A 57,671-nucleotide genomic window follows, 5' to 3' on the forward strand; every position below is an offset into this window, starting at 1 on the left:
ATGGACGACCTGCGCGAGCACAAGAAGCTCGCTCTGCGCCAAGCCGCATGACCAGCATCATGGCCGCCCCATTTTGCAGAACTTGTCGCACACAACCGCTTTGCTCTCTCTACAAAGGCATCGGAGTTGCCGAGCCGCAACCGCCTTACATGCCACTGAAAGCGCCAGCCCGATGCTGACTCGCGCCATGTGAATTGAGAAGGGAGATCGAGCCGGCTTCGAGTGAGCCCAGGCTAAGATCTAAGCTCATCCACGTGCGTGATCAGCTTACGACGGGCAGTCACGGCGTGGATGTGCCCGCGGTTAGGAGGCGTATCCAAGTAAACCCGCTGGGTAGATTGCAGTTCGGGATCCGAGGCACGCCCGCTGCGCGTAGCGATTTGAGGACAGCATTGTACATGATCCAACGCAATGACCGACCGTCCGGTCTCTCGTGCAATTTAAATTGAAACGTCTGTCTTGCCGCTGCAGGTCGGCCCGTAAATCAAATGGATTAGCATGTGTTTACCGCTTAGAAGCCCTTGTTTTTCGAACTAACTGCCGACAACAAACTGGATAGGCTGTTCTCGTGGTTCGGTCCAGTTCACCAACGCCTATGTCGACATTTTAGGGCGCTTCACTACTAACGGGCACCGCACGATGGCAGCTCGTTCTCTCCGGCAAAAGATACTCCCTGTGTTAGCTTCCATGTTGTGTGCTTGCCCTCACCTGCGGGATACGGAAGGCCATCCCTAAAAGCATCGAATGCGGCAGCGACAGCGCGAATCCCAAAGCGATGCTCCCGCCGTACGCGGACAAAACCGTTTTCGAAGTCCACTATTCCGTCCTTGGCCAGCATCGCCAAACGCTCATCTGAACCGCGAAGACGGATCAAATCAGATCCGTGGGCGACACAGATTGCCGGCACGTCAGCCTCGAAATCGCACATTAATCGCTCGATGATTGCGGCTCGCAGGCGGTCGTCGTCTGTGAGGCGATGGCCCTTCGATGTCGCCAGTCGGCCAGCTGCGATGTGCCGGATGTAGAAATCCCGTGTAACTTCGTTTTGAACGTACCCCTGGCCAAAGCGGCCGATAGCCGACGCGCCGAAACCGATCAGGGTTCTGCAGGTATCGGCAGAGTAGCCCAACGAGTTACGTCGCAGGCGACCTGTTTCCTGTGCCAGCGCGAGCTCGTCGTGCGGCAAGGCGAAATGGTCGAGCCCGATCTCTCGGTAGCCGGCGGCAACCAGCGTCACGGCGGCAGCCGCATGCTGTTCAGCGCGGGCAGCGCTGTGGGGAAGAAATTCCGCCTCGATGAGGCGCTGGTTCTTTATTTGGGATGGGATATGCGAGTAGCCGAACAATGCAAGCCGGTCGGGGCGCATGGCGACCGCCGCCCTCGCCGTCTCGACGCACGACTCCACCGTTTGACGCGGCAGGCCGTAGATGAGGTCGAAGTTGATCCGGTTTACTCCATGCCGGCGCAGCATTTCCACGGCAGCCGACGTCTGGGCCTCGCTCTGGATTCGGTTGATCGCTTTTTGAACAATGGGATCGAAGCTCTGTACGCCCAGGCTCGCGCGGTTCACGCCGGCCGCTCCCAAGCCTTCCGCCATCTCGGGCGTGAGCGTGCGTGGATCGATCTCGATGGCGACCGAAGCTGTTTTCGAGATGGCGAAGCGGCATCGCAGGAACTCCATCAGAGCGAGGAACTCGGCTGGTCCGATGAGAGACGGCGTTCCGCCGCCGAAATGTATGTCGCTCACGGGCAGCGTCTTCGGCACTCGCTCGCAAACCAGACGGATCTCGTCACGCAGCGCCGCCAGATAGTTGAGGATGGGCGCATCATGGCGGGTGATGGTGGTTGGGAAGCCGCAATACCAGCAGGCTGATCGGCAGAACGGAACGTGCAGATAGAGTGACACCGGATCCTCAGCCGGCAGGTTCCTGAGCCATGCCTCATAAGCCTCGGCGCCGACCGCCCCGGAGAACTCCGACACAGCCGGATAGATAGTGTACCAAGGCAGCCGGGCCTCTCGAAATTTCGTGGTCTGCAAAGGCACAATCCCATACTGATAACAACCAACCCTACCCACCGCGCCCGCCTGGGTCCTTGCGCTATGTCAGTCCGTTCCGTTTGGGCTCGAATTTAGATCTTTTTTAGCAATGGGCCACAGGCGCCGCTGCCCATCACTTCGCGCTACGGCACCCTGAACGCCGTTTACGAGGCCCCGGACGCCGATGACTGGGAATCGACCAACTACGCCAATCTCGTCGGCTCGCCGGATGCGTCGACGCTGCGAGCGTCCGGCCGGCTCCGGGCCCTCAAGCGGCTCTTCGCGCCGACGCCGGGGGGGCAAGGACCTCCTTGACCAGGGCGCCAGCGTCGATTTGGTGTTGCCGGTGGCAAAAGCGTGATGGATCCGCTCTTCAATCGGATCCTGGGGGGACTGGCGCCCCTCAAAACCGGTGGCGCGGAACGAGCCCCGATCTGCATCTTGAAAGGCGCGTTTACCAGCCGATGGAGCGCCTCGACCGATCGCGTGCTCGACCGCTTTGAAGTCGCCTACACGCCCTCCCCGTATAATGCACCTGCAAACCGGCCCGTGCTCGCACAGCTGAGTGACTTCAACAAGCTGAAGCTTGCGCTGGCGGTCTTTCCGCTCGGAGTTTCAGCAATTCCTAGATGACTCACAAGATGCTAGCTCCCGTCCGCCATTCGTGCCCATTCCCAAAATACACCCGATTGCCCGCGCAGAACGGCGGACCCTTCTCGAGCACTGGCTCGCCTCAGAATGCCGCTGCCCCAGTAATGATCAACGTTTGGAAGATCATGGCGCGTGGTCGTCTCAGTTTTCATCCCCCTCCTCGGTTTCCTCGGCAAGAATCTCCCTCTCCTGCTCAAGTCTTCGAATAAGGCGATCGAACTCTTTGACCCCAATCGCGCCAGTTGAAACGAGGTGAAAGCTGGCATCTTTCGACAGCATCCCTGCCCACTCGCGCTGATCGCCGTGCGGGCTCGCCACTCGCTCGACCCCCTTGGGTTTGGCATGCGGGTCGCCGGTCAGCACCGGTGGCCATGAAAACCAATCATCCGCGTACGGGACCTTGTACGACTCCTTTGCCCAATATCGGTCATGGTCGAACCGAGGAACCCGATCCATGTCCACGCCCAGATCGTTCAATCGCTCGTAGAATCCCGTGTAATTGAAGTTCTGCGGGTCACTGTGGCCGTCCGGAATCCCGCGATCGACTTCTATATGTGGCACGATCGTGAGAACTCGATCGACCGTACGGCAAGCGCCAATATAACAAGCCGCTAGGCTCGTGTACTGCGCCGAGTTCGGAGAGCCCCCCTCCTCGTAGTCTATTTCAATGTTAATTGCCTTGCCCTTAAGGTCGAACTTAGGCAGCTTTCCGTTCTTTGGCTTCAAGCCGGACTCTGCCTTCGTCGCCCACACGTTCGTCTCTTGGAATGGCCACAAATGGACCACCTCTCCCGTTTTGAGAATTACCGCGTGCGACTTGTTACGCTTTTTCCCAATCCAAGGCTTCACTGTGTCGTAGGTGAGCTTTCCGTCCACGGTCTGGTGGAGGATGAAGTGAGTGCGCCCGGCGCAACTGCCATCCATAAGGTCACAAGCGTCCTCGAGGTCAGCCAATGGATCTGTCGAAATATCGTTAATGCCCATGTCCCACTCCTAGCAAATAAATCCCCGATACTAGCATAACGCCAATTCGGACGCAAAGTAGCCGAGGCCGGCTCGTAGCCGCACGGTCCGTTACAAGGACTCCGCCTTAAAGACCGTCTATGCCAACGGATTGGCCGAAAGACGAGGGCACTCTCGAAACCTTCCTGCACAAGCTGAGGCTGGAACTGGGCGAAGCCAAGTGAGCCAACAAGCCCTGGCTTCGGCTCAAGATCACAGGCCTTTGTTTGCCGGACCCCTACGTGGCTCTCATGGTTGAGCGCCAAACTAGGCTACAAGGTCAAACTCCGAGAGATCAATCCGGAGGCTGTAGTCCATCCCACCGTCGACGCACGCTTTGAGTTCAGCGACGTCCCGCAGTGCGCCGGGTTCGGACCTTACCGACCTCAGGCTCCACGCAACCACAAGAAGTTCGCCCATTTTTACATCGACCTGACCAACCAGTTCTGCGACGCCAAAACCTGCCACGTCTTCATAAACGGCAAGATCGCCTACCGCGACCAGCATCATTTGGCGACGCCGTTTGCGGAGACGCTGGAGCCGGCGGTGGAGAAGGCGCTGTTTTAGGGGGTGAGAAACCTAGGATTCAGCGCAATCGAAGAAGCCACTCCTATCTAACACCGGCAATTCCGGTCGAACATGATCAATCGCTGCCGCCAACCTGCGGCTGTTACTTGGATTTCGTACTTCTGCCGTCCTGGTTCTGAGCCCTCTTGGGCTTGGAGTTCAGCGGTACGTCGCGCCAATAATATTCCGCGTAGCGCGAGAAGGCCCAAATGAAGCTGGCGGTCAGCCAAACCAAGGAGATTAGGACAAGGGACAGAAGCAAATTCTGCCACCACGGAGAAATATCTGCCCATTGCCCTGGATCATACCTGTTCAGATCGGTGGAGGAGGAGGGAAGCGCGTTTTCGACATTAATCCCGATCCAGAAGACGATGTTCGAAACAATAAAGAGCGATGTGGCCAGGTAGAGCGTGATCTCAATCCGGTTCGATATTCGATCCGCGACGGTGACATTGAGCTGATAGAAAAACTTGGAAAAGAAAGTTACGAGAAAAAGCGTTGTCGCGGCAATGACCAGCGCCGGCACCAGACGCTTTATCCATGGATCGACCGCATCGATCGGGATGACGTTGAGATTGAATATCCAGTCCACGATCAGAGCGGTTCCACCGACTCCGATAGTGAAGACGAGAACCCGCGCGATCTTATCACCTTGCCGATAGAACCTTTGCAACTTTTGCCGCGCCGCATCGACATAACGGTTAGTGTCAAATCCATACTCGTCGAGGAAGGCTATGAGCGCCAGAATGATGCCGAAGAATGCATCGCCGAAGGATTTGCCGTAGACGCCGAAAAGCGCGTAAGTGATAGACACGGCTGCGACAGCCAGTTTCAGATTGAAATGTCTTGACCTGGGCGTAGCCGGTTTGTTCAGCAAATCGTTCACGGTTTCCCTCCGCTGTAACATTTCCCCGACAGCCAGAATAAGCCGGTTAGATCGAATTGCAATTGCGCGATGACGGGACGGTGTCGGTAGTAAGTTGCAACCTTTTTGGACCTTACAACCTGAATGAACCGAATTCACGCCCCTGAAATCGCTCACCTGTTAAATACTCAGAACAAGCTCGTCATTCATTACGACGTTCATTGAGCAGGATTGTTGAGCATTACCCTTTCATGAGCCCTGAACTCACGTGTGCTAGTGTGCCAGGCCTCTTGTCGCTGACCGTTCAGCGACCAGCAGGCGCGGTCTTGTCAATCACAGCTGAAATCGCCTTCTGCCACACGCCGACGAGGTCACGCGCTTTCACTACCAACTTTGCTCAACGGAAATTCTGGATCACGTTTGAGCACATGCCAATCTGAATTTTCCGCAACGATCTCTTTGATAATACTTCCGGGGTCATCCTGAGGTCACTCGCCTAGCCAGCTCAGTTCGCTTCAACGTAGGCAGCGGCTCGATACCGCCCATAGCCGACCTTCACGAACAGCCCTTCCTCGCACATCCGGGAGAGGTAGCACCGTGGGATGCCGACGTCGGTGAGATCGCGAGTCCGTACCTCGCCGCGTTCTTGCGCCAGAGCAACGGCGCGATTCCGGAGCGATGGTGGACGCCCATCTGCGAGGTGTAGCGCTTCCGCGCGCTCCCGATCACGTTTTCGCATTTGATGCGGCAGTGCCGCGTCCCGGAGTAGCGCTATGGCGAATTCGTATTTCTCAGATTCATCGATCCCGGAGAGCCAACTTCCAAAGATTTGGCCAATCGTGAGCATTGGCGGCGGCATAAGCCGCAGCTCTTTGTGCAGCAGATGCGCGAGGTTGGCGGCTTCGGATTTGAGGACATTCCACGCACGGCCGTTTGTTCTGCCCAATTGAGCGCGGATATCGTGCCGCTCATCTACCATGGAAGCAGTCGAACGACGCCGCTCGCTGGCAAAGTGTTCGCCTTGCGCTTGCCCGATCTCATCGATTTCAAACACGGGAAGCTTCACTTCGAAACGCGCGAAACCTTGTGTCGCACATACAACATAGACGCCACCGCTGACATTGTTCTAACCGGCGTCAATCACGATCATCGGATTGAACCGTGGTGGACCCTTGGCGAGCAGCGCACCGCCATCATTAGGGGGACAAAGGAACTTGGAATCGCGCTTGTAACGACCCCGAACTTCGGTCTTCTGCTCGACAATCCGCGAACAGATGATCTTCACGCGATAAAGCGTATCGCCATCACATTCGAAGAATTCCAGCGTGAAGGGATGGCCTGCGCACTCCATCCTAACGGCCGGACCTATCGGGACTTTGAGCGCTGGTCGAGATTTATTGCCGAGCGCTGTTTGGTGCAAGGCTGCAGCGCGTAGTTGTCGAGCATCAGCTCGCCAACATGACGGCGTCGTGCCGAGCGGTGCCGCCGCATGATGCCTCAACGTCGGGCTCACCACAAACAATGCTGTCCCCATTGAACGAAACTGTCGCGAAGCGAACAGTCGAACTGTAGCCGAACGTTTTCCGTTCGTGCTTGGGTGGATCCGCAAGGCAAAAACAAGGAAGTGCGAACCAAGGTCCGCCCGCACAATTGAGCTTCAAGCCGCAGCTGGTCGTCAGGCTGGCACGTCATTTGCGGTCGAATGCAGGACCCTTTGTGACGCCTACCTCTACCAGCTGAGTTGACTGTGATGATTGTACAAATTTTGCATACCTCCATCGGCGATAATTATGTTATCGGCAGCTAAAACCAAATATTGGACAACATTGACCAGGGTACATTCTAAGGCTTTCTCCAGAGCTTAGCTGACGGCGCAGCAAAACTGCGCACGTTTCAAAGTTGTTCACGGAATCACTCGCGTCCACACTTTATTATTAAAGCGGAGATCGACAATGACCATTAGGAGCCTCCTCCTCGGCTCAACTGCGGCACTGATTGCCGTTTCCAACGCTCGCGCCGTCACCACCGCCGCCGAGCCTGACCCGACTGAGTACGTCAAGATCTGCGACGTCTACGGTTCGGGCTACGTCTACATTTCAGGCACCGAGACCTGCCTGCGAATCGGCGGCTCTGTCCGTTACAACGTCGGATTGTTTGACCACTCAAGAACCTCGGATGTGAGGACTGGTGAGCATCAGAGCGCGTGGCAAAACAACACACGCTTCACATTGAAAACCTGGACCGGCCAGGAGACCGAACGCGGGACGTTGAAGACCTACACCGAAACCCGCGTGAACTTCGGCAGCCACCAGACATCGGTTTCGGACAGTTCTCGGTCCTATGCCTTGAACGGAGGCAGCGGCCTGACTATCGCCTGGATTCAGCTTGGTGGCCTGCGAGTTGGTAAGGACCGGTCGGCTTTCGACATGTTTATTGGCTGCGCGGGTGATGTACTGAACCAGACGCCGGCTCCGTACGGCGCTTTCGATACCAATGTGGTTCAGTACTACTTGGACGCAGGGAACGGCTTTTCGGCCGTGGTTTCGCTGGAACAAGGCTCGGAGGTGGTCGGCACAATCGACAGCTACGCTCCCCACATAGTAGGCGGCTTGAAATACGCACATGGCTGGGGAGCGATCACCGGCGTTGCAGCTTATGATAGCAACTACGAATCGGTGGCCGCCAAGGTCCGTGTCGACATCAATGTCACCAACGAACTATTGCTATCCGGAATGTTGGGCTACGGTTCCCATGGCCAGCTCAACTACGGCTCGACGAATTCGGTAGACGCTCATGGTCGCGGTTTCTATAAACCTTGGGGTGGGAACTGGGCTTTCTGGGCTGGCGCCGGTTACGAGCTCACCGAGTCAGCTTCGTTCAACCTTCAGCTCTCGGGTGATCAGCTCAACAACTATGGTGTCGCTGCGAACGTCGCCTATGCGTTCCTTCCCGATTTCACAGTTACGGCTGAACTCGACTATGACCGCTACGGAGGCTCCGCCGTCGGAAAGGTGAAAGATTCCGAAGTGAACTGGACCAATGCCAACAAGAAGAGCAGTGTCGGCGGTATCCTGCGTTTCGAACGCTCATTCTAATGCGATGAAGCGTTGAGCTCCGAGGTCCAGTTGATGCGCGGACATTCCCCCTACATTCCGTTGATTGTGCATGCACGGCTCGGACGGCCGTCGTACGCGGCGACCGTCATAGAGCTCGGGTTTGACGCCGTGCTCCTGAACACGGCGGTCCCGAGGGCGGCCGATCCGGTCGGCATGGCGCGTGCGTTCGGCAAAGCGGTCGATGCCGGTCGTGAAGCTTTCAGCTCGGGAATGCTCGAACGGCGCTACCCACCGACGATCGGCAGGGCCGTCTTCTCATGAAGTCGTGGACGTGCCGGCTGGATTGACCGGCTGGTGCCGCTCGGCGTCCGTCTGGTGCAGCTCCGGATAAAGGATATGGACGAGAAAGGACTGCAGACGGAAATCCGCCGCGCGAACGACGCCTGCGCGGTCCATGGTTGCCAAGTGAGTCAACGACATTTGGCGCACGGCAATCGAGGAAGGCTGCGACTTCGTCCATCTTGGTCAAAAGGATTTGGCTGCCGCCGATGCTGGCGATGAAATACGTCGGATTGAAGCTCGGCCTGTCGATCCACGATCACACCGAACTGGAAACGGCGCCAGTGGCGGAACCGGAGTATGTGGCGCTCGCCCCAGTCTATCCAACAGCCTCAAGAAGATGAATGGGCGTCGCGAGGACTCGAGCGGATCAGCGGTGGAAGCACCAGGTCGCGCCGATCCCATTGGTCTGCATCGGCGGCCTCAACCTGACCGTCTCGAAGGCGTTTTTTGAGGCTGGCGCGGAAAGCGCAGCCGTGGTCACCGACTTTGCGCTGAACGACGCCCCAGAAGCGCGCACGCGAGAATGGATCGAAAGACCAGAGCAATGGCGCCGAGGCGAGAACCGCATGTGCTCGTTGCTGTCGGGTCAGACACCAGCGGTGGGGGCTGGAATTGCCCGCGAGATCCAGACGATCGCTTCCAGTGGCGTGCGCACCTGCCTTGCTGTCAGCGCGCTGACGGTGCAAACCCATGAACACGCCTGGAAATCCAAGTTACGCAACCCCGTCCGGTGGCGGATCAGATGCGCGCTACGCTTCAGCCTAACAGAGTGGCCGCCACCAAGATCGGCATGCTCGCAACGGCTGAGATCGATCGTCGCTGCGGTTGCCGCTGTGCTGCGCGAATATCCGCGCACCGACAATCCAGATCCGGTGCTGGCTTCCACGTCAGGCCGAGCGTTCTTGAAGCAAGCGCCATCCCGCATCATGAAGTAGCATCTGATGCCGCTTTGCCGAGTCGACACCCAATGTCATTGAACTGGGCTTCTTGCCGGCTCAGTGCTACTGGTGAATGAGGCCGGCGCGGTTCAACAAGGACCACAAGCCATCCCGTCTGCTGGACTCCTCCAAATTCGAAACACGGATGGTTCCTATCCAGACAATTGATTTTATCAATCTGCGACAATACCGCATAGCGGCGCCGGCGGAATGATCACCGGTAGCAAGACGAGCTGTTTCGTTGGCCTGCAGGACGCGCACCGCGACCGAGGTACAAGCCAGCCCGTCTGCGGCCATGTTCGGATCGGGCGCATCGGTGCGCCGATGAGATTGCCGGCGGAACGTTCTATTCGTGCAGCTGTGACGGCAGTCATCTCACCGGCGCCATCCTGCCGATGGATGGCCGGCAGTCGGTGCAGCATGGGCTGACACTGTTCGGAATGAAGCCGCTCGCGCTTCGGACGGTTGAAATGGAGGACATTAGCTTGGAACCGATCAGTCTCGACGAGCTTCTGGCCAGCGTCGGCAAGGAAGTCGGCGTGTCGCCGTGGCGGGTGGTCTCGCAGCGGATGATCGACCAGTTCGCCGAGGCCACCGATGACCACCAGTTCATCCACTGCGATCCGGAGCGCGCCAAGCGCGAGACGCCGTTCGGCGGCACCATCGCACATGGCTTCCTGTCGCTTTCGCTTTTGTCGGCGATGACTTTCGAGACCATGCGGCCGCTCGAAAACTGCAAGATGGGTGTCAACTATGGCTTCGAATCGCTGCGCTTCCTGGCGCCGGTGAAAACCGGATCTCGCATCCGCACCCGTTTCGTACTGGCCGACGTCAAGGTCAGGCCGTCGGGCTGGGTGCAGACGGCGCTGGGCGTGACGATTGAGATCGAGGGCTCGAAAAAGCCGGCGCTGACCGCGCGCTGGTTGACGCTGACGCTGATCAAACGCCAGCCGGAGGCGGCCTGAATTGCTCAACGAGCGTCAGCAGAGACGATCTTCACGTGCCGGGGCGATGTAGGCGACCAGTGCGCCTCGATCGGCAACGCGGGGCCACGGGGGTCGGCTAAATAGAGTGGCAGGAATGCCTAATCGGGGCTCCGTCTCGGAAGAGGGGTCGATGTATCGGAAGCGCTGCGGCTTTCGGCGCTGCATTCCTTCTTCACGAAGGTTCATGGAGAATTCCCAACCACGGGGTCGAAAGATCGGCTTGTGATTGGAGTGGGCAGATCCTCCCGGACTGAAACTGCCAATAGGGTGTTATCGAGTCAACCGGGTCGAACTTGAGGTCGCGGGTGTCGCTGATCGGCTGCTCGTCGAGCTCGAGAGCTGCCAGCTAACGGCAGAACACGGCTATGGCAAGAGCTCCGCAGTTGATGTGGATGTCCAGAGCTGGGAGTGCAGACCGACGAGTTCCCAGCGGGCGAACTTGCCATTGGTAGCGCGCCAGACCAGTGGCGAGAAACCCTCGATGAGAAGGCCCCCGAGGCGCACGCGGGATGGACTACAGTGGCGTTTGGCGAGAGGGCCTTCGAAGACGAGATCGAGTGTAAGATGGACGAGCTCGACACGCGTATCGCGCAGTCCCTGCGATCGCGCCTTGTTCGCGGCGCTCGTGCGTGCGAACTGTTGGTAGATCGAGCTGACTAGATGAACCGGGATGGCATTAAAGCGGAACTGGAAGAGACGTCCCTGGCCGAACTAAGTAAGATCAATCCAGCCATCGCTAAAGGTAGGCGAACGAGACGTTCGGACTCCGTGCCGCTGAAATCCTCAAATTGAATCGGCCGGACCGTTGGAGCTATCATCACCCGCTTGGCTTCCAGAGCTACGGAGCGGGTTGATTACCTGAACGTCCTCGAAGTCCTTTTCATTGTCGGTCACTACGACACACTCGTTGACTTCGGCTACAGCGGCAATGATTGTGTCTAGGGCGCTCCGCGAACGGCCTCTGGCTTTGCCGTTGGCCATCAGCCGCGCCCACACGAGGCCAGCTTTCTCGTCGAACGACAGCACGCGGCCAGCGAACAGCGCTTGCGGGCCTTCGGAGCCCTCGAACCAAGTTTCAAGGCTGCTGCGCTTTTTCCCCTTCGGCTTCTCTAGGATGCCTCGGCGAATTTCGGCGACAGTAAGCGAAGCAATGAAGAGGTCTTCGTCCTTCTGCGCGCCCATCCAGGCCAGCAACGAGCCCGAAGGCTCCGGCTTTATGACATTGCTGATGATATTGGTATCAAGAAGGTAGCGCGTCACAGGTCGATCTTGCGCCCCTCTTCGCGCGGCCGGCTGAGGTCGAGATTGGAGCCAACCAGAGGCGAGCGACGCAACGCGGCGAGAATGCTGCCCGCTTTCGGTGGCTCACCCGCCACGGCTTGCTGTATGGTCCGACGAAGCTGTCGGGCATCCGGCCCGCTCTCCGTTAATTTTCGGGCAAGAGTTCGCAGTAGATCGCGGTCTGCGTCGAAGGCCTGGATCTCGAACCGCGCGATGCCGCGCTCAGCCAGGCGAGAGCGATAATTCTCGATGGCTCTCTTCTGTGCAGGGTTGCCCATCGCGTGCCTCCGTTCTCTATCCGGATATATAGCCATGGCTTCTTCGGAGCACAAGGTGCCCCGTCATCGGCCAGCACTGGCTCCTGCGCGACGCGCGTTATTGATCACAGAGAATTTCCACCTTGTCGAAGCACTGTGACCTGGCATCATTGTCGCAAAACGAAGTATTTCGCGTCAGGACAGGAACGCGATCATAGCGCGACCTAAACGTGCAACCGCCGAAAAGCTTCGTGGTCGCCGGCGCTGCCCGCGAATCGGCTGTGCCTGCGTCGCCGAAGCCCGATCGACGCTTCGTCAATCTGGTCCGGCTGCTGGCGCGACAGGCCGCACGGGATTTCATTCAAGCCGAAACGGATAGCCAGACGCGAGACCGCGTCCCGGAGTAAGGGGCCGCCTCATGAAGGTCGCGCTTGGCGCTCGCTACTCAACTGACAATCACCGGGACACCTCGATCGAGGATCAGTTGCGGCTCTGCTGCTTGCGTGCTGAAAAGCAAGGCTGGACAGTCGTCGGCAGCAATACCCACCGCGCGATCTGCGGCGCGTCGCTGTTGCGTCCCGGCCTTCAGGAGCTGATCAGCGATGCGATGCAGGGCAAATTCCTGATCGTGCTCGCAGAGGCGATGGATCGCCTGACCATGACCGCTGCAAACCGGGAGCAGGCCAGGCTGGGCAAACGTTGTAACAGATCCTTCAAGAAAATTCATAGACTCTTAGCAACTCCGGCTCGGTGTGAATGGTAGGCTTATTGCAACGTCTGAGGTCAGTGGTTCCAAAACGTGGCCCGCTTATCTTCGACTCGCCGAACTGCTTGCAATTTCGGCTAAAGGCAAAAGAGCGCGCTTTGTTGTTCGACAGGGCGATATCGGCAGTCGCCACAGCCACCGAGATTTGTCCGGTCGTTGGACAACCTTCAAAAGCTGCGACTTCTGTGGAGGACGCGAATGAGAAATTCGGTAGGACTTGGTCCTGACCCATGATGACACTGGTCAGTCGCCTACGCATGGCAGCGCATTCTGAGCGCCTTCGAATCCTGGGCCTTTGTGCGCATGCAGACCTAACTGTCTGCGAGCTAGCCGAGATTCTGGGTCTATGCCGAGAGCGGGTTGCGCGACACGTCCGGCTGCTCGCCAGAGCCGACTTTCTTTGCTGCAACGAACAGCCTCCGTGGCGCTCGTACCATCTCAAAGCAGGATCCAACGACGGCGGGCTGGTTCAATTATTGATCGATCTCCTGCCCCATCGCGACGGCTATCATAAACAGGACCTGCAGCGGCTCGAAGCGGTACGACACACGCGGCCGAAGGGGACCGCGTGCTTGATCGTGAAATAGGTCAATCCAATTGGAGCGCGAAGCTACCATGGACAACTCCGCCGACGGCCCGATCGCACAGCCCGACACTCACGGGCGGTCTTCCTTGGCCGCGGTTGATCGCCGCGTTCACGAGCTGCTTCTGAGACAGGAGCGGCAGGAGCGGACGACCCTCAAGCTAATCGCCTCAGAGAACTTTGCGTCCTCGGCCGTGCTTGAAGCGAACGGCTCGATTTTCACGAACAAGTACGCCGAGGGGTACGCCGGTGCGCGCTACTACGCTGGAAACGAGATCGTTGATGAGCTTGAGAAGCTAGCCATTGAGCGCTTGAAAACACTATTTGGCAGCGAGCATGCCAACGTCCAGCCTTATTCCGGCTCGCCGGCCAACCAGGCTGTCTATCGTGCGCTTTTGAGTCCCGGTGACAAAGTCATGGGCTTGCCCCTTCCGGAAGGGGGCCATCTGACTCATGGTTGGGCCATCAACTTTTCCGGTACTGACTATCAACGCGTCCCCTATGGGTTGGATGAAACGACACAGCAGATTGACTATGACCGCTTGCGCGAGACAGCCAAGCGGGAACGGCCGCGGCTCATCTGGGTCGGCGGAACTGCTTACCCGCGTGTCTTTGACTACGCGGCAATGGCAGAAATTGCCCTGGAAGCGAACTCCTATCTCGTAGCCGACATTGCGCACATCAGCGGCCTGATTGCCGCGGGAGCGCACCCGAATCCCGTGGGCCATTGCGACGTGGTCACCAGCACGTCCCATAAGTCGATCCGCGGTCCCCGCGGTGGCTTCATTTTGTCAAGGAACGAAGATCGCTATCAGGCCCTGTACCATACAAAGAGCAAATACAATCTCGCCAGACGAATAGACCGGGCGGTCTTCCCTCACCTGCAAGGCGGACCTCACATGAATGCCATCGCTGCGCTAGCGGTTGCCTTGCACGAAGCCGCGAACCCGTCCTTCCGAGGCTACGGCCAACAGACGGTCAAGAATGCCAAGGCTCTGGCACATGCACTGCTTGAGCGAGGTTATGACCTGGTTACCGGGGGGACGGACAATCACATGCTGATCCTTGATCTTCGCGATCGGCCACTATCGGGCAAGGCCTATGCCGAGCGACTAGCAAAGGCAGGAATCATCACAAACTTTAATATGGTGCCTGGCGACCCGCGGCATCCGGCGGTCACAAGCGGAATTCGCCTGGGGGCGCCAGCAGTGACGTCAATGGGCATGCGCGATGTGGAAATGGTGCAAATTGCTGGCTTCATTGACTCCGTCCTCCAGCGGCCAGACGACGAAGATCTCCATGCCTGCGTGCGAAGAGACGTTGCCGACTTGTGCGCTGCGTTCGAGGTCCCGGGCATCTCCGACAAGTAAGGTGGGCCAAGCAAAATGCCCATCCCACATCCAACATCCGAAGCGAGGTATTCATGGCTAGGCAGTTCGTGTTCTCTTCCGAATCGGTTGGCGCGGGGCACCCGGATAAGTTGGCCGACAACATCTCGGATGCCATCCTCGATGCCATCCTCCGCACAGATCCCAAGGCGCGCGTCGCCTGTGAAGCGTTGGTAAAATCAGGGATAGTCGTTCTGGCTGGCGAGATCACCAGCGATGCCCAGGTGGATTACAGCCAAGTTGCGCGCGATACGATTCTCGACATTGGGTACGACGACGAGGCCGTCGGCTTTGACGGCCGGCGTTGCTCCGTCGTTCATGCCCTCACCGAGCAGTCGCCCGACATCAGCCAAGGCGTTGACGAGGGAAGAGGGCAAGACCTCCAGCAGGGAGCGGGAGATCAGGGCCTCATGTTCGGCTACGCATGCCGCGAAACCGATACCCTGATGCCTTTGCCGATCCAACTCGCTCATCGCTTGACGAAACGGCAGGCGTATGTCCGGAAGGCACAACAGCTTGGCTGGTTGCGTCCTGACATGAAATCCCAAGTCTCAGTGCGCTATGAGGGGTTGCGCCCGGTCGCCCTGGATACCATCGTCGTGTCGACGCAACATGACGAGCAGGTCTCGCAAGAGACTGTCCGCGAGGGCGTCATTGAGGAAATCATAAAGCCTGTCCTGCCGACCCACCTGGAGACGGAAGGCATCAGAATTCTGGTCAACCCGACGGGGCGGTTCGTAGTCGGCGGGCCGCGCGGCGACTGCGGTCTCACTGGACGCAAGATCATCGTCGATTCCTATGGCGGGATGGGTCGTCATGGTGGCGGCGCCTTCTCGGGCAAGGACCCGTCCAAGGTTGACCGCTCGGCTGCCTATGCAGCCCGCTATGTCGCAAAGAACATCGTCGCTAGCGGACTTGCGGACGTGTGCGAGGTGCAGCTTGCTTACGCAATCGGCGTGGCCAGTCCGGTTTCCGTCATGGTCAACACGTTCGGGACAGCCAGGGTTGAGGAAAGCAGGATCGAGCGCCTCATTCTTGAGTTGTTCGATCTCAGACCGAAAGGCATTATCAAGATGCTTGATCTCTTACGCCCTATATATCGCAATACAGCGACCTATGGCCATTTCGGCCGTGAAGAGCCTGATTTCACCTGGGAGAAGACAGACAGGGCGGACGAATTGCGTCGCGAGGCAGGACTCGCCGCCCCGTGAGAAGCCGCCGGCGAACGGATTGGCAAGCGGAAAGCCCATTTCCACCGGGCAGACCCGCGCCTGGCAGGCGTGGCGAGAAGCCGGCTCGGGTTTTTTGGCGGAGACATTGATGCCGGATTATGACGTGCTTTGCATCGGCAATGCCATTGTCGACATCATCGCCCAGTGCGACGAGGCATTCCTCGAGATCAACGGCATCATCAAGGGCGCGATGAACCTGATCGACACGCGCCGCGCCGAACTGCTCTACAGCCGCATGGGCCCGGCGATCGAGGCCTCCGGCGGCAGTGCCGGCAACACGGCGGCGGGCGTAGCCAGCTTCGGCGGACGCGCCGCCTTCTTCGGCAAGGTCTCCAACGATGCGCTGGGCGAAATCTATGCGCACGATATCCATGCACAGGGTGTCGCCTTCGACACCAGGCCGCTCAAGGGCGAGCCGCCGACGGCGCGCTCTATGATCTTCGTCACGCCCGACGGCGAGCGCTCGATGAACACCTATCTCGGCGCCTGCGTCGAGCTTGGCCCTGAGGATGTCGAGGCCGACAAGGCATCCGGCGCCAAGGTTACCTATTTCGAGGGCTATCTGTGGGATCCGCCGCGCGCCAAGGAGGCGATCCGGCAGACGGCGAAGCTCGCACACGAGGCCGGACGCGAAGTGTCGATGACGTTGTCGGATTCGTTCTGCGTCGACCGCTACCGGGACGAGTTCCTCGAGCTGATGCGCTCGGGCACTGTCGACATCGTCTTTGCCAACAGCCACGAGATCAAGTCGCTCTACCAGACAAAATCCTTCGACGAGGCGCTGGCGGCTATCCGCAAGGACTGCAAGATTGCCGCCGTCACCCGCTCCGAAAAAGGCTCAGTGATCGTGCGCGGCGACGAGACCGTCACCATCCAGGCGACGACGATCCGCGAACTGGTCGACACCACCGGCGCCGGCGACCTCTACGCCGCTGGCTTCCTCTACGGCTACACGACCGGACGCAGCCTGCAGGATTGCGGCGATCTCGGGTCGCTGGCAGCCGGGCTGGTGATCCAGCAGCTCGGGCCAAGGCCGCGGCAGAATTTGCGCCGCGAGGCGGAACGGGCTGGGTTGCTGTAGATGCGCGGGCAACTAACCAGCCGCCCTACTGACGCGATGACCGCAGTGGCGGAACTGTGTCAAAGCTCGCTGCGATCTTCTGCATTCTAACGACGTTGTCACGCGCTTGAAGTCTTGTCCGAAATCCTTCATGGGCGACCTGCGAGGGATGTCGCAGCCCGACAGGAATCCATTAGTTGGACAATGGTGGCAGCGCAGCAGCGCAGCCAATGGGCGACTGAATATTTCACAATGTTAGACAAGCGTAAAAGCGCGATCGCATAACGACATAAACATTTGGTTATGCGTCATTGACAGGAGAGCGGATTGTTGTGATTGTCTGCGTGTCGTGGTTCTTCGCGTGCGGCGCTGCCGCAGCGAAGCTAAGAGGGAAGCCGGTGCGATGCCGGCGCTGCCCCCGCAACTGTTAGCGGCGAGCCAATCCACTCATCTCACTGAGGCGAATACCCTCGGGAAGACGGGTAGAGGCTATGACCCCGCGAGCCAGAGACCTGCCACGGCGAATTACGTCCACGGGCGGGGTGTCTCGGTGGCCGCTGCAACCGGCGTGCCGGCCTGCTAGCGCCTTCCTTGTCACCGACGCCCCCAACCATCGGGGTATGACATGACTGTCTCTCAGCAAATTCCTGTAGCAACGCTCGGCGTGCCGCGCTTCGGTCGTCGGCGAGAACTGAAATTCGCCCTCGAAAGCTACTGGTCCGGAACATCGTCCGCTGGCGACCTTCTTGCGACGTCGAAGGCGCTCCGAGCCGCTAGCTGGGAAGAGCAGCGCGATCGCGGCGTGTCGAAAATCCCGTCGAACGACTTCTCGCTTTACGACCATGTGCTCGACACCGCAGCCATGGTCGGGGCCATTCCATCCCGGTACGGCTGGAATAGCGGCGAGGTCCCACTTGACATCTACTTCGCAATGGCGCGCGGCAACCAGGGTCAGACGGAGGATTGTGGACACGCTGGTCACCAGGAGGAGGCTCATGGACCTGGTGTAACCGCGATGGAAATGACCAAGTGGTTTGACACCAACTACCACTACATTGTGCCGGAACTCGATGATGATCAGACGTTCGCCCTCTCGTCATCGAAGCCGGTCGATTACTTCCTCGAGGCTAAAGCTCTCGGCATTCACACACGCCCAGTCATCCTTGGACCCATCACCTTCCTCAAGCTGGCGAAATCGCGTGCCGAAGGGTTCGGTCCCATCGCGCTCCTACCGCGGCTGCTGCCCGTTTACGAGCAAGTCCTGCAGAGGCTGAAGCTGTCGGGAGCCGACTGGGTGCAGATCGATGAGCCAGCGCTTGTCCTCGATCTGAACCCGAACGAACGAGCTGCGTTCGAATTCGCCTATGGCCAGCTGTCGAAAGCCGCGCCCGAGCTGAAGATCATGCTGGCTACGTATTTCGGGTCGCTGGGAGACAATCTCGAAACCGCGGTTTCTCTGCCCCTGGCCGGCCTGCATATTGATCTCGTGCGCGCTCCCGAGCAGCTGGAAACGGTGGGTCGGCTCGCTCCGAAGGATCTGGTGCTCTCGCTCGGCTTGATCGATGGCCGCAACGTCTGGCGTGCGAACCTGCCCGCCATTCTCGACCGCATCAAACCGATCGTCGCCGGCTGGCCCTTGGACCGCGTCGAAATCGCGCCTTCTTGCTCGATGCTGCATGTGCCGATTGACCTGCGCATGGAGACGGAACTCGAGGCCGACATCAGGTCGTGGCTCGCCTTCGCGGCCCAGAAGACCGACGAGCTGGTCTTGCTGGCCCGGGCCCTTTCCAAAGGCAGGGATGCGGTGGCAGCCGCGTTGAAAGCTTCTGCCGAGGCTGCCGCCACTCGCTTGACGTCCACGAAGATCCATGACCCGCTTGTTGAGGGGCGGATCGCCAGCATTGACCGTAGCATGAAACGACGAGAGAGCGCTTTTGGCGAGCGCTCCAGAGTCCAGGCCGGCACGCTCGGGCTGCCGCCGTTCCCGACGACGACAATCGGGTCCTTCCCGCAGACGCCGCAGGTACGCCGCGCGCGGTCCGCTCATGCGAAGGGCCAGCTCAGTTATGTCGACTACGAGATTTTCCTGAAGAAGGAGATCGAGTCAGCAATTCGTTGGCAGGAAGAGATCGGGCTGGACGTGCTGGTGCACGGTGAGTTCGAACGAAACGATATGGTACAGCATTTCGGCGAGCAGCTGTCCGGCTTCGCCTTCACTCAGCATGCCTGGGTGCAAAGCTATGGGTCGCGCTACGTGCGTCCCCCCATCATCTTCGGGGACGTATCGAGGCGCAATCCGATGACGGTGCGCTGGTGGCAATTCGCCCAGTCGCTTACGGAAAAGCCTGTGAAGGGAATGCTCACAGGCCCAGTGACCATTCTCAACTGGTCCTTTGTTCGAGACGACGTACCCCGCTCCGAAGCCTGCCGCCAGATCGCGCTCGCCATCCGCGACGAAGTGACGGATCTCGAAAGGTCCGGCGCAAGGATGATCCAGATCGATGAGGCCGCGTTTCGCGAAGGATTGCCACTGCGCCAATCTGACTGGAAAGCCTATCTCGACTGGGCTGTCGAATGCTTCCGGATCGCTTCAACGGGTGTAAAGGACGCGACTCGAATCCATACCCACATGTGCTATTCGGAGTTCAACGAGATCATCGACGCGATCGCTGGAATGGATGCGGATGTCATTTCGATCGAGACGTCGCGCTCCAAGATGGAACTGCTGGACGCCTTCACGAGCTCCAAATATCCGAACGAGATCGGTCCCGGCGTCTATGACATTCACTCACCACGTGTGCCGGAGGTCTGCGAGATTTCGGACCTAATCATGCTTGCCCGCGAGCGACTGTCCGACGGCCAACTGTGGGTAAACCCGGACTGTGGCCTCAAAACACGCAAGTGGGAGGAGGTCCGCCCTGCCCTCATTAACATGGTCGCTGCAGCGCGCGCGCTCCGGGAGAAAGTGGCTTGAGGCTTCTCCTTCCTCACCGTGTGGTGAGCTACCGGCTGGCTCCTGTCGGCCGTGAACATGCCAAACCGGCACACTCTTGGAAATGAGCCACTCGGCGCAAATGTGCAATTTCCCTACGGCACGTGTCTTAATCCCGCAGAAATATAAATGTGGCACTACGCTATAATATTGGTTCCTTGGGGACATACAGGCCCCGCGCCTCGAACAAATCGGACACGCGTCGTTTCTCAAAGTAGACTGCTTGGCGCGTTCGCTCAGGACAATATATGGTGCTGCGTCTGTCCGCCCCCAGTTGATCGCGCAGACTACGGGCGAGGTGGCAGGGTTCGGGTATCGCTAGCGTCCCGCCAATTCGGAGATGGACGTCGCAATTCGTGTCGCCAAGTAAAAATCGCCAATCATTTTCGATTGCGAGTCCGCGGCCAGTTGGCCCTTATTTTCCTGAGATCTGCGTTACAGGCCGGGGCGTTGTCGCCGTTTCTGAGGGTAAGATGGGATAGGCGACGTCAGGTGCCTCTCCGGTCAGCGAGTTGAGGAAGGCAACAAGCAGGTCAACTTCTTCGTCCGCCAGTACTACGCCGAGCTGGGTGGTCCCCATAATGGCGACGGCCTGTTTCAGATCCCAAACCTTGCCCGAATGAAAGTATGGCGCGGTGAGTGCAACGTTGCGCAGCGGCGCCACGCGGAAGACATAGGAATCGTCGGCTGCATTGGTGACCTCAAATCGGCCCTTGTCTTTGTCCGGCAGGACTTCGGCGCTGGGCCGTTCCACGAGGCCGAATGGGTAATAGGCTTGCCCACCAACGTTGATGCCGGCATGGCAGGACGAGCAGCCTTTGTCCATGAAAAGCACCAGGCCCTGTTTCTGTTCGGAAGTCATGGCAACCTCATCACCATTCAGGAAGCTGTCGAACGGGGCAGGTGTGACCAGTGTCGCCTCGAAGGCTTCGATCGCCTTGGCGAAGTTGTCGAAGGTGACCCGATCGGCTTCAGCCGGAAAAGCTGCATCGAACCACTCGACATATTGCGGCATGGACTTGAGAGTGGCGATGAGTTGGCCCGGTGTATTGGCCATTTCGATCCCGGCTTGGACCGGTCCCTTCGCCTGAGCCTTCAGGTCTTCGGCACGACCATCCCAGAACTGGGCGATATTGAAGACAGCGTTCAGTACAGTCGGCGCGTTGCGCTGTCCCTTCTGCCAACCATGGCCAATCGAGGTTTCGTGATTGTCGTCGCCGCCGGTGGCCAGGTTGTGGCATGAATTGCACGACAAGACGCCTGACGCCGAGACGCGTGGATCGAAGAACAGTGCCTTGCCGAGAGCGATCTTTTCCGGGGTGATCGGGTTATTGGCGACTGTCGGCGTGGTGGATGGCAAAGCCGTGAAGGTGGCCAATGCCGTATCTCTGAGGTCGGTGGGGATCCAATCCGCAGCAAAGGCGGTGGGTGCCAGCAAGGTGACAGCCATCGTACTGAATAGGATTTTCATAATTGGTCTTCCTGCGTCGTCCACGCAGCCATTATGCGATCTGCGGCTCATGAACGCCCTGAGCTAGATCAGCTTGAGGGAGAGGACGGGGTCTCACACCTGTTTTCGCAGCTGAGCTGGGACCCTCTTGGAAGTGATCGCTCTTCTCGATTGGACTTCAGGGAGGAGGAGTATCCCTGGTTGGCAACCGGTTTTATGCATCAAAGCACGCCCTGAGGGCGGCTTCGTAGATTCGGTCACTGCGATCTTCCAGCCAAGGTTGAGAAAGTCGACAGCATCCGCAAGACTGGCAATCTCTTGCACGATGTGCGCTGCACGCCTCGCGAAAAGTGAGCTTCTGAAACGTCAGGGTTCATTCGTTCCTCCTGACCTGCTGATTGCGTGAATCGGCCTTGTCGACACCCGCCGACTGCACATTGTGATGTCACCAGCGATGGCGGTTTCAATACCTAAGCAGCGACGGTCTATGCGACAGTATGGAGGTCGTAGCGGAATAGCCGTTCTGCCTTCATCGATCGTCACACCGGCATATAGCTCCGCTTCTACGAACATCCCATCACGCGAGGATGGCGCGGCGCTTGAGCAGGTCCACCCGCTGCAACTGCCTCACACCTTGATCCACAGATCCTAGGCGATGACCATGTTGTCGTCATCATTTGACGGGCGCGGGGCATTGGCTCATAAGCGAGCCACGGCAAACTGTGCGGTTGCCAGTGCGTAATGAAGTGAATTGGAATGATCTTCGGTTTGGGAAACACGCACGTCCGACGCAGCTTGCGTTGACAGAGGCGGTTTTAGGCGCAATAGCACCTCCGCTGGCCTATTTTGTGGAGTTCAATTGTGGTTCGGCCAAAGGCGCGGGGCGCCGGACCGGCCCCTTGTAAACGTAATCAAAGAGAGAGAGACCCTGCATGGAAGAAATCTTACCGCGCATCGCCACTGGTGCCGGCATCGGCCCGGCTGTCGCAGAGAAGGCCGTTGGGTTAATGCTGGGTTTCCTGCGGAGCCACGCGGCCGACGGTCCCGGCGCGCGCATGATCGAGGCCATTCCGGGAGCTTCGGAATTAGTAGCGAAGTATCATGGGGACGACCCAGAGGGTGGCGGCCTTATGGGGCTCGGGCAGCAATTGATGAGTGAGGGTCTCAGCATGGCAAAGATCGCCGCCCTCGCCAACGAGACGATCGCCTGCGCCAAGGAACATGCCGGCGACGAACTCGTGGACGAGGTCCTCAATTCCGTTCCTGGCCTTCCCCAGTTCGTCTGATTAGCGGCAGCCGGGGCGCATGACCTTGTGCGCCCGTGCCGGCCCGTTTGCGCAGCAGGCATTCTCCGCCGGGCGTTCCGCACCGATCTCGTGAGACCACCAACCGCCGGGCACGCGGAGCGAGCGCTGGAGTACTTCATTCGTCTATCGAAAAATCAACTTCAGGCGATTCGATGTGTATAATTTCTGGCGGTAAGGGTTTATCCTGAACGCTTTCGATGAAGCCCGCGAGATAGGCAAACGTATTGTATTTCTCGAGGACTAGCCGCTTCGCCTCTCTTATTGCGCCGCGACGTTCCTTCCAGAGGTCTGAGTTGATAATTTCTTGAATTTTTTGGATTACGTTCTTGTCCTCTGGGTCAATCAGAACCATAGAGTCCGAAGGGAAGAACCTCGTGATTGCCGGGCTGCCGTAATAGATCGGCATTGTTTCAGCGACGAAGCAGTCCATAAGCTTCTCTGTAAAATAGTAATCAGCACGAGTATTCTCGAACGCTATACTGTAGCGATAAGGTGCGAGTGCGTTCCATTTATCTCCAATCAGCCGAAAACCTCGGCCGAACAGGTCAAAATCGAGCTCCTTTCTTAGCCGTTCCAGAAACGCCAGCCGATAGCGATGTCCTTTAAGCAGGGCGATGTTACTGGTAATCCATGAGAGCCGAAGTGGCTTATCCATGACTTCGCTGACCAGAAGTTGGTCATATGTCTTGTTTACAGACCAAGACCGAGTGATCGGTGGAGACAAAACGAATCGGCGAGCTGCATTCTGCCGAGCAACCAGCTCTGCGTCAGACGTCAGGACGATAGTATTTTTCCCCTGCCCTTCATGAAATGCACGATGAGCTTTCGTCGGCGGTTCGCCGATTGCAAAAATTGTCCTGTTGGGGCTCGCCTCGATATCAACAGGGAGCCCAAAAAGAGAAGCAGAGTTAAAGACAATATGCCAATCGGGCACGAAGGATGTCGTGCGTACAAAAGCGACATTGTTCCAGATTCCACTGCCCTTTGGAGTGAGGTGGTGGATTGCATCATCCAAAACGCCCCAAGAATCTAGACATGTAGCAACAATGGGCGCCGGGCGTTCCGTCAACAATTTGGCCGACAAAGCAGTTCCACTCCCTTCACTCGTGAAGGTACTTCAATCGCCATTCAGGATTGCGGTAACATCGGGCAGCATAAACCTTCCGGAACCTGCTGTCGAGGCAATTGTCGCTTTGCACTTGACCAGGTTCTTCCTCGCTTCGTGTGGTGATTAGGCCGGCTGAGTGGCAGCATGCGTGCCTAAGGAGTTCGCAGCCGGCGCTGCCTAATGGTACGTTTGATCGTCTTCAGGCGGTTGATCAGCCCTTCCGCCTCGGCCGTTCTCCACGGCAGTTCAATGGCATCGCGAACGGAGTCAACGTCACGGCGTAGGACCAGACCGAAACGCGTGATGGCGATGAGCCGGGTGACGCCAAGTCGATCGAAGTGCCGAGCTTGCCCAACTCACAGGCCCCGCAAAATGCCGCGGAAGGGCAAGGCAAGCCTGCGCATAGTGGCAAACTCATGTCATCCCTGCTTCAGGACGTCGACCTTTCTGGCCTGGTTGATCGTCAGCACATCCGGAGGCTTCATGCAGAGGGCCTCGGCGACTACCGGCGAGATCACACGGCCGGTCGCGGCATTCTGTATGAGGACGCGTCGCTGGCTGGTTGATGCGTATGATTGATGCAGGCGGCTCACTGTCCTTGCCCGGCCTCTCGGCGCGGCGCCAACTTGCGAGAAGCCGCTCCAGATTCGAGAAGCTGCCGGTCGCCGCGCTGTTTGATATCGTGGAACAGGTGTCATCCGCAGCCATTGCCGCCTCTCCAGGACCGGCTAAGAAACGCCTCGAAATACATTGATGTCCTAGGTTTATCAGCGGCGGTTCCCAGCCCCTTTGCAAGAGCGGCTCACCGGCGATGAACTTACATCACTTTGGCCATTGCCAATGAACGTTTGTTCCATCGTCCCTGACGCCCACCATCAAGCGACCACTATCGCTCGATTTCACAGTCCAAAGAAGCAAAGCGAGACAAAAACAGCGCGCTTAGCCTCGAGGCTACTAGCGACTTCGGCGCTAAGTTAGAGCGGCACGCGCCACGCACCTCGGCAGGGTCGCCAACAACGAGTGGCTCAGCGGTCACGCCGCGAAATATGGCGCATCGATGTCGCTTCTGGACGAGCATTGGCAATAACGCAGTCAGAGACATTGTTGCTTTCAGCGGCAACCGGCCCTATGAAGCGACGCTTCGCTGACTATGTTTCACCGCCTGGAGAGTTTCATGACAGAAGAAGCCGGAAAAAACGTCGACACCCTCATTGAGCTTGCCGCCGATGTCGTGTCGGCCTACGTGTCCAACAATCCGATCCCGGTGGGGGATCTCCCTGCCCTCATCGGCCAAGTGCATGCGGCTCTGAGAGCGACGGCCGGAGGTATCTCTGCACAAGAGCCGGTTGCCCTTACGCCTGCAGTCCCGATCAGGAAGTCGGTGACACCGGACTACATCATCTCCCTTGAAGACGGGAAGAAATTCAAATCTTTAAAGCGCCATCTGTCGACCCACTATGGGCTGACGCCGGGTGAATATCGGGCCAAATGGGGTCTGCCGGTGGATTATCCCATGGTGGCGCCGAACTACGCCGCGAAGCGTTCGTCACTGGCGAAAACGATGGGGCTCGGCCGCAAACCGAAAGCGCCGAAAGAGCCGGAAGCGCCGGTGCCGACGAAGCGAACTCGCAAGAAGGTCGCGGCTTGATTGCGGCAATTGAAATTCCTTCTGCAGCGTTGCAGCCGTCGGCTTGGTCTGGGCGTCGCATAAAAAAGGCGGGGCCAACCCCGCCTTCCTTTCCAAGAACTTGTTTCATGAGGAATTCGCGACCCATACAGCAATCTGCTGCCCTCACTTTTTGCTCGTCCCTATCGAGCGGCAGTGAGCACTTCCGGGCCTACACGCCCACTCTTGCGACTTCGCAGGAGAAAATTTCAACCAGCTTTGCTGAGGCTGCCAGCGGAGGACTTGCCAGTGCGGCGATCCTGCTCGATCTCATAGTTGATCTTCTGGCCGTCAGCGAGGGTCGAGAGGCCCGCGCGTTCGACAGCGGAAATGTGGACGAAAACATCCGGACCGCCATTGTCGGGCTGGATAAATCCAAACCCCTTGGTGCTGTTGAACCACTTTACCGTTCCAGTCGGCATATACTTGTTCCTTCTTTTACAATGCAACGTGGGCAGGCCATTAGGCCTGTCCGAGTCATAGCCGAGAGTTGGGCGCAGTAAAAAGCGAAAAATTGTTAAGCCCCGATCAGCTGGCGCACTCCATTGTGGGCGTAGCCGCCAGCAAGCACTGTCCACACTACCGCTCGAGCGTGGCCGGAAGCGCCCAATTTCTTCCAACGCTCCTCAGCGCCACGTCGATGGCTCGTGTTTGGAGGCGCGGGACGTAAGGCCGACCGCTGCTCGTGCCGCCAGGTCAAAAGGCCGGGTAGTTCACGGAGCTGCCTTCGTGCATAACACCTTGGGAGCGCCTTAAGGAGTTTCGAGTTGGATTGTTTCAAGAGGGTCGAGGGGTTGATCGATGCGACCAGCGTGGAAGCGATCGATAGCGCGCGCGTTTTGCTGGACCAGTTCAAGGGCAAGTCAGAAACAATCGCCCAAGCGATTGACGACTTCCTGCTTGATTTCATGACCTTGCTGTTTGTGGTAGAAGCCACCCGCGAGCAGTTCCACAATCCGGCGAGGCGGTTAGCGCGCATCAGATTGAGCAAGGTCAGGCTGTTACTCACGCGATGCTCTTGACCTAAGCGACCACTCCGCCAGGCATGCATTTGCAGCCGAGCGCACCAGGCGGTATTTTACGCACATGAAATCAATCGCGACCGCTAAATTCTGCTGTTTGGTGCCCAGGGACGACGGCAAGCGCGGACAGCTTCCGTGCTGCTGTCCTGCAGCGGCAAATGTGCTGCATGCCCCCATCCAAGGCGAGCTCGAAGTTTGTTTCTTACGTTGACCAAGGTCCCCGCGAAAACACTCCCCTTCCCGCAGCAACTCACCAAGTTCAACGGCCTCCCGGCAGGCCATCACGCCAGAAGAGAGCAACGGCATCGTTTTTCCCGCCCAGTCCTACGACCTCCAGCGCCTCGCGAATGTCGCCACCCGCCGTTTTTTTTCAGGTCCGTCTTCGCGCGCGAGCTGGGTCCGCGCCCACTTGGCTACGCTGCTCACGCCTCTACCCTTCAGCACCGCCCGGTCTGACTGTCGAGGACATCGGTCCGCTGGAGCGACAACATTTCAATTCTGACCGTCGGTGCAGCGGCCTTCGAAGCGCATCCTGTCCCCATTCCCCAGCAGCGCGCCCAAGCGTCTTCCAATGAAGGATATTCTCAGCCGTGCTCGCGTCGCCTTCAGCCCTGTTCGATGGCCCACAATGTCGGATGCACAACATGTCAGACTGACTTGTCCACATGCCTCGAATGTTTTCTGATCTGGCACGGTGCATGCGTGGTCGTCCGCAAGGCGTCGCGGATCAAGGAAAATCCATCCAATGACCATCCCCCCAAGAACACCGCCGCCGGTCTCCTGGGCTCTTCCCAAGATGAGGCTCGAGTGAGCCTTGGCCGCATGATTCATCTGGCTCGGCCTGCCCGCCGATCCTCCCACGGGGATCGAAGACGCAGCCCGTTCAGGAAAATGAGGAACAAATCACTGCCTCGAAACTTTCCTTTCGAACCGGAGCCATCGATCGCCCCCTGGCTGCGCAAGGCATTCACTGCCACCGCCCTAGCCCTGGCGACGACCGCTCCCGCTCTGGCCGCCACTGACGGCGGCATGATTACGGATTTCCTGCTCGGCAATGGCATGGAAGGGTCGACATCCCCGATCATCGCGCGCCATTCATCACTCATATGGTCTGGTACAAGGTCGGCAGCGCCGACGAGCCACCCGGCAAATCCGGACTTGCCCATTTCCTCGAGCGTCTGATCTTTAGGGCGACGCCCAACCGCGCCGACAGCGAGTTCACCGAGCCGTCTAAGTGAGTGGCGGCTACAATAACGCCCTCACCGCCTATGACTCGTTTGGGCGAGATGATGGGCTTCGAGGCCGATCGCATGTTCAACCTCATCCTCAACGAGGATGATATCAAGACCGAGCGAAAAGTGATCCTGGAGGAGCGCCGTTGGCGCAGAGAGACGAACCCGCAGGTCTGCTGGACGAGGAGGTCAACGCGACATTGCGGCCGAACCAGCCCTACCGCATTCCGGTCAACGGCTGGATACAGGAGATGGAGAAGCTGAACGGCACCGACGCATTCACGATCTACAACAAATATTGCCGACCGAACGACGCGGTGGCCGGCACGTAGAACCAGGCGCTGGCCGCGAAGACCTTTGGCAGGGTTGTGCGCGCGCGGGCCGGACCTGCCCGCGCGCAACCGCCGGTCGAGCCCGGCTAGTAGAACGGCGACTCATCTTCTAGCGAATTCAGGTATTCTCCCTTTCCAGTTGGCAACTGTGGTCTGCTAGCTGTCTGGCCGAGGTCCTATGAGGAGCTTGGACGTCCGGACTACACCCCGAACCTGCTATATACGCCTGGCGTTGAGGAGGAAACCGATTGCCCCTGTGCCCGCCGATGATCCGTCACCTGAGATCCCCTGACCTGTTTGGACCCATCGATCGCCTGCCGGCACTTGGCACGCGGATGAGCGAGCGGACATTCGAGGTCCTCAACCCGTCGACCGGCGAAGTGCTGGCAGAACTACCTGACATGGGAGTCGAAGAGACATGCGCTGGAATCGAGATGGCCTATGTCGCGCAGCCTGGATGGGCAGGGTTTACCGCCCGTGAGCGCAGCGATGTTCTATGGCGATGGCATGAGTTGATCATCGACCACACCGACGATCTCGCTGCAATTCTCACCGCGGAGATGGGCAAGCCGCTTGCCGAGGCCAAATCGGAGATATCGCATGCTGCGGCGTATCTGCAATGGTACGCCGAGGAGGCAAATCGCGTCTATGGCGAGACGATCTCCGCACCATCGACGGACCGCCGAATGCTGGTGATCAAGCAGCCCATCGGGGTGGTCGGCACGATAACCCCATGGAATTTCCCGGCCTCGATGGTGGCGCGCAAAATCTCGCCAGCCTTGGCGGCGGGCTGCACGATTGTCCTCAAGCCCGCTGAACAGACGCCGCTCGTGGCTGGAGCAATGTTCGCCCTCGCCCATCAGGCAGGCTTCCCCGAAGGCGTCGTCAACCTGATCTATGCGTCCGAAGGTGACGCGGTCGGCCGCGAACTTTGCACAAATCCCAAGGTCCGCAAGATCAGCTTCACCGGGTCTACTGAGATCGGGCGCTTACTTATGCGCCAGTGCTCGGACCAGATCAAAAAAGTCAGCCTAGAGCTTGGCGGCAATGCACCCTTCATCGTCTTCGATGATGCCGATATCGATGCCGCGGTTGACGGTGCGATCCAGGCGAAGTACCGCAATGCCGGCCAGACCTGCGTTTCAGCGAACCGCCTTTACGTCCAGTCGCGCGTTCACGACGAGTTCGTCGAGAAATTCGTTGAACGGGCTCGCCAACTTCAAGTTGGTGACGGTTTCGCGCTCGGAGTGGACATAGGACCCCTCATCGACAAGAAGGCTTTGGCCAAGATTGAATCCCATATTGCCGATGCCGTAGCTAAAGGCGGCGCAATTCGATGCGGGGGCAAACGCATCGGCACGAATGGCACGTTTTTCCAACCAACGGTCCTGACCGGTGTCACCAGCGAGATGACCGTCGCGCGCGAAGAGACATTCGGGCCGCTCGCACCGATTATTCGCTTCAAAGATGCGGATCAGGTCGTGCGTGATGCCAATGAAACGATCTACGGCCTCGCGGCCTATTTTTATGCCTCTAACCTGAAGCGTGTCTGGCGTGTCGCCGAGGCCTTGGAATATGGAATGGTCGGGGTAAATACCGGCCGGATGTCTTCGGAAGCGGCGCCGTTCGGTGGGATAAAACAGTCCGGGATCGGGCGGGAGGGATCCCGCCATGGCCTCGAGGACTACCTCGAAATGAAATATCTCTGCATGGGCGGCATCTGAACATCGGCTTGAAGGGTTCACAGACGGGGTAACCTAGCGAGCGATCTCCAAATATGTGAATTGTAGGATCGATCGGGAACTGAGGGGCGGCTCCGTACCCGAGCAACACGCAATCCTGAGGAGCGCCTCTCGACGAGACAAGCGTCTGCATGTCGGCGAAGACGGCGCGCAATGTACGGAGGATACGCTTGCGATTTAGTGGCCCTCGCCGACTATCTACAGGCGACGGGCTGTCGTTGCGCGGGTATGGTTGGTAGCTTGTGCACCATAGCTTCGTGAACGCTGGTATTCGTGGGCAGAATTTGACCTGCCATATTCCGATTGTCAGTAGCTCAGTTGTTCTTCGGCCGACGGCCCCGCCGGTACAGGCTCGGACAGAACCGAAGATACCATCAGGCAGGCATTCGCATTGTTGATCGGCGCACGATCCAGGGCGCCAGTTTGACCAAGCGGGTCGAACCGCATGACAGCCTTTGCCGGCTGGAGGACGGAAATGCCGATGCCGAAGAGGATGGTCAGCGCAGTCGAGCCCACACAGCATTTGCGGCACGAACAGCAAGGGCTGGGAAGCGATCGGCCGGCCGGTCCTCCAAGGCGCAGGTCAGGTTGTCGACGACGCGTTGGTTCAGGTCCGCTAATCTGGTCTCTATCGTTTGATAGCGGCTTCGGTCGCCAGCGGCAGCGAGTCAAGATATTTGGCATATCGGCTTTGATTGCCTCGCATTTAGTCAAGATTGGGTAGCTCACTGATGCATCTTTGGGCTCATAGTGCTTCCTCCTCATTAAGATGAGGATTGCCGGATTTGGCGTAGAACACCAACACGGGTCCGAGATCAAAGCGCGTCCCGGGCGCAAGGCGCTGGACGGACCGGGGCCATGTTTCGATTGAGACGCCATCGATGCCTCGCGCCAGCGTTCTGGCGAATCGGGGCATCAGCGGAGCGAGTGTCGGTGCCAGGATCGCAGCGGCCGCTGTCTGAAGAGCTAGCGAAGTCCGATTGCGGGCGGGATAGAAACGTCGCGCCGCCGCATAGTTTCGCGCCCGACGGTACATCACGCAATCCCGCACGAATTCGCAGACCCGAGTGGCCGCGCGCCGCACCGAGAAGCCTTCGTCCGAATATGCCCGCTCCATCGCCGCGCGATAGATCTCTATTCGAGCAAAGAAGGCGCGGTCGACTGGGCTCCAGTCGCCTGCATCGGGTACACGGCCGGCAAAATCCTGCTTGATTTCCTGGTCCAACGCATCAAGCCAGTTCAGCCAAATCCCTTGGAAGACCTCCTTCTCGGTGCGGCGCAGCCCGTCCAGCGTGAAATCCGTCCGCTCCCCTTCCGGGCGTGTCAGGCCCAAATGGAGGCGCACGACGTCGACTGTCTTTGGGCTCAGAACGTCCTTGCCCCAGACCGCGTGGCGGCAGCTGGTTGAAAACTTCTTGCCGTCGAGCAGGTAGAACTCGTTGACGTGATAGTGGATGCGCGGCGTCCAGTGGGAGAAGACCTCGGCGTAAAGAGCGGGGTAGAGTAGCGCGTGGAAGAACGAATTGTCGAAGCCGAAGAAATGGACAATCTGCCAATCGCTGCCGGGCACCTCCGCCTTCCAGTCGCGACCCAGCGAGCGGCCGAGCGCCTGGATGTTGTAAAGAAAACCGAAGGCCATCTCCGGCCAGACCCAGATCACTTGCCCCGGGAACCCTTCGGCCGGCAGGCCCCAGTCCGAGGGGTGGGTAATGGGGACTGAAAATTCGCCGCGTTGGCGTAGGCGCGCGAAGAGATCCAAGATGCGTAGCGGAACGCCTGATGCCCTTAGATGCCGGTCGATATTGTCGTAGCAGCGGTCCAGGGCAAGTTCCGGACGGCGGAGCGAGCCGACCAGCGGCGCTTCGGCAGACTGTCGTGACCGCGCTGCACCCAGGTCGTGGCAAAGGTTTGGGGCGCCGCATTCCTCGCAGATGTTGCCGGCGGCGGAGCCGCCGCAATCGGGACAGAGGCCTCTAACATCCGGCTCATAAAGATATTGGCCTGTCACAGCATCGAAAAGCGCAGGGCTCTGGCGCAGATCTACCGCCGTGCTGCTCAGAAGAGTTCGGAAACACGCAGCTTGAAATTCGCGGTAACCGTCATCGCCCATTGTGGCTTGAAAGCTGTGGACGTCACAATCGAGAAGTGAAAGCGTGGCGCGAATCTCATCGGAGTAGTAGCGCGCCACGTTTGCAGGCGTCCATTGATCGGTAGCGGCGCGTGTCGCGACGTAGCTCTGGTAATCGTCGCTTCCGGTCAGGTGATACGCCTCGACTCCTTTCATGCGCAGGAAACGGGTATAGACGTCGGCGCCGAAATAGGGGCCAGAAAGATGCCCCAGATGCAGATCGCCATTTGGCGTTGGCGGCGCGGAGAAGACGAAGGTCGGCCCGCGTGGAGCCGTGGTCTTTGCAGCGGCATCAAGGGCGGCCTCGCCGTCTCGCCAGTAGACATCGACGAAATCCAGGTCTTTGTTCCCGTCATTGCGCAGCACATGCGCTTCAAAAGGATGGAACAGGACGACGTCGCCAGCCTCGACCGAGATTTCCCCAAGGTCGGTGGTGACCTTGCCCGCACCAGACAGGACCACGAAGGCCTCGATTTCGTCGTGCCGATGGGGCTCGGATGTGACCCCGGGTCCAACCTTTCCGAACGAAAACCCCGTGCGAGCGCTGCCCGTTCCAAGCGTGGCCGTGTCGATACCGAACGCTCGCGACAGCTCCGTTCGAGAAAAGGTGTATTTGCGCATGACAACGAACCTAAGCTGTTGAAGAGTGGGACGGACCTTCGGCTGCCAACGAACAGCCTCAAGTGCACTTCATGGAGAGAAACGGCAGCCCGACCCGTTGGCGGCCCGGCCAGGATAGTGCAGCTCTGGGCCGGCAGACGGGCGACCAAGGGGGCGCTAATCGGGCTGTAGGCACACAGAAGACCGCCTGCGACCATCTCCACAATCCACGTGCCAAAGCGTCCGATGCTCCGCGACCCCGCAAATCAGACAGCCATACGCTCCGCGCATTTTTTGAGCGGTCGATCAGTTTCGTGTGCATGCCTCCGCCTGGCTGCGTGAGCTCAATCGCGATAGAAGATGCCATTTGGGGGCTTGAGATTGTCGAGATCGGCCACTTTACCCTCGGGCGGGTTAAGGGCGCGCTTAAGCACGTTATATTCAGCGCGGGTCGGCCCACCGGTTGAGGCACGCTGGAACGCCAAGTAGAGTGTCCGCCGAGAACGATTGCTTTTGTTCGGTCGTGAGTAGTGCGGTGCGTAATCGTCGAAGATGAAGATGTCGCCAGCCTTCCATACTACGGGTTCCCAGGAGAACGTTTCGGCGACTTGAGGATAGATCACCCCACCGGCATCCATGGGAAAGACCCCCTTTTTGTGGTTGCCGGGGCTGAAGAAAAGCCCGCCGTTTTCCGGGTCGGAGTCGTCGATGCCTATGGCAACCACCGCATGGACCATCCGGTCGGGGAGTTTGTGTGGAATGTGATAAATGTCCTGATGCGGGAGATAGCCGCCGCTGTCGGGGTAGTGGAAAATCAGCAACTCCTTGAGCCTGTGCGACTCTTCGCCAAGCAAATCCTCGACCGCTGACTTTATGCGCTGATCTTCTAAGAGCAAACGACGCAATGGATCATGGAAGTCGAGAAAATTCTCGATCTTGGAGATGATCTTTCGATTGTCCGTCGTCTTCTCGAACCACATGAGCCATTTATCATCGCTGACATCCCAGCGTGACATATCTTCGACAAAAGTAGAGATATCTTCCTGAGCCGCTGGAGCGAAGAACCTTTCGAGCCTGACGTATCCGTCTTTCTGCCACTTTTCTCTTTGTGCATCAGTCAACATGCGAAAAGCCTCCTGTTGGAAAGACTGGTTGGTCGGACATCCCAATTAGGGCAGTCGGGCGCTGGTCAAGTTGCGGGTCCACGGAGACGGACTCACGTCATGCGGGACGGCGATGCTAAGTGCGTTCCGCTCGGCGGATATTGTCCCCAGAAGCTCGGCGCGAGACTGCCTATGTCAGGCTCAGCCGGGTCCAGGGGTTCCGTAAACTGGGCCGGATCAATCGCTTCACCCGGTCCAGCCACGACACGCATCCCTGAAGGCCGGCACCATCCGCTGACCGCCGACCCAGCCATGGCCGCCAAGACCACAGCGCTCTTTCGAGTGAGCGACCTGGTACGGTCTTGACAACCGTGCGGGAAATGCACGCCCCCAGAATAATGCGATGCGCCGCTTGGTCCAAGGACTTGTTCGGTCACGATGACTTCGGAGAAGCCTCCGGCCTTCGTCGCAGCGGAGGCGGACATCATTCCTAGGATGCCACCGCCGATAATCAAAAGTCTACGAGTCATATCCCGCTGCCCATTTCTTCGGCTGCGGGGGCGGGCCAGCTCTCGATCGAGGTATGGCTGATGAAGCCAGGATGCTCGGGGTTCGCGCATGGCGCGCGCCCAAGAAGGCTATCGAGGATGCGGCGCGCGCGCCAGGCCAGCAGGCTTAGGTTCGGATCGGCCAAGCCGCGCTGCCCGAGGCTCGCGTTTTGTACGAAGATGCGTCTGTCATGCGGTCCGTCCCAGCTCACCGAAAAATCCTCGCGAATCGCAAATTCATTGTCGATCTGCTCCAGCCGGTGCGCGATGGGTTCCAAGAAGTCTGGCACCGCGTTCTCGTAACCGGTGGCCAGGATGACGATGTCAGCCGTGACTTCTTCGACCTCGACCATGCCGTGCTGCAGGGTCAGCCTGTGACCCGCGCCGGCGTTGGTGCAGTGCGAGACGGTGCAGCCCGGCCGCAGTGTGATGTCGGATCGGTTTGGCTCGAAAAATGCGTGGCGGTACAGCGCCTGATAGATCGCGCGCAACGTGCTTTCCGAAATGCCGTCCGAGGCAAGCACGAAACGCCGCAGGAGCAGCTTACGCTCCGACTCGCTCATCGCTGCGAAACGATCCGAAAAGCAGGGCATGAACAACTCGTTTGTGAACGGGCTGTTGTCCAGAGGCAGATAGTTTTCGCGCTGCGAGACCCAAGTGATCGAGGCAGGCCGCCGTTCTTTCGGCAGGCCGACAAGGTGCAACATCACCTCGGCTCCCGACTGGCCTCCGCCAACCACGCAGACATGCTTTCTCGGCACCTCAGGGTGGATGTGCAGTAAAACAGATGAGTGGAACAGGTTGCGTCCAATCCAGCCCTGAAACTGAGGCGGAATTTGCGCCTGCTTGCCAATGCCAACCACGACGTTTCTGGCGCCGAGAACGGCCTTATCCGTCCGCACCCGGAACTCGCCGTCAAAGCGGATTTCGTGCACGGTCTCGCCGCCGCGGACAAGTGGGTTCCTGTCGAAGGCCCAGTTCAGGTACTGCTCAAACTCAGCTCTGAATACAGCCTCGAACTGTGCGTTCAGGAAGTGGTACAGACGCCCGTTCTCGTACAGGTAGTTTACGAAAGTGTAGGCTGATCGCGGATTCACCAGCGTGACCAGATCCTTGAAGTGGCTCACCTGGAGCTCTGAGGAATCGAAAGCGATGCCTGGATGCCAACGGAAGTCGACTTGGCGATCCAGGAACAGCGCCCCTAGCCCAATTTGCTCGTGTATCTGACACGCAAGACTCAAATTAGACGGCCCAGCACCGACTCCAATGCAAGATAGCTCCACTTGCTTTGCTCCTATAGGTTTTTTCCCACTCGGCGGGTTGATCGCGGCGAATATCGGCCACAGCGATTGGGCTCCCCCTCGCGGCCGTTATCGAGCCCCGGTGCCGACCGGATTTGCCAGAATTTGTCCAGCGCGTTCGGGACGGCGAATGTAGACCCGAGCATTCCAGCGCGGTCACAATCGACGGCTCATGCCGGCGACCTGGGGCAAGGACGTATGTCCTTTCCGCCCCTCTGGATGCCCGCGTCGCCGTCACGCGACACGCTTTCCAGGCCCATTAAGGTGTTTGAAGCCGGCGTAATCGCCCGCATCAACCACGACGCGCCGGCTTCGCCGGCTTGAAGCAGGCGAGAGCGCGGTTTTCACTGCGGCGACGGCATTTTCGGTGCGCATGACCATGGAGAAGTCTCGCTGATGCGTTCGCAGAGTCCCATGCATGGGCCGTGCCAGAGAAGGAAAATTTTAGAAACAATGGGTTGGCGGATTTACGATCCTGTCGTAAATCCGACATTGAGGGGGACGCCTCACGGGGGCGCCCGATTTGCACGTCGATGTCGCCTTTTTCCGAATAGCTAATCGGGCACCTTCTGCACCAGAATACTTCTCTTATGTAGACCAACACGAAGTCTTCATGAACGGACAGTGCAGAGCCTTTGTCTCTGCCGGACAGATCGCGATATGCCTTGTCCATCGAGGTCGGCAGTTGCAGAGCTGCCAGATCCTTCACCCTATCGTGCCGTTGCACTGGCTCGATCCCGACATCCTCGGAGGCCGTGATCATGAAGAGTGACGCAATCTTATGTCCGCCGCGAGGCCTCTCTCATGGGGAAGCAATTCTCTGTGTTGGTGTTGGATGCTCTTGATGAGATGGTTGCGGATGGGCGCATGCCCAGACCTAAGCGCATGAATGATCGCGCGATATGGGCCTTCACCAACTGGATTGTCGAATCTCTGGAAAGATAGCCTGAAGACAATAGCGTCATGACCACTCTGCCGGTTCCAAAAGCACGTGCGCCATTCGGTCGCTGCGCCTCAATCCAGGCGGAGGGATGAGGCCGCAAAGCGGTCTTTTGCGCGCCCACCGGTGGGCCAGGATGGAGCCATCGTAAACGCAGTGTTTGATAATCGCCGCCGCGGAGCTCGTCAGGCTGTGCCGCGCCCGACACCGGCGACGTAGTGATCGTCGATCGCCGCGTCGCCGGTGTCGATCCGAAGCTCGGCCAGTTTCGCGGTGAGCTTCACTGCTTATTCCGCAGTGCCCACCGAGCTCGCACAGGAGGTTCTATGAGGCGGTCACGGCTGCACTCGTTGTCGGGTCTTCGACAAAGTCGGACATGAGACACGCCGCAATCAGAGCCATGTCATTGTTGTGAAATGGTTTTCTCGTTTGGCACGACACGTGCAAGGCTATCCGCAACGCGCTGCGGCAAGGACTGAGGAGAAATCATGCCATGATCAAGCTCGCCGAACATGCGGTCGCAGCCGCGAAAACTGGGCCTTTCCGAGCCGACAGGACGTTGCGGCTGTTTTCCAGTCGGCATCATTCTTCACGTTATCCGGACATGACCGTATTCGATTTCCGCCTAACGCTGAATGCCCCGGACGATGATCCCTATCTTTGGCTCGAAGATGTAGAAGCTGAACGGACACTTGCCTGGGCCCCCAGCCAGTCGGCCAGGACCCTGAGGCACTTCGGTGGAACACAGTTCGATCACGACCACGACGCCCTGACAACGATCTTCGACCGTCCTGACAAGGTTCCCGTGATCACGCGCCGCGGCCAGTACCTCTACAATTTCTGGCAAGATGCCGGAATCCGCGCGCACTGTGGCGCCGGGATCATCCTTCCGCCTATCCGTCGATCCTGCTCGCCACTACGAAGTGGGACGACCGCGTCCACCCGGGCCACGCGCGTAAGATGGCCGCAAAGCTGCAGGCTCTTGGCTATCCCGCCTACTTCTATGAGCCCAGCGCGGGCGGACATAGCTGCGGCAAGGACCATCGCGAGCGGCCGCATTCATTGCCATCGGCAACAATTTCCTTCGCAGTGCGATCGTGTGGCACGCCGATGGCCTTCGATAATTGGTCGGCCTCGAACAAGAACAACTTCGATGATGTGAGCACAACAAAATTATGTGTGCACACATTCCCGCAATATAGAGTTAGAGCTCCGTCAACCTTAAGTAACTCTATCAGTATTAGTCATAATGCAGGTATCATTTCTGACGACAAGGAGAGAACATCATGGAGACAAAGCGAATGGGCGTGGCACGTGGCGTAACAGCGGCCATCGTCCTGATGCTGGCGGGACAGCAGGCAGTCGCGGCCGACCTTGCGCAAGCCGCGAGCGTCCCGCAGGCGGGAGCCGCGTTCACGGAATGGCCTAGCCCTTGGCAGATCCGCCTGCGCGCGTTGGGGGTCATCACTGAGGATTCGGGCTACGTTAATACGGTGCCCGGCTCCGGTCTTTCCTATTCAGACACGGTGGTTCCGGAACTCGATATCTCGTATTTCTTCACAGACAACATCGCCGCCGAACTCATACTCGGCACCACCTATGCCAACATCGAGGGCCAAGGAGCGATCGGCGGGCTGGGCAATATCGGCAAGGTTTGGCTGCTGCCACCCACGCTCACGTTGCAGTATCATTTTACGGATTTCGGCGCGTTCAAGCCCTATGTCGGCGCCGGCGTGAACTACACGATCTTCTATAACCAGGATGCCGGCAGCGCCGATGCTCTCAAGATTAAGAATACGTTCGGCACCGCGCTGCAGGTCGGCTTCGACTACATGATGGATCAGCACTGGGGCGTCAACTTCGACGTGAAGAAGCTTTTCCTAAAACCAGAATTCGACGTCACGGTGGACGGCGCGAAGCTGACGGGGAAGGCCGCTCTCGATCCCTGGTTGATAGGTGCAGGTGTCACCTACCGCTTCTGAGGGGAAGGCGAAGCGGATTGCTGACATCGAGCTGAAATGAAGGGCGCCTTGTGCGCCCTCTGCCGTCAGCCATGCCCTTAGGTACCAAAAAGTCCGTTTCCCCGGCGGCTGGCGGCCCGCGGGTACTAGGACGCCTGTGAATGCCCCGGGCGGCCTGCACCCAGTTTGCCGATCAGTCTTCGGCAACTTGTCGGTCGACGGGTGCTCATATGTGGACGGCCCCCTGCTTGCAAGGATTTGGGGAGATAGTTGATCGGATCGCTTGCGCTCATATGTCCGGCCTTTTGCGCGCGGATTTGAGAGCGCTGGCCAAGATGGGCTACGCGGATAGCGAGTTCCAAACACGTACACGACATTGGCTGCCGGTGAGCACCTCGGAATGCCTCGCTGGTCCCGGTTCGACCGGTCACACCATCTTCTCCTCTGCTTGCAAGTTCCGGCCTTCAGCGTCGAGTGTGGGCTCGGCGCCGAATTCTGAATGCTCTACGGCTGCACAGGCGCCGGATGGGTGGCATCGATGGGGCGGTATTGCTCACCGCTGACCATTAGCTTCCAGGCGATACGGGCCAGCTTGTTGGCCAGCGCCACCGCCGCAAGCTTGGGGGCTTTGCGCGCTATCAGGGCCGCTAGCCATGGCCAGACCCTTTTACTGCCGCGCCGCATATGTTGGATGAGAGCAGTGGCGCCCACCACCAGTACGCTTCGCAGCATCTCATCGCCAGCGCGGGTAATCACGCCAAGCCTGTTCTTGCCCGCTGTTGAATGGTTCTTCGGCGTCAGCCCGAGCCAGGCGGCAAAGTCGCGACCCGACTTGAAGCCGTTTGCATCCGGCACCTTGATGGCCAGCAACGTTGCCCCGACAGGACCGATCGCCGGTATGGCAGCCAGCCGCCGGCTCACTTCGCTGCGCCTGGGAAATTCAAGCAGCTTCTCATAGAGAGAGGCAACCTCAGTGCCGATATGCGCATAGTCGCGTCCCAGTGTCTCGAACATGTCCCTGGCTGTGTCCGGAATCGTCGCGTCGGCACGAATGTCGGCCAGCAGGTCGCCGAGCCGGGAAAGCCCCTTGGGCGCAACAAGGCCAAACTCGGCCGCAAAGCCACGGATCGAATTGGCGAGCTGTGTGCGCCGGCCGATGAACTGCGCGCGCAGCTTGGCCAGCATCTGGGATCCTTGCTGCTCGCCACTCTTGGGCGGGAACGAAACGCATCTCCGGCCGGCTCATCGCTTCGCAGATTGCCTGCGCATCGGCCGCATCCGACTTGGAGCGCTTGACATAGGGCTTCACGTATTGCGGCGGCAGCAACACCACTTCATGCCCCAACGCGCGCAATTCACGCGCCCAGTAATGGGCCGAGCCGCAAGCGGTGGAAGTCCGGCAAAGAAGGCAAGCACCTGATTGCGCCGCAGCTTCTTGCGCAGCACAGGCTGTTCTGCATCGTTCACGCCATGCAACTGGAAAACGCTCTTTGACGTATCCATGCCAACGCGAACAAGTTTATCCACGGACGGTCTCCCTTGCTTGAGATCTGCAACGACCTCATTCTGGCACATTGCGATGCCGTCGGGGGCCGTCCACCCCAACACGCTCGATGAAGCCTGGGCGACAGCGCGGGCACTTGCATCCTCCCCAACGCTGGAAAGCGTCCTGTGATGAACCTGCCACCACTTACCGCAATCATGCCAGAGCCTCTGGTGCGGGCAGCACTTCTGGAAGATCTCGGCCGGCGCGTGATCTGACGACCGATACGATCGTGCCGAAGACCTCTAGCGCGACGACCGTACTGGCAGCGCGCCAGACCGGAGTTGTACCGGGCTTGATCTGGCGAGGCTCGCCTTCAGGCTGATCTATCAGACTGTACAGGTTACAGTGGAGTGTCCGGACGGCAGCGAGGTGGCGCACCGACAGACCATCGCATCGGTCAAGCCGCGCATGCCGGTGACATGGCGCTGGCGAACCCCGGCATTGACCGCAGCGACATCGGGCTGCTGTTGCTTGCCACCTCGACGCCCGATCACCTCCTGCCGCCCAGTGCACCGCTGGTCGCACATTGGCTGGGACTTGGTCGCGCAGGCGCCGTCAACCTGACCGGCGCCTGCGCGTGCTTGATCTATGCGCTGATGTTTGCGGATGACTTCACCCGCCTGCACGGCAAACAGCGTCAGGTGCGCCGCGGCCACACCTCGACGGGCTTGCCCTTCGGCAGATCGGCGAGGTGGGCGCTTAGCGTGCGCGGGAAGTTTTTTGGAACTCTTCCACGATCCAGGCATCCTGCGCCGGGGCGCGGCCGCGCGCTCATGTGCGAGAAGCCGAGTCCCTTCAGCAGCTTGCCCACGTAGCGCTCGTGATAGGCGACGCCGAAAACGATCCTCGATGACGCGCTGCAGATGGATGCGCCGCCAGCGCACCACGCCGTCAATCGCCTCCGGCGACAGGCGCGGCGTGGGTCCGCCATACCAGGCATCCTTCAGTCCGTCAGGACCTGCCTCGTTGAAGCGATGCACCCAGTCCCGGAGCGTCTGGCGGACCATCCCGCCGATTCGTGCAGCATCTTCCCGGCTCATCCCGTCCATGACCGCAGCCAGCGACAACAAGCGCCTGCTCTGGTTGACGTCCTTCGCCACCTTCGCCAGTCGCCGAAGCGCTGCAGCCGAATAGTCCGTCCGTATCTTCACCGCTGATCCCATCGCGCGAATCCTCCTCGCGACAAGGAATCATGGATCAATCGAGCGGGAACCCCTAGAGGGGTCAGCCCTCAGAGCCTTTGTATTAATGGCTGGCCGCCCCTGCGACTTGCCCGGTTGCGCCGAGAGCGCGGACCCGTAGGTGTCGCGTCGCCCGCCGGCTCCCGACTGTTTGAGGAGCGAGCCGATGAGGCGTGTGATTAAAACGGACTTCCACCGCACCTTTGCGGGGTGGTGGTGGTTTGGGAAGACGGCCAGCTGACATTCGGACGGGTCGACATGACCCGATCGGGACCGGAAGGGTTCGGCCGCACATGGCGAAGCCGTTTTGGGAGGGCGATAACCATCCCATCTATCGGTCGGCGCGCTACCTGCGAGCAAAGTGGGATTCAGGGTCGTTCAACCGCATTGTTTGGTGTCTGACATCGAACAATGTCAATAGCACCACCATGTTGTTTAAACTGAATAATTCGATTGGCACGGTGTATGCGCGTGATTGTCCGCACACGTATCACGACGCGAGGAGAATCGTCCCATGATCGCGCTCACTACAACAGCGTTTCCGCAAATACCTCTCTTTTCCAAGCTCAGCCCGAGCGAGGTTTGCCGGTCGATCTCTCCAGAATTCATTGCTGGGTTGTTCACTTCTCGCCTCAACTGCTGGAAGGGTTCAACCGATCGCAAGCGAACCGTCACTAGGAACCGTCACTAGCGTCTCATGTATCCAGGCCTTTACACTGGGGTGGCCGAGACCCAGTAGGAAGGGACTTGCTCGATGCATATCCGCAACGGATAGCGACATTTTACACAATGTTTTCTGGCAAAAAGCCAGTTCGCAACTGATCCTGCAGAGCCAAATCATGGAGAGTATTTTGAAACGGTTTTACGATGATGGCGAAAATTCAATTTTTGTTCAGTCCTACGACGCCTTCTATAGCCCCAAGATGCCGCAGACGCCCGTCGGGGACATCGACTTTTACGCAGGCGTTGCGCGGGAAGCCGGCGGAAACGTGCTCGAACTGGCCTGCGGGACCGGGCGAGTGGCATTGCCGCTCGCGGAGCTTGGCTTCAATGTCACTGGAGTCGATCTATCGGAGGGCCTGCTATCAATTGCGAAGCACAAGGCAGCCGGGCTTCCGATCGCGGCACAACAACGACTACGGTTTGTGCAGCAAAACATGACAGACTTGGAACTTGGTGAGCTTTTCGAGGTCGTTTTGGTGCCCTTTCACTCGTTTCAGCACCTTCTGACAAGTGAGCTGCAGATCAGAGCATTGGAGGCCATTCACCGGCACATTCGGCCCGGCGGCCGGCTCGTGCTCGATCTTGTCGAATTCCACATTGATCTCCTGTCGGAAAAGCTGGTGCCTCCCCGGTCGCGCACTGCCATTGACGAGCCCAGCGGGCGGCGGTTTGTCCGAGAACTCCTGAATACCCGTTATGATCACTTTGCTCAAACAGAGCACAATGTCTGGCGCTTTTCAGAAATTGGCGATAAAGGCGAAATCTTGCGCGAGGAGAGGCGCGATCTGGTGCTGCGCTGGACGCACCGGTGGGAACTGCGCCACTTGCTGGCGCGCTGCGCCTTTTCGGTTGAGGCAGAGTACAGCGATTATCGGTATTCTCCGCCGACTTATGGGAAGGAGTTATTGGTGGTCGCAAGGGCTGGCTAACCACCTTGATGTACGGCGATGAGCTTTCGGCGGCCGAAGCGGCATCCGTCTGCCTTTTGTCAAGCGAAGTGACGATTTGACCCCCGTTTACCTCATCTGATCTGCTGCCGGCAATGGAGTGGCAGGAGCAGGGCGAGTAAGCATGGACGCGGGATGAGTTGGTGAACGCGGTGGCGGAGTGCTCGTGCCGAAAGGCGCGCATTCTCGATGAATTCGTTGCGGTGAGCGGCTTTCATCGGAAGCACGCTATGCGGCTGCTGCGAAACCGGCCTCCGATGGTCCGTTCGGGACCGCGGCCTGAGCGCCGACTGTATGACGATGGCGTCCATCAAGCGTTGATCGCGCTCTGCGAGGCTTCGGACCGGATCTGCGGCAAACTTGATGCGATGGAGCGGCGCTGCCATCTCGAACTTGCTTCATCCGGAGATGTCTGCTTGCCATGAGTGCGGCGACGATCGACCGTGCCCTCCGCGACGTACGAGAGGCCGCAGGAAGAGGGAAACGACGCCGAAATGCCTCATCGACCGCGTTGAGACGGAGCATTCCGATCCCAACCTTCTCCGATTGGCAGGACCATCCACCCGGATTTGTCGAGCCCGACCTGGTCGCGCACAACGGGCCGGTCACGAGCGGCAGCTTCATTCAAACGCTTTGCATCACCGATATTGCAAGCGCCGTTTGCGGTGCGCGCGCTGCAAGGCAGCCCTGCCGGCCGAGGCCAGTGCGGGGCACACATGGCGGCACTACATGGGTCACGTCAACATCTACGCGACCTACTGGTACCTCGAGGCCACACCCGACCTGTTGCACAATGTCGCCACGGCCGGCGAAGCGTTTATGTCCGAAGGGAGGTCGCCTGGGCCGCTTTACGCAAGGAGATACGCTTTGAACGCGGCTACCTGTTAGCGACGGCATAATCGGGTCGGCTACGTATCATCGCGCACGTAGTCCAATGAGTTTTGCAGAAAGGATCGTGAAGATCGCCTGACAATTCACCGGCGTTTGGAAAGCCCGATCAAAAAAATGGCACTCGATGCGGTGCGTTTTATGAGGGGACCGGGGCGTGCGGATATCCATCTTGACCGCGGGCAAAAACCGCGAGACCGGATGCGTCTGAGCAGACCACTCAAGCCGACTTCAAAAACCCTCTTGCAGACGGGGCGGGCCATACATTTTTGAATGTCCAGCCATGCCGGCCAAGCCAGGCGCTTAGGCGCTGCGACTGATTCGAGCTGATCGCTCGACCGCCAGCCGTTCCACCATCTCGTTCAGCGTGATGTTCTTGCGGCCATCGATCAGCCCGATGATGAAGGCTTCATGCGAATCGAGGCTGGACGCGCGTCGTGCCTTGCCGCCTTGGCCCCAGTTCGCCGATCTTTGCCCGAGCGACCCAACGGATCGCGCTCGATATGCCGACCCCGAACCGCGCCGCAGCCTGCCGCGCCGATGCCGGCGTCCGAAGCCTTCAAGACCCGGGACCTAAGATCTTCGCTCAGTGCTCTTCCCATCATCCACCTCATGAAAGTGGATGTTGAACCACACTGCCAACGCCCTCGTCACATCACAATCGATTCATCGATTTAAAAACGTGCTCTAGCAACGAAGCTCAAAGATTATCTCAATCGAAACGAATAAGCGACGGCACCTGCAGCGGATCGCAAAAGCGAGACAAGGGTCGCCGACCAAACTGTTGCAACAAATCCTTGAAGTAAATTTACAGGATCTTTGCAGCTGAAAACTCGCTGACAATGGTACGATCACCACAGGGCCTGAGATCAGGCAAGGCTGAAAAGATTTTGCCCAATGTACGCTCGGACCGCCGCACTACGCAACGTCGGAGACAAGGGCCAATGGCAAGAAGAGCGCTCATCCTGCTTGAAGGTTCAAGATATAATGGTCCGCTATACGTCCAAGCAGCTATGCAACTTGGCCTTCATACAATTGTCCTGTCGGCTGATCCAGAACAGTACGACTATCTTGGGGTCGACGGAATTGAGACAATCCGTATCGATACAGCCGATCTCGATGCGCTGATCCGCGAATGCTCCCGGCTCCATGCAACCTATGACATTGCTGGCATTACGTCGGTCGGGGACTCGTTCTATGCGACAGTTGGCAAGCTCTGCCGCCACTTCGATCTACCGGGACCGAACCCTACATCCATCGAACAATGCTGCGACAAATTCAAGCAACGTCAGCTTCTCGAGGAAGACGGCGTTCCGATACCTGCCTATCGCTTGGCAGCGGATGCGACGGAGGTGGAAAGCGCTGCCGAGGAGATCGGCCTGCCGGTGATTATCAAGCCAGCCGTGGGCAGCGGCAGTAGGGGAGTCCGATTGTGCGGCAACGTCAACGAGTTGGCTGAACATACGACCTATCTGTTGGGCGGGAAGCACGTATGGCAATCTTCGCCGAGAATTCTGGTGGAAGAATTCGCACAGGGCCCCCTTTATTGGACCGACATAATGGGAGATCAGATCATTGGAATTGGCATCGGTGACTCCGGCCCCCTACCGCATTTCGTCGATCGGGAATGGACCGTTCCGGCCCCGATGACCGATGACGAGCATCAGCGTATCGCCGATGTTTCGCTGAGCTGTTTGCGCGCTCTCGGCCTTGACTGGGGGCCAACGGGCATCGAATTCCGGTGGACGAAGCGTGGCCCAGTCGTCATTGAAGTCAATCCGCGGCTTCATGGCGCGCCCACTTCCCAACTGGTTCATCTGGCTTACGGTGTTGATCTGGTCACTGAGCACATCAAGCTTGCCATCGGCGAGGAATGGAATTTGCGCAGAAGGCATTCGCACACAGCGGCCGCGCGATTCCTGGTTGCTGATCGCGATGGCACGCTCGATTGGATCGGTGGCAACAGTCGGGCGGCTGCTGTCCCCGGTGTAGCCGAGGTCAAATTGTATGTTGAACCCAAGACACTGATCGTCAGAAAAGGCGATCGCCGAGACATGATCGGATATGTCATCGCTGCTTCACCCGCCCATGACCGGACTGAGGCGATACTTCAGCGTGCCGTCGACTTAATCGATTGGTCGATTACACCATTTTCGACCCCTGGCGATCAGGAGCGGCCTGCGGCCCCTTAAGACTTCAGCGCTTGTCCCCGGTGCAGCCTCTTGCGGGTCAACACCCGCCAGCCGATCAAATCGCAAACTTGAAACCGCTGCATAAAACGTCGTCGCACGCTGCCCAGCAAGGTAGCCGCGATGCAGTCGGACGCCTGTTTCATGAATTGCATGGATATGCGCATGCGACAGCGGCGGCAGATCTCACGGTCGTTCGCGCCGAGGCTATGATCGAAGGGCCAAGGGAAATGGCACGACGCTCGGCGGGATTGTCGACACCTTGATTGAACGCGCTGATATTGAAATCCTTCCCGTTTCAGATTCGATGGTCGCCCCGAGCGGCGCCATCGATCATGGTTTCTACATTGAGCAACGCCAGTTCTGGGGCGAGGAACTGAAGAAGCTCGCGCCCGATGCGATTGTCCTGGACCTGCATGGGTCGATGTCCACGACTGAGTTCGAAGATGCGGAAGGTGATTTCCTCTCCTACATTCGCAGCGCCATCGGCGGAAATCCAGTTATCGGAGTAGGTCTCGACCTTCATGCCAATATCACGCCGCAGTTTAAAGGCAGCCGACATCTGCATTGCTTGCAAGAACAATCCCCATGACGATTACTACGACAATGGCAAGAAGGTCGTCAGATTGTTTTTCGATGTCCTCGGCGCGCCATAAATCTCGCGCAAATCCGTCTTCATGTTGGCCTGCACCGAGAGCGGCACCTTGTTCAGGACGTTGGCTGTCTTGTGGCACCCAGCAGCGTTGGTGCCTGCTGCCGGGAAAGACCTCGTCGAGCGCCTTCCAGAAGCCGAGCGCGCCATCGCCCACGGCAATATTGGGCGCGATCTTCAGGCCACGCCGCTTCACCTCGACCAGCAACTCGCGCCAGCTCTGCGCGCTCGCGAACGCCGGTCTGGAAACCGACGAGTTCTTCCTGCCCTCGGGCGTGGCGCCGATCAGGACCAGCATGCATTCGGCTTGGTCTTCCACCCGCGCCTGCAGGTAGACCCCGTCCGCCCACACATAGACATAGCGGCGCGCCGAAAGATCGCGCTTTTGCCAACGCTCGTAATCGGCGTTCCACGTCAGCCGCGTGATCACCGAGGGTGAAAGGTTCGGCGCGTCCTTGCCCACAAGCGCGCTTAGCGCTTCCTGAAAATCGCCCGTCGAAACACCGCGCAGGTAGCGAACGGGAAGCAGCGCATCCAGGCTTCGCGTCCGACGCGCCCATTTCGGCAGGATCGATGAGGCGAACCGGACCCGATCAACCTCGCCATTCGCGCCGCGATCCGGATCTGCACCCGGCTGACTGGCACCGGACCGATGCCCGTCTGGATGCTCCGCTCCGGGCCGTGACCGTGCCGGACAATCCGGTCACGGCCATCGGCAAGCTTGAGATCCCGCATCTCGGCAAGAAACGTCTCGGCCTCGATCTCGATCGCCTGCACCAGCAATTTGCGCGCCCCGGTGCGAAGCACATCCATCAGTGGATCATCAAACTCGTCGGGCTGACGAAGACGCAAAACATTGGTGGTCTCATTCATGGCGTATCGCTCTCCTTGAGAGGTTCTGGCAGGCTTCATCACCCGCCTCGATACGCCGCTCTCCTCAAACCGTCATCACCCCAGTTTCCGCCATAGCTCACAACCCCAAGAAGGTGCGTCGGAGATGTAGGAAAGGCGTATGGGCAAATGTTCGATCAAACCGGCTGAGGGAAACCAGCGTGTCGCGCTGTACCAGCGTTTGAACGGAAGTCTCATGATATCGTCAAGCAGATTTGGACCTGATCCGCGCATCACGAAACCGGCCCGCGGCGCGTGGACCGCCGCACGTAAAAAGGCCTGACAGAAGTCCGCACTTGATACAGGGTCGCGTTCCCACAGGTGGTGTAGTTCGGCGGTAGCGAAGCCGCTCGCGAGCGCGCCCTCAATAGCGCCGTAGCGAGCGAGCGGCTTTGCGGTGGTCATCGACAGTTCGCCGGTAAGGTCGGGTTGCTGACACCAACCTGATTCGAAGGAGCCATCGATGACCGACGACATGATGAACCTGCGCGCGCTCGTGGAGAAGACTCCGGATTCCGATCTCTTGCGCGAGATGATCGGCTTTGCCGCCGAGCGGCTGATGGAGTTGGAGGTTGGGGCCGCCACCGGCGCTGCCTATGGCGAGAAGAACCTTCTGCGCCTCGCCCATCGCAACGGCTACCGCGAGCGCGACTGGGAGACGCGGGCCGGCACCGTCGAGCTGCGCATCCCGAAGCTCAGGAAAGGGGGCTACTTCCCTGGCTTCCTGGAGCCGCGGCGTATGGGATAAGGCTCTCACCGCCGTCATCCGGGAGGCCTACGTCCAGGGCATCTCGACCCGCTCGGTCGACGACCTGGTCAAGGCCATGGGTATGAGCGGCATTTCGAAGAGCCAGGTCAGCCGGCTGTGCGAAGAGATCGACGGCAAGGTCAAGGCCTTCCTCGAAGACCCATCGAGGGCGATTGGCCATACCTGTGGATCGACGCCACTTACCTGAAGGTCCGCCGCGGCGGGCGGATCGTCTCGGTCGCCGTCATCATCGCTGTCGGCGTCAACGCGGACGGACGGCGCGAGGTACTGGGCATGGAGATCGGCACCTCGGAGGCCGAGCCGATCTGGACGGAGTTCTTGCGCAAGCTGACCCGCCGCGGCCTGCGCGGCGTCAAGCTCGTCGTCTCCGATGCCCATGAAGGCATCAAGGCGGCCGTCACCAAGGTGCTGTGCGCGACATGGCAGAGGTGCCGCGTCCACTTCATGAGGAACGTACTGGCCCATGCCAGCAAGAGCGGGCGCCGTGTCGTCTCCGCCTTCATCGCCACCGCCTTCGCCCAGGAAACGCCCGAGGCCGCGCCCGTACAATGGCGCGCCGTCGCCGACCAGATCCGGCCGAAGGTGCCGAAGCTGGCGACAATCATGGACGACGCAGAGCCCGACGTGCTGGCCTACATGACTTTCCCCAAGGAGCACCGCGCCAAGCTGCACTCGACCAACCCGATCGAGCGCCTCAACGGCGAGATCAAGCAGCGCACCGAGGTCGTCGGCATCTTCCCCAACAACGACGCCATCATTCGCCTCGTCGACGCGATCCTGCTCGAGCAGAACGATGAATGGGCCGTGCAGCGGGCGAGATACATGACGCTGGAAACCATCAGCCAAATGAGCGATGATCCGCTCATCAGCCTGCCAGCTGTGGCGCGCTGATCATCCCGGCCCATGCCGGAACTGCGGCGACCAAGCCGTCAACTACACGATCTCATACATGCTCAAGCGGTCGCCACGGCGACCGAAACAAGCCGTGCTTTCCGCCCATCGGCCACACTCTCCGCGCCCTGCTCGCATGGCTCAGGCGTCTCTTGCGGCTCATGGTGGCTGCGATGTGTGAAGCGTGCGACAACCGCACAGCGCTCAAACAGGGCGTCTAACGCTAAACCATCTGTCAGCCGTCCACTACTACTGGCAAGGACCCATTGGGCACCTTGTAGGTATCGGCGCGACGGTCCCTAATGAGGCGCGGCCCCATATAAGCCGCAGAAGCATCGGCAAGTCCGGCACTGATATCTATCTCCGCGGTGACCAGTCCAACGTGGTCAAGTCCACTGCTTACAGCGATGCCGCCGAGCGGATCGACAATCTGGCTGAACCCAATAAGTTCGATCCACCATGTTCACCAACGAAATTTGAGGAGATGAGCCAGCGGCTGTTTTCCAACGCCCGCACACGGTCATATAGGTTGTACCTGCTCACAGCCGAGTTGTTTTCGCGCTCGCCCTGGCCAGCATTTGCGGCCCACGCGGAACCTATAACCAGCAGTTCGGCCCCCGAAAGGGTGAGTTCTCGGCATCCCTCCGGCCACGATTTGTCGTAGCAGATCAGCAGGCCGATTTTGCCAAGGGCGGTGTTAAAACTGGCCAATGGTCGCGCGGCCGCCAGATAAATTCTCATCGAGGGTGAGGTGGACCTTGCGAAATGCCCCGATGTATCCCTGCGGCCCCGCAAGCACTAGGGTATTGTAGAGAATACCTGGCTGCTTGCCAGCCTCAGTGAGGCCAAAGACAACATGGATGTTGTGCTTCATGGCAGCCGTTATTAGGCGTTCCACCGAGGGGCATCGGGGACTGACTCGGCCGTGCGCTGAGCTTTCGTGATAGCGTTCTCAATCTTTCCTAAGTCCAGGACCGGAAAACCCTGCAAGCTCGTCTCAGGAAAGACGACAAGGGAAGCACCGGCTCTAGCAGCCCTTGATATAGGACAGGTGTAGATCGAGGTTTTTGGCCACGTCGTCTGTGCCCGGAAACGCACAGGTGGCTATTATGGTTTGGGGTATGTAGATTTCCTTGATGAGGGCAGGCTAACTGGACCGCTACCAGGCTGTGTATCTCTCGCTTCGTTATACCCCTTCGGGCGCCGCCCGCTAGCGGCCAAATCGGCCTTCGGACATGTTTATAGGGGTGGCAGCATAGTTTGCGATGCAGCTTTGGCCACTGTCGACGAATTGCCCAGCATGTCGCGCACCCAATGGATGAACTGAACCGGCATAGGATCGTTCAGGCCCAGCTGCTCACGAATGCCGGCAATTACTTCAGCCGTGGCCGACCGGCCGGCGATCATGGCAGCCGGGTCGCCCGGCGCCAGCCTGAGAAGCAGGAAGACAAAAATCCCGACCATCGCCATGACGGCGATGGCCGAAACAACTCTGCGGAAGATGTAAACTGTCATCAGGCCGAGACTTTCTCCATGTTCCACATCGGGTAATAAACCGACGGAACCTGAACTAGGCCGATCAGAGATTTTCGGCGAGCAATTGGGTCGACATAATTTCCCAACATGACAGTGCCAACGAAGTCCCATGCGAGGCGTTGCATTTCACGGGCCAGTGCCAGGCGTTCATCGAGTGTTTCGACCTCTGCCCATTTGGCCCGGAGAGCCTCGTATTCATCGTTCTTCGGCCAGCCATAATAGTCTACGCCATTTGCGGCGAGCAAAGGCAAACCGATCGGATTATTAAATTTGGAATCGGCGAAGTCGCTAATAAATACGCTCCAGCCGCCGTCCACAATCGGTCCCTTGTTTACTCGGCGTTTCTCCATCCCAGCCCAGTCGCTAGCCGCGAGCTCAGCATTGACTCCAATATTTCGCAGGGTGTTCGCCAGATATTGCGCGGCATTGCTACCTTGCGGCCAGTCAGTGGTCTGCAAAATGAGAACCGTTTCGCCGGCATACCCAGCCTCCTGCAAAAGAAGCTTCGCTCTTTCCGGGTCGCCCCCCTTTTTGTACCATGCCGTATTCTCGTCATTGGAGTACGGGGTACTATATCCAAATATTGATGTGACAGGGCGTATATTTTTTGGCTCAAATCCGGCGGCCAGCATGATTGCCTCCTGATCGATCAGGTGAAGCATCGCTTGCCGGGCTTTCACGTTGTTGAACGGCTTCTGCAGGCAGTTCAAGCGTATGAACATGTCTGAGCCCGCAGTGTTTAAGAGTTCCAATTCAAGGTTGGGATCGCTCTCGATCGCAGGGTAGAGTACTTGTGCGGGGTATTGAACAAAATCGACCTCTCCCGCTTGGAGAGCCGCGAAGGCGGTCTGTTCATCGGTAATAAATTCCATGACCACTCTATCAACCTTGACGACCTTTCCACCGGCGAACCCGTCCGCTGGTTCCTGGCGCGGTATATATTGTTCATTTCGGTCGTAGGTGAAGCTTGCGCCAGGCTTGGCGAGAGCCTGATTGAACTTGAATGGCCCGGATCCAATATTCGCTGTCACCTGCTCCGTTGGGGGAAGCTTCGCGTCCTTCTCGCGCATGATCGCTAGATAATACCCAGCGTAGGACGATGCGAGCAAAGGTATGAGAAGCGGCAACGGTTCGTTGAGCGTGATCGTGAAGGTCTTCTCGTCTTGTTTCGAGATATCCTTGGCCTTGGCCATGATCAGTTTTCCACTTGTATCCACTTGGGCCCAACGTCGTATCGAGGCCACACAGTCCGCCGCAGTGACTGGGCTGCCGTCGTGGAAGATCAGGCCCTCACGGAGTTGGAATGTGTAGGTCTTCTTGTCCTCGGAGACGCCCCACTTTCCTACCATTTGTGGTTGCGGCATGCCCTTGGAGTCGACATCAAACAGCATGTCGTAAATAGCTAAAGCATGCTGCGATGCATTTAACGAGAAGATCGGATCGAACGCTACGGTATTCCCGCCCGGTATCCAGCGAACTGTCCGAGCGTCATCTGGTGATGTCTGTGCCCTAAGGATTGTTGGCATAGATAATGCTGTTCCGGCGGCCAGCCCTGTCTTGACAATTTCGCGTCTAGTGATTTTCATATTCTGTTCCTCCTCTTTTTTGATTTCTGTTAGTCGTCTCAAGCAGTTGCTACATTTTTCGGAAGTGTCGCATACTTAGGCGGAGAGCCTGTGGGCCAACAGATCGCGCTGTCGCACGGCTTCGGCAAGGATTTCATCCTGATCCATTGTCGTGAGGCGACCCTTTTCCATGATGACCTTGCCATCGATGAGAACTGTGTCGACCGGGATCATCGACGAGGACAGCGACAACAGGATGCCCGTGTCGTCGCGCCAGGAGTAATGGGTGATGTCGCGAGCTTCCCGGATTACCACATCGGCGCGCTTGCCCACGGCCAGGCTGCCCAGCCTGTCACCGAGGCCTACGTTTCTTGCAGCATCGATCGTCTGCATGTAAAAAGGATCGGAGGGATTCAGCGCGTCCCCAACCATTCTCGACAGATAGAGGCTCATGAGGCCGGCGATCCCCATCGGATGGACGATGATAGTGTCAACACCGAGCGAAACACTTGCCCCATTTCGGTAGAGATGCGGAAACCAGCATTTATGCGGTGGCGTAATCTGATAGCCCATCGCATTGTTGGGACACCAGGAAAGGCCCGGCTTCATCGCCAGGATGAGTTCGACGTCCTGTTCGTCAAGCATGTTCATATGCGCGAGCGTCGTGTTGGGCCCAAGGGCTCCGAGCCGGTGCATACGGACCGTGCCGGCGTCACCAAACTTCCTTCGCTCTAGTGCGTCCCATTCGGGCTCGAAGGCTTGGTGCTGCCAGAAGATCGCGTTCGAATCGGTGGCCAGTCTTACCGCTTCCCGGACAAGCTCGTCTGTGCCGCCAGCACTTCCTTGCAGACCGACATAGCCTCGTACCAACGCATTGTCGTCCTTGTTGCGCGCAAGTTCGTACTTGCACTGATCGATAACCCGCCTCGCGTCCGCCGGTGCACGTCGCATCAAGGTCTCGTTCAGTCCATCGAGCGTGTCGAACGACATATCGTCCCATGCCCATGGTGCGGTCACCATTCCCCGCACACCGCACTTGGTCAACGTTTCGGCAAACGCATCGGTTTCGAAGACGGTGCCTGCCTCGAAGTACAGGGTGAAGCCGCGTTGCAGCATCGTGCAGGCGGCCGCGGCCGCATAGGCAGCGGTTATCTCGGGGTCAGTCGCTGCCTTCATGCTCTGGTAGTTCACCTTGCTGGCAGTGGCCGACTGCGGGCTGAAAGGCGCTCCGTGATAAGCCATTCCAGTCGAATGGATATGGGTTTCAATGAAGCCCGGGTGGACCAGACCGCCATGGGCGTCGATCTTGCGCGTCGCATCATACGCCGACAAAATCTCTTGCTCGCGACCTATCGCGAGCACTACGCCATCGGAAATCGCTACGGCCCCCGGCCGATAGTGCGGCTGACTTTTGTCGCCGGTGAAAATATCCCCGTTGATGATGAGAGTATCGACGGTCTTCATGTGCATTGCTTATCCCTCTTGTGCGTGTTCAGCCTTTGGCGAAGCTATCCCACTTCGTGCGGCGGGACCCTGACTTAGTAGCTCTAGCAGGCGGATCATTCGGTTGACCGCGAGTGGTGCGTCGGCTCGTTAGTTTGTCGCCCTTTTAGGCGGAATCTCACCGGCAAAGAACCGTCGCGGGTTGTCCTCCAGGATTGAGTTGATGTCCGCCTGACTGACCCCGCGTGCGTGCAACATCGGGATGAAGTCGGTGAATATGAAAGTGTAGGCTTGGTGGAGTCCCTGCGACTTTTCGTGTTCGATCTTAGCAATCTCATCGGCAGTGAGCTGGTACCTCAATTTGCCTAAGTAGCCGCAGATGCGGTCCATGCTCATGATAACCTGCGAACGAAAGCCGGCGTGCACGAGCTCCGCCAGATTATCCGCGCGAACTTCGTCCGACGTACCGAGCATCCCTATCATATCGAATCCGATGTAAGAGCCCACATCTACGATGCGGCGATGATACGCGGGATCTGGGTTGTAGCAGCTATGGCCGATCAGGCAGCGATGGGGGGCAACGCCGCCGGCCGCGAACAGCTCCTGCTGATCTGGCCCTGCGCAGCCCTCCTCGGTGTGGGTGATGATCGGAACCCCGGTCTCCTTCTGCGCGATGCAGGCGGCGGCAAGGAACTTTTTCTCCTGCTCGGTGACAAAGGGCGCTCCCGTTGCGACCTTCAGGGCGCCAGCCTTCACACCTGTGTCGCCGATGCCGTAGGTGATCTCGCGGACGTAAAACTCGGCGACCTCATCGACGCTGCGGGCGCGCCAGTAGATCGGTAGCCCCCTCTCCTCTACATAAAACCCAGTGGTGCAGACGATGTGCACGCCGGATTTTTCGGAAACCTCTTTCATCAGCGAAACGTCGCGTCCAAGTTCGATTGGACACGGGTCGACGAAGGTGCGCACGTCATGCTCAGTGCGCAGTTGAACCAACCGCCGGACTGCTTCCTTGATGAGTTCCGCACGGTCGAATTTCGCGAGCGGATCGAACCAAGCGCCGGGAAGAGCGATGAACAGATGCTCGTGCATTAGTGTGCGGCCCAGTTGCTCAACCGCGATCGGGCCAGTCACCGTTTGGACCATCATGCGTTGAAATTCCCCCTATTGGATGCGCTGCCCCGGAGAGAGCCATGTGTTCGATAGATCGTTAACCGGCATTTGATCAAAGATCAATAGAGATTTCCATGGCTGCCAGCGATATTTTCTACACAGTTCAAGTCCCCGTTAGGTGGCCCAGGGTGCTGTTACATAGAAATGGTCAAGCTTCGCCATGAGGTGCAGCTGATCGCGCCGCAATACGTGCGGCCTTTTGTGAAGTAATGGAGAGGTGAGCATTACTTCACTTGGACTAACCCGCTCCGCTACGCCGGAGCGGCAAGGAGGTCACGTATTCAGTAGGAGCCCAACTGCGCGAGGATGGGACGGCTATTTTCAGCCCATTCCATCGGACAGAGGAGCTCGTCATGACCCCACTTCGCCAGCGCATGAGCGATGACATGCAGGTGCGCAATTTCTCGCTCAATACCAACTCTGGTATCTGCAACAGGTGTCGCTGTTCGCACGACACTTCGGCAAGGCGCCGGACTTGCTCGGACGAGAGGACGTCCGGATCTACCAGGTCTATCTGGCCAACGAGAAGCAACTGGCGCCGGGCTCGATCACACGGCCATTCTACAAGGTGACGCTTGAAAGAGACTGGGTGCCTGAAGAGGTCCTCCCGCTTCCCAAGAAGCCACAGAAGCTGCCGATCATCCTCAGTCCGGATGAAGTGCAGCGGTTTCTCGGCTGCCTGCTCGATCTCAAACATTACGCGATCCTGACCACCTGTTATGCCGCCGGTCTACGCATTTCGGAAGCAGTGCATCTGAAGACGACTGACATCGACAGCGAGAGAATGGTCGTCCGTGTCGAGCAGGGCGCCAGAAGGACCGCTATGTGATGCTGTCGCCCAAGCTCCTGGAGATCCTGCGCGATTATTGGAGGATGCGGCGTCCAAAGGAGTGGCTCCCCGGAGATCGCACCGGCCACCCGATCACCCGGGATGCAGCGGGGCAAGCTTGTGCGAAAGCGCACGATCTCTCCCACTTGTCCAAACCGGTGACGCCGCACAGTTTGAGGCACGCCTTCGCCGTTCATCTCCTGGAGGCAGGCGCCGACGTGCGCACCATTCAATTGCTGCTCGGTTACCGCAGCCTCGCGACCACCGCCCATTATCTGCGCATCGCCACCAACAAGGTCTGCGCTACCGCGAGCCCTTCGAGCTTTTGCCACGCCCAGCGCCCTCCCTGCCGCCACCCGCCAAACCTGAGTATTTCTGAGCTCCCGATGGTCCGTTCGAGGCCGGAAGTGGCGGACATATTCCGTCGCTACGGCGAGGCCTATCGTGCCCAGCACACATCGCTGTCGACCGCTCAGCGCCGCGTCATGACGGCGATCGAGTTGTGCCGGACCGCCGCGCTCGGTGGCACGTCGAAGCGTGCGATCAATGCGGACACAGGCGCATCGCCTTCAACAGCTGCCGCGACAGGCATTGTCCTCGCTGCCAATCGCTGGCCCGTGCGCAGTGGCTGGAGGATCGACGCGCCGAACTGCTCGATACACAGTACTTTCATATCGTCTTCACGCTGCCGGCGCCCATTGCCGCCATCGCCCATCAGAACAATGCGCTCGTCTACGGCCTGCTCTTCCGCGCCACCGCCGAGACGCTACGCACGATCGCTGCCGACCCCAAGCATCTCGGCGCCGAGATCGGTTTCTTCGCCGTGCTGCACACCTGGGGGCAAAATTTGTTGCACCACCCCCATCTGCACTGCGTCGTCCCGGGTGGTGGGTTTTCGCCGGACGGCACGCGCTGGATCGCCTGCAAGCCGGGCTTCTTCCTGCCGGTCCGCGTTCTCTCACACCTGTTCCGACGATTGTTCCTGGAGTACCTGGGGAAAGCCTTCGACGCCGGCAAGCTGCGGTTCTTCTCCGACTTGCGAGCCTTGAGCGAACGCAACGCCTTCCGGCACTATTTGGTGCCGCTGCGAAGGGCCGAGTGGGTCGTCTTTGCCAAGCCGCCCTTCGCCGGACCCGAACAGGTGCTCGATTACGTCGGCCGCTACACGCACCGCGTCGCCATCTCCAACAATCGCCTCGTCGATATCGAGGATGGCGCGGCGCGCTTCCGCTGTAGGATTATCGGCACCGTGATCGGCAAAAGGTCATGACCGTATCGGCCGATGAGTTCATCCGCCGCTTTCTGTTACACGTCCTGCCCGAGGGCTTCCATCGGATCCGCTGCTATGGCTTCCTCGGCAATCGCTATCGCGCGCAAAGCTCGCTTGCTGTCGTGAGCTGCTCGGCCATGCCGATTTCCGCGCCGTCGGACAGCCGATCCGCAAAGGACTATCGCGACCGCTACGAGAAGCTCACCGGGCGTTCCCTCAGGAAATGCCCGGCCTGTCATCAAGGGCAGATGATCATCATCGAAATCTTCGACGGCGTCAGCGGACCCTTGTGGTACTGGGATACGTCATGAAAGAACCACACTGCTTTCATCGTCGCCGCATCGCCCCGTTCGGCCGGCAAACCGGGCCGATCCCGCGAAAGCGCGCGCCATCGCGCCCACCGGCACTTCCCGATAGGATGCCGCGTCAATCGTCACGTTTATCGACACCGGAAACCGTGCTGCTTTCGTCTCCCGCGCTCCCGCCACCCCCTGCATCCACACCACTGTGCGATGCCCTTTCCTTGGATCGGCACCATTCAATACCCATAGAACCCCAGTCGCGCCCGCGGCTTAGCCCAACACGTTTTTAGCGAACCGTCGCCATCGGCCTCGGCGCGCTCGTCAACGTCGATACCAGCGACCCCACGCTAAAAACGCTCTGCATAATGGAGAGGTGGCATATGCGAAGGAACGTGCGCAGACCGGCTGATTGTCGGCGGTTCCGCCCAAGAT

The 57,671-nt window shown here is 58.8% G+C and carries 43 protein-coding genes, 13 pseudogenes and 1 riboswitch; of the genes and pseudogenes, 28 read left to right on the forward strand and 28 right to left on the reverse strand.

The annotated features are described in order from the left end of the window. Positions 1–233: 233 nt before the first annotated feature. Positions 234–440 (reverse strand): isopentenyl transferase family protein, encoded by a 207-nt coding sequence (locus NKI10_RS28360; RefSeq protein ID WP_352515270.1) that lies wholly within the window; start codon positions 438–440, stop codon positions 234–236. A 182-nt stretch (positions 441–622) separates the two neighbouring features. Then, entirely contained in the window at positions 623–2,038 is a 1,416-nt protein-coding gene (hemN, locus tag NKI10_RS28365) for an oxygen-independent coproporphyrinogen III oxidase (RefSeq protein WP_352515266.1), read from the reverse strand. Between the two features lie 360 nt (positions 2,039–2,398). Between hemN and NKI10_RS28370 the strand changes: the two genes are divergently transcribed. Then, positions 2,399–2,671 carry a hypothetical protein gene (locus NKI10_RS28370; protein WP_352515265.1) on the forward strand — a complete coding sequence of 91 codons (273 nt, stop codon included), beginning with the start codon at positions 2,399–2,401 and terminating at the stop codon, positions 2,669–2,671. 159 nt (positions 2,672–2,830) lie between these two features. Here NKI10_RS28370 and NKI10_RS28375 read toward each other — a convergent pair whose 3' ends face one another. Continuing rightward, positions 2,831–3,673, reverse strand: a complete 843-nt coding sequence (locus NKI10_RS28375; protein ID WP_023671827.1) for an N-acetylmuramoyl-L-alanine amidase — start codon at positions 3,671–3,673, stop codon at positions 2,831–2,833. Positions 3,674–3,946: 273 nt separating this feature from the next. Between NKI10_RS28375 and NKI10_RS28380 the strand changes: the two genes are divergently transcribed. Then, positions 3,947–4,258 (forward strand): SGNH hydrolase domain-containing protein, encoded by a 312-nt coding sequence (locus tag NKI10_RS28380; RefSeq protein ID WP_352515263.1) that lies wholly within the window; start codon positions 3,947–3,949, stop codon positions 4,256–4,258. Between the two features lie 103 nt (positions 4,259–4,361). Here NKI10_RS28380 and NKI10_RS28385 read toward each other — a convergent pair whose 3' ends face one another. Then, positions 4,362–5,144, reverse strand: a complete 783-nt coding sequence (locus NKI10_RS28385) for a hypothetical protein (RefSeq protein ID WP_352515262.1) — start codon at positions 5,142–5,144, stop codon at positions 4,362–4,364. 484 nt (positions 5,145–5,628) lie between these two features. Next, positions 5,629–6,177, reverse strand: a complete 549-nt coding sequence (locus NKI10_RS28390) for a type IV toxin-antitoxin system AbiEi family antitoxin domain-containing protein (RefSeq protein ID WP_352515261.1) — start codon at positions 6,175–6,177, stop codon at positions 5,629–5,631. On the opposite strand from NKI10_RS28390, the gene NKI10_RS28395 reads away from it, so the two are divergent. The 5 genes and pseudogenes from NKI10_RS28395 to NKI10_RS28415 all read left to right on the forward strand — a co-directional run bounded on the left by NKI10_RS28395 (position 6,151) and on the right by NKI10_RS28415 (position 10,424). After that, positions 6,151–6,558, forward strand: a complete 408-nt coding sequence (locus NKI10_RS28395) for a hypothetical protein (protein ID WP_352515260.1) — start codon at positions 6,151–6,153, stop codon at positions 6,556–6,558. The two genes, NKI10_RS28390 and NKI10_RS28395, sit on opposite strands and share 27 nt — an antisense overlap. A 517-nt stretch (positions 6,559–7,075) precedes the next feature. Next, positions 7,076–8,218: a porin gene (locus tag NKI10_RS28400; protein ID WP_352515259.1), complete on the forward strand. Its 1,143-nt coding sequence runs from the start codon at positions 7,076–7,078 to the stop codon at positions 8,216–8,218. 18 nt (positions 8,219–8,236) lie between these two features. Beyond that, positions 8,237–8,500: pseudogene (locus NKI10_RS28405) on the forward strand (thiazole synthase); the annotation flags it as partial. Between the two features lie 21 nt (positions 8,501–8,521). Continuing rightward, positions 8,522–9,066: pseudogene (locus tag NKI10_RS28410) on the forward strand (thiamine phosphate synthase); the annotation flags it as partial. An 863-nt stretch (positions 9,067–9,929) separates the two neighbouring features. After that, the gene (locus NKI10_RS28415; RefSeq protein ID WP_031198898.1) at positions 9,930–10,424 is read left to right on the forward strand and encodes a MaoC family dehydratase; all 495 of its coding nucleotides are present in this window, start codon (positions 9,930–9,932) and stop codon (positions 10,422–10,424) included. An 804-nt stretch (positions 10,425–11,228) separates the two neighbouring features. Here the strand turns inward: NKI10_RS28415 and NKI10_RS28420 are convergent. Together NKI10_RS28420 and NKI10_RS28425 are read right to left on the reverse strand one after the other, a co-directional pair. Continuing rightward, entirely contained in the window at positions 11,229–11,705 is a 477-nt protein-coding gene (locus NKI10_RS28420) for a type II toxin-antitoxin system VapC family toxin (protein ID WP_023822889.1), read from the reverse strand. Beyond that, on the reverse strand, positions 11,702–12,004 hold the full coding sequence (locus NKI10_RS28425) for a hypothetical protein (RefSeq protein WP_352862438.1): 303 nt from the start codon (positions 12,002–12,004) through the stop codon (positions 11,702–11,704). The genes NKI10_RS28420 and NKI10_RS28425 overlap by 4 nt, the downstream gene beginning before the upstream one ends. Positions 12,005–12,401: 397 nt before the next feature. Here NKI10_RS28425 and NKI10_RS28430 point away from each other — a divergent pair, with 397 nt between their 5' ends. From NKI10_RS28430 to metE, 5 genes are all read left to right on the forward strand, one after another. Further along, complete coding sequence (locus NKI10_RS28430; protein WP_352800681.1) at positions 12,402–12,746, forward strand: recombinase family protein; 345 nt, start codon at positions 12,402–12,404, stop codon at positions 12,744–12,746. A gap of 618 nt (positions 12,747–13,364) precedes the next feature. Beyond that, the gene (glyA, locus tag NKI10_RS28435; RefSeq protein ID WP_352862439.1) at positions 13,365–14,702 is read left to right on the forward strand and encodes a serine hydroxymethyltransferase; all 1,338 of its coding nucleotides are present in this window, start codon (positions 13,365–13,367) and stop codon (positions 14,700–14,702) included. Between the two features lie 53 nt (positions 14,703–14,755). After that, positions 14,756–15,931: a methionine adenosyltransferase gene (gene metK / locus NKI10_RS28440; protein WP_023693516.1), complete on the forward strand. Its 1,176-nt coding sequence runs from the start codon at positions 14,756–14,758 to the stop codon at positions 15,929–15,931. Positions 15,932–16,040: 109 nt separating this feature from the next. Continuing rightward, the gene (locus tag NKI10_RS28445; protein ID WP_352800679.1) at positions 16,041–17,033 is read left to right on the forward strand and encodes an adenosine kinase; all 993 of its coding nucleotides are present in this window, start codon (positions 16,041–16,043) and stop codon (positions 17,031–17,033) included. 312 nt (positions 17,034–17,345) lie between these two features. Beyond that, positions 17,346–17,546: riboswitch (cobalamin riboswitch) on the forward strand. Between the two features lie 91 nt (positions 17,547–17,637). Beyond that, positions 17,638–19,986 (forward strand): 5-methyltetrahydropteroyltriglutamate--homocysteine S-methyltransferase, encoded by a 2,349-nt coding sequence (gene metE, locus NKI10_RS28450; protein WP_352862440.1) that lies wholly within the window; start codon positions 17,638–17,640, stop codon positions 19,984–19,986. A 433-nt stretch (positions 19,987–20,419) separates the two neighbouring features. On the opposite strand, the gene NKI10_RS28455 is transcribed toward metE, so the two are convergent. Next, complete coding sequence (locus NKI10_RS28455) at positions 20,420–21,475, reverse strand: cytochrome-c peroxidase (RefSeq protein ID WP_023671847.1); 1,056 nt, start codon at positions 21,473–21,475, stop codon at positions 20,420–20,422. Between the two features lie 911 nt (positions 21,476–22,386). Between NKI10_RS28455 and NKI10_RS28460 the strand changes: the two genes are divergently transcribed. Beyond that, complete coding sequence (locus NKI10_RS28460) at positions 22,387–22,740, forward strand: hypothetical protein (protein WP_023671848.1); 354 nt, start codon at positions 22,387–22,389, stop codon at positions 22,738–22,740. A 136-nt stretch (positions 22,741–22,876) separates the two neighbouring features. Here NKI10_RS28460 and NKI10_RS28465 read toward each other — a convergent pair whose 3' ends face one another. After that, on the reverse strand, positions 22,877–23,845 hold the full coding sequence (locus NKI10_RS28465; protein ID WP_352723900.1) for a glycosyltransferase family 10 domain-containing protein: 969 nt from the start codon (positions 23,843–23,845) through the stop codon (positions 22,877–22,879). Positions 23,846–25,043: 1,198 nt separating this feature from the next. On the opposite strand from NKI10_RS28465, the gene NKI10_RS28470 reads away from it, so the two are divergent. Then, positions 25,044–25,517 (forward strand): Ros/MucR family transcriptional regulator, encoded by a 474-nt coding sequence (locus tag NKI10_RS28470; protein ID WP_023702968.1) that lies wholly within the window; start codon positions 25,044–25,046, stop codon positions 25,515–25,517. Between the two features lie 227 nt (positions 25,518–25,744). Here NKI10_RS28470 and NKI10_RS28475 read toward each other — a convergent pair whose 3' ends face one another. Further along, the gene (locus NKI10_RS28475) at positions 25,745–25,957 is read right to left on the reverse strand and encodes a cold-shock protein (protein ID WP_023679670.1); all 213 of its coding nucleotides are present in this window, start codon (positions 25,955–25,957) and stop codon (positions 25,745–25,747) included. A 372-nt stretch (positions 25,958–26,329) separates the two neighbouring features. Here NKI10_RS28475 and NKI10_RS28480 point away from each other — a divergent pair, with 372 nt between their 5' ends. From NKI10_RS28480 to NKI10_RS28490, 4 genes are all read left to right on the forward strand, one after another. Next, on the forward strand, positions 26,330–26,557 hold the full coding sequence (locus NKI10_RS28480; RefSeq protein ID WP_245260682.1) for a hypothetical protein: 228 nt from the start codon (positions 26,330–26,332) through the stop codon (positions 26,555–26,557). Positions 26,558–27,663: 1,106 nt separating this feature from the next. Then, the gene (locus NKI10_RS30950; protein ID WP_023690580.1) at positions 27,664–27,795 is read left to right on the forward strand and encodes an insulinase family protein; all 132 of its coding nucleotides are present in this window, start codon (positions 27,664–27,666) and stop codon (positions 27,793–27,795) included. A gap of 140 nt (positions 27,796–27,935) precedes the next feature. Continuing rightward, the gene (locus NKI10_RS30955; protein WP_023690579.1) at positions 27,936–28,121 is read left to right on the forward strand and encodes a hypothetical protein; all 186 of its coding nucleotides are present in this window, start codon (positions 27,936–27,938) and stop codon (positions 28,119–28,121) included. A 266-nt stretch (positions 28,122–28,387) separates the two neighbouring features. Continuing rightward, a complete protein-coding gene (locus NKI10_RS28490; RefSeq protein ID WP_352862441.1) occupies positions 28,388–29,845 on the forward strand; it encodes an NAD-dependent succinate-semialdehyde dehydrogenase in 1,458 nt (485 codons plus the stop codon). A gap of 324 nt (positions 29,846–30,169) precedes the next feature. Here NKI10_RS28490 and NKI10_RS28495 read toward each other — a convergent pair whose 3' ends face one another. From NKI10_RS28495 to NKI10_RS28520, 6 genes are all read right to left on the reverse strand, one after another. Continuing rightward, the gene (locus NKI10_RS28495) at positions 30,170–30,379 is read right to left on the reverse strand and encodes a hypothetical protein (RefSeq protein WP_023690577.1); all 210 of its coding nucleotides are present in this window, start codon (positions 30,377–30,379) and stop codon (positions 30,170–30,172) included. 229 nt (positions 30,380–30,608) lie between these two features. Beyond that, positions 30,609–32,612 (reverse strand): class I tRNA ligase family protein, encoded by a 2,004-nt coding sequence (locus NKI10_RS28500; protein WP_352862442.1) that lies wholly within the window; start codon positions 32,610–32,612, stop codon positions 30,609–30,611. A gap of 323 nt (positions 32,613–32,935) precedes the next feature. Further along, a complete protein-coding gene (locus NKI10_RS28505; protein WP_352862443.1) occupies positions 32,936–33,715 on the reverse strand; it encodes a phytanoyl-CoA dioxygenase family protein in 780 nt (259 codons plus the stop codon). Positions 33,716–34,220: 505 nt separating this feature from the next. Next, positions 34,221–35,525, reverse strand: a complete 1,305-nt coding sequence (locus NKI10_RS28510) for a lysine N(6)-hydroxylase/L-ornithine N(5)-oxygenase family protein (RefSeq protein ID WP_352862444.1) — start codon at positions 35,523–35,525, stop codon at positions 34,221–34,223. 310 nt (positions 35,526–35,835) lie between these two features. Then, positions 35,836–36,306, reverse strand: coding sequence for a hypothetical protein (locus NKI10_RS28515; RefSeq protein WP_352862445.1), 471 nt, complete (start codon positions 36,304–36,306; stop codon positions 35,836–35,838). A gap of 580 nt (positions 36,307–36,886) precedes the next feature. Next, on the reverse strand, positions 36,887–37,069 hold the full coding sequence (locus NKI10_RS28520; protein WP_155924291.1) for a hypothetical protein: 183 nt from the start codon (positions 37,067–37,069) through the stop codon (positions 36,887–36,889). Positions 37,070–37,377: 308 nt separating this feature from the next. Between NKI10_RS28520 and NKI10_RS30960 the strand changes: the two are divergent. Continuing rightward, a pseudogene (locus NKI10_RS30960) lies at positions 37,378–37,607 on the forward strand (prolyl oligopeptidase family serine peptidase); the annotation flags it as partial. 162 nt (positions 37,608–37,769) lie between these two features. Continuing rightward, a complete protein-coding gene (locus NKI10_RS28530; protein ID WP_023820140.1) occupies positions 37,770–38,465 on the forward strand; it encodes an OmpW/AlkL family protein in 696 nt (231 codons plus the stop codon). 483 nt (positions 38,466–38,948) lie between these two features. Here the strand turns inward: NKI10_RS28530 and NKI10_RS28535 are convergent. Beyond that, positions 38,949–39,971 (reverse strand): annotated as a pseudogene (locus tag NKI10_RS28535) (IS110 family RNA-guided transposase). A gap of 414 nt (positions 39,972–40,385) precedes the next feature. Here NKI10_RS28535 and NKI10_RS28540 point away from each other — a divergent pair. Beyond that, positions 40,386–40,622, forward strand: a pseudogene (locus NKI10_RS28540) (3-oxoacyl-ACP synthase); the annotation flags it as partial. 20 nt (positions 40,623–40,642) lie between these two features. On the opposite strand, the pseudogene NKI10_RS28545 reads toward NKI10_RS28540, so the two are convergent. Next, positions 40,643–41,153: pseudogene (locus NKI10_RS28545) on the reverse strand (helix-turn-helix domain-containing protein); the annotation flags it as partial. An 857-nt stretch (positions 41,154–42,010) separates the two neighbouring features. Here NKI10_RS28545 and NKI10_RS28555 point away from each other — a divergent pair. After that, positions 42,011–42,823: a class I SAM-dependent methyltransferase gene (locus NKI10_RS28555; protein WP_352862446.1), complete on the forward strand. Its 813-nt coding sequence runs from the start codon at positions 42,011–42,013 to the stop codon at positions 42,821–42,823. 158 nt (positions 42,824–42,981) lie between these two features. Continuing rightward, positions 42,982–43,496 (forward strand): annotated as a pseudogene (locus NKI10_RS28560) (transposase); the annotation flags it as partial. Between the two features lie 504 nt (positions 43,497–44,000). Here NKI10_RS28560 and NKI10_RS28565 read toward each other — a convergent pair. Further along, a pseudogene (locus NKI10_RS28565) lies at positions 44,001–44,331 on the reverse strand (helix-turn-helix domain-containing protein); the annotation flags it as partial. Positions 44,332–44,673: 342 nt separating this feature from the next. Here NKI10_RS28565 and NKI10_RS28570 point away from each other — a divergent pair. Next, entirely contained in the window at positions 44,674–45,921 is a 1,248-nt protein-coding gene (locus NKI10_RS28570; RefSeq protein ID WP_352862447.1) for an ATP-grasp domain-containing protein, read from the forward strand. A 154-nt stretch (positions 45,922–46,075) separates the two neighbouring features. Further along, a complete protein-coding gene (locus NKI10_RS28575) occupies positions 46,076–46,510 on the forward strand; it encodes a M81 family metallopeptidase (protein ID WP_352862454.1) in 435 nt (144 codons plus the stop codon). On the opposite strand, the gene NKI10_RS30965 is transcribed toward NKI10_RS28575, so the two are convergent. The 3 genes from NKI10_RS30965 to NKI10_RS28585 all read right to left on the reverse strand — a co-directional run bounded on the left by NKI10_RS30965 (position 46,464) and on the right by NKI10_RS28585 (position 47,938). Next, positions 46,464–47,141: a transposase gene (locus tag NKI10_RS30965; RefSeq protein WP_502897592.1), complete on the reverse strand. Its 678-nt coding sequence runs from the start codon at positions 47,139–47,141 to the stop codon at positions 46,464–46,466. The genes NKI10_RS28575 and NKI10_RS30965 overlap by 47 nt on opposite strands. Then, positions 47,042–47,443, reverse strand: a complete 402-nt coding sequence (locus tag NKI10_RS30970) for a hypothetical protein (RefSeq protein ID WP_502897591.1) — start codon at positions 47,441–47,443, stop codon at positions 47,042–47,044. Before NKI10_RS30970 ends, NKI10_RS30965 begins: the two co-directional genes overlap by 100 nt. 75 nt (positions 47,444–47,518) lie before the next feature. Next, a complete protein-coding gene (locus tag NKI10_RS28585) occupies positions 47,519–47,938 on the reverse strand; it encodes a hypothetical protein (protein WP_155924289.1) in 420 nt (139 codons plus the stop codon). Between NKI10_RS28585 and NKI10_RS28590 the strand changes: the two are divergent. Next, positions 47,925–49,121: pseudogene (locus tag NKI10_RS28590) on the forward strand (IS256 family transposase). The gene NKI10_RS28585 and the pseudogene NKI10_RS28590 overlap by 14 nt on opposite strands. 399 nt (positions 49,122–49,520) lie before the next feature. On the opposite strand, the gene NKI10_RS28595 reads toward NKI10_RS28590, so the two are convergent. The 6 genes and pseudogenes from NKI10_RS28595 to NKI10_RS28620 form a co-directional block, all read right to left on the reverse strand. Next, a complete protein-coding gene (locus NKI10_RS28595) occupies positions 49,521–49,862 on the reverse strand; it encodes a carbon-nitrogen hydrolase family protein (protein ID WP_352862448.1) in 342 nt (113 codons plus the stop codon). Next, positions 49,819–50,040: pseudogene (locus tag NKI10_RS28600) on the reverse strand (nitrilase-related carbon-nitrogen hydrolase); the annotation flags it as partial. The gene NKI10_RS28595 and the pseudogene NKI10_RS28600, both read right to left, overlap by 44 nt. A gap of 362 nt (positions 50,041–50,402) precedes the next feature. Further along, a pseudogene (locus NKI10_RS28605) lies at positions 50,403–50,636 on the reverse strand (ABC transporter permease); the annotation flags it as partial. Next, complete coding sequence (locus NKI10_RS28610) at positions 50,636–52,243, reverse strand: ABC transporter substrate-binding protein (protein ID WP_352862450.1); 1,608 nt, start codon at positions 52,241–52,243, stop codon at positions 50,636–50,638. The gene NKI10_RS28610 and the pseudogene NKI10_RS28605, both read right to left, overlap by 1 nt. Before the next feature lie 75 nt (positions 52,244–52,318). Further along, entirely contained in the window at positions 52,319–53,686 is a 1,368-nt protein-coding gene (locus tag NKI10_RS28615; RefSeq protein WP_352862451.1) for an amidohydrolase family protein, read from the reverse strand. 129 nt (positions 53,687–53,815) lie between these two features. Further along, entirely contained in the window at positions 53,816–54,814 is a 999-nt protein-coding gene (locus NKI10_RS28620) for a phosphotriesterase family protein (protein WP_023820125.1), read from the reverse strand. Between the two features lie 377 nt (positions 54,815–55,191). On the opposite strand from NKI10_RS28620, the pseudogene NKI10_RS28625 reads away from it, so the two are divergent. Then, a pseudogene (locus tag NKI10_RS28625) lies at positions 55,192–56,046 on the forward strand (tyrosine-type recombinase/integrase). A 7-nt stretch (positions 56,047–56,053) separates the two neighbouring features. Further along, a pseudogene (locus tag NKI10_RS28630) lies at positions 56,054–57,248 on the forward strand (IS91 family transposase). Positions 57,249–57,671 lie beyond the last annotated feature (423 nt).

Origin of the sequence: Mesorhizobium sp. M0802 (assembly GCF_040320115.1) — a bacterium.
GTDB lineage: Bacteria > Pseudomonadota > Alphaproteobacteria > Rhizobiales > Rhizobiaceae > Mesorhizobium.

Bases quoted from the DNA above. Each gene is read 5' to 3' on its own strand.
- NKI10_RS28370 (WP_352515265.1), top strand. From the start codon at position 2,399: ATGGATCCGCTCTTCAATCGGATCCTGGGGGGACTGGCGCCCCTCAAA.
- NKI10_RS28375 (WP_023671827.1), bottom strand. From the start codon at position 3,673: ATGGGCATTAACGATATTTCGACAGATCCATTGGCTGACCTCGAGGAC.
- NKI10_RS28400 (WP_352515259.1), top strand. From the start codon at position 7,076: ATGACCATTAGGAGCCTCCTCCTCGGCTCAACTGCGGCACTGATTGCC.
- NKI10_RS28415 (WP_031198898.1), top strand. From the start codon at position 9,930: ATGGAGGACATTAGCTTGGAACCGATCAGTCTCGACGAGCTTCTGGCC.
- NKI10_RS28425 (WP_352862438.1), bottom strand. From the start codon at position 12,004: ATGGGCAACCCTGCACAGAAGAGAGCCATCGAGAATTATCGCTCTCGC.
- NKI10_RS28430 (WP_352800681.1), top strand. From the start codon at position 12,402: ATGAAGGTCGCGCTTGGCGCTCGCTACTCAACTGACAATCACCGGGAC.
- glyA (WP_352862439.1), top strand. From the start codon at position 13,365: ATGGACAACTCCGCCGACGGCCCGATCGCACAGCCCGACACTCACGGG.
- metK (WP_023693516.1), top strand. From the start codon at position 14,756: ATGGCTAGGCAGTTCGTGTTCTCTTCCGAATCGGTTGGCGCGGGGCAC.
- NKI10_RS28445 (WP_352800679.1), top strand. From the start codon at position 16,041: ATGCCGGATTATGACGTGCTTTGCATCGGCAATGCCATTGTCGACATC.
- metE (WP_352862440.1), top strand. From the start codon at position 17,638: ATGACTGTCTCTCAGCAAATTCCTGTAGCAACGCTCGGCGTGCCGCGC.
- NKI10_RS28455 (WP_023671847.1), bottom strand. From the start codon at position 21,475: ATGAAAATCCTATTCAGTACGATGGCTGTCACCTTGCTGGCACCCACC.
- NKI10_RS28460 (WP_023671848.1), top strand. From the start codon at position 22,387: ATGGAAGAAATCTTACCGCGCATCGCCACTGGTGCCGGCATCGGCCCG.
- NKI10_RS28470 (WP_023702968.1), top strand. From the start codon at position 25,044: ATGACAGAAGAAGCCGGAAAAAACGTCGACACCCTCATTGAGCTTGCC.
- NKI10_RS28475 (WP_023679670.1), bottom strand. From the start codon at position 25,957: ATGCCGACTGGAACGGTAAAGTGGTTCAACAGCACCAAGGGGTTTGGA.
- NKI10_RS30950 (WP_023690580.1), top strand. From the start codon at position 27,664: ATGGTCTGGTACAAGGTCGGCAGCGCCGACGAGCCACCCGGCAAATCC.
- NKI10_RS28490 (WP_352862441.1), top strand. From the start codon at position 28,388: ATGATCCGTCACCTGAGATCCCCTGACCTGTTTGGACCCATCGATCGC.
- NKI10_RS28500 (WP_352862442.1), bottom strand. From the start codon at position 32,612: ATGCGCAAATACACCTTTTCTCGAACGGAGCTGTCGCGAGCGTTCGGT.
- NKI10_RS28505 (WP_352862443.1), bottom strand. From the start codon at position 33,715: ATGTTGACTGATGCACAAAGAGAAAAGTGGCAGAAAGACGGATACGTC.
- NKI10_RS28515 (WP_352862445.1), bottom strand. From the start codon at position 36,306: ATGATCACGGCCTCCGAGGATGTCGGGATCGAGCCAGTGCAACGGCAC.
- NKI10_RS28520 (WP_155924291.1), bottom strand. From the start codon at position 37,069: ATGATGCCGACTGGAAAACAGCCGCAACGTCCTGTCGGCTCGGAAAGG.
- NKI10_RS28530 (WP_023820140.1), top strand. From the start codon at position 37,770: ATGGAGACAAAGCGAATGGGCGTGGCACGTGGCGTAACAGCGGCCATC.
- NKI10_RS28555 (WP_352862446.1), top strand. From the start codon at position 42,011: ATGGAGAGTATTTTGAAACGGTTTTACGATGATGGCGAAAATTCAATT.
- NKI10_RS28570 (WP_352862447.1), top strand. From the start codon at position 44,674: ATGGCAAGAAGAGCGCTCATCCTGCTTGAAGGTTCAAGATATAATGGT.
- NKI10_RS30970 (WP_502897591.1), bottom strand. From the start codon at position 47,443: ATGAATGAGACCACCAATGTTTTGCGTCTTCGTCAGCCCGACGAGTTT.
- NKI10_RS28585 (WP_155924289.1), bottom strand. From the start codon at position 47,938: ATGTCGTCGGTCATCGATGGCTCCTTCGAATCAGGTTGGTGTCAGCAA.
- NKI10_RS28595 (WP_352862448.1), bottom strand. From the start codon at position 49,862: ATGAGAATTTATCTGGCGGCCGCGCGACCATTGGCCAGTTTTAACACC.
- NKI10_RS28610 (WP_352862450.1), bottom strand. From the start codon at position 52,243: ATGAAAATCACTAGACGCGAAATTGTCAAGACAGGGCTGGCCGCCGGA.
- NKI10_RS28615 (WP_352862451.1), bottom strand. From the start codon at position 53,686: ATGAAGACCGTCGATACTCTCATCATCAACGGGGATATTTTCACCGGC.
- NKI10_RS28620 (WP_023820125.1), bottom strand. From the start codon at position 54,814: ATGATGGTCCAAACGGTGACTGGCCCGATCGCGGTTGAGCAACTGGGC.